Source organism: Streptomyces sp. NPDC091387 (assembly GCF_044756945.1).
GTDB lineage: Bacteria > Actinomycetota > Actinomycetes > Streptomycetales > Streptomycetaceae > Streptomyces.
Genome location: NZ_JBIVTZ010000002.1, coordinates 1 through 56,248, shown reverse-complemented (window position 1 = coordinate 56,248; position 56,248 = coordinate 1). Strand labels below are relative to the sequence as shown.

The following is a 56,248-nucleotide window of genomic DNA, read 5'->3' as shown; positions in this document are numbered from 1 at the left end:
GTCGCCCAGGACACCGAGGACCTGCTCGCCGTCTGGGTGGCGCCCGGCACCGAGTGCGTGAAGCCGGTGCTGGCGGACGGCACCGAGGTGCACGCGGAGCCGCTCGCCACCCGGTACACCTCGCCGCGCACCACCGCCCGCTCGCCCTGGCTGGGCAACGGGGTGCTGAAGCTGGCCCGGCCGGGCGAGCCGTGGTCGGTCTGGCTGTTCTGGGAGAGCGGCTGGCAGTTCCGCAGCTGGTACGTGAACCTGGAGGAGCCGCGTACCCGTTGGGCCGGCGGCATCGACTCAGAGGACCACTTCCTCGACATCTCCGTCTACCCGGACCGCAGCTGGCTCTGGCGCGACGAGGACGAGTTCGCCCAGGCCCAGCGGGTCGGCCTGATGACCCCCGAGACCGCGCGCCGGGTGCGGGAGGCGGGCCGCGCCGCGGTCGGGGTGATCCGCGACTGGGGGGCGCCGTTCCGGGACGGCTGGGAGAACTGGCGGCCCGATCCGCACTGGCGGGTACCGGCACTTCCGGACGACTGGGACCGGCTTCCGGATGACTGGGACCGCACCCCCTCCGCCATGCCGTCGTGAGACCCTTGATGCACCCCGTGGGGACAAACGTAGGATCGTCCCGAGGACGGCCGATCCGCCCCAACCGGCGGGCGCCGCACACGAGCTGACCGTAAATCATCAAGTCATCGCACTGGTCGCACGCTTCATGACCCGCATCAGTCGTATGAGTCGCACGAGTTGCCCGAATCGCATGAGCCACTACGAGGGGGTGGAGACGTGCTCACCGCTCGACGCCCCGACGTAGAAAACGTTGTCACCGCTCCCGTTCACGGACGTCCGGTTTCGGCCCGCTGTTCCGGGGCATGCGATGTCAGCCGTTGTTATTGCCGCTCATGCCGGGGCACAGTAGCGCCCCACAAGGTGATTGCCTCATACAACCGGCCCGGACGGACGGAACCCCAAGCGTGACGGAGCACCCCACCTCCCACGAAGGCCGGCAGCCTCTCGCCGCCCGCTCGCAGGAACGCACCCGGCCGCGGCAGCGGGACGCCGCGTCGGCGCCCGCCGCTGCCGCCAAAGCGATCCCGACCCCGGCCAAGGGCCCCGGTCCGGCCGCTGCCGGGCCCGGCCCCGCGGCAGGCCCCGACCCACAGGCGGCGGCCCGCCGCGAGGGCGACCGGCTCCGCTTCGTGGGTGCCGCGACCCGCCGGATCGCCCGCGGCATAGATCTCGACGAGATCGTCCTGGGCCTGTGCCGGGCCAGCGTGCCGACGTTCTCCGACGCCATACTGGTCTACCTCCGCGACCCGCTGCCGGTCGGCGACGAGCGTCCCGTCAGCCCGTTCGTGCTGCGGCTGCGCCGCTCCGACCGGCTGCGGCTGAGCGACGAGATCACCGAGGGCATGTCGGAGAGCGAGCGGCTCAGGCCGGCCGCCATCGACCCGCAGACCGATCTGACGCCCGCCGCCGAACTGTGCGAGGTCAGCCCCGGCGGTGCGCTGGCCGAGGTGCTGCGCGGGGTGCGGCCCGTCTTCGGTGACTCCGCCGCGGCCCGTGCCGCCCTGCCCGAGCTGCTCGGCGCCGGCCGTACGGTGCCGTCCGGGCACCGGGCGATCCTGGCCCCGCTGCGCGGCCGGCGCCGGGTGATCGGCGCGGCCGTCTTCCTGCGCGGGACCGAGCGCCCGCCGTTCGAGGCCAACGACCTGCTGGTCGCGGCCCAGCTGGCGACGCACACCGCGCTCGGCATCGACAAGGCGGTGCTCTACGGGCGCGAGGCCTACATCGCCGACGAGCTCCAGCGCACCATGCTGCCCGACTCGCTGCCCCAGCCCACCGGGGTCCGGCTCGCCTCCCGCTACCTCCCCGCCGCGGAGACGGCCCGGGTCGGCGGCGACTGGTACGACGCGATCCCGCTGCCCGGCAGCCGGGTCGCCCTGGTCGTGGGCGACGTCATGGGCCACTCCATGACCTCCGCCGCGATCATGGGCCAGCTCCGCACCACCGCCCAGACCCTGGCCGGGCTCGACCTGCCGCCGCAGGAGGTGCTGCACCACCTGGACGAGCAGGCGCAGCGGCTCGGCAGCGACCGCATGGCGACCTGCCTGTACGCGGTGTACGACCCCGTCGCGCACCGCATCACCATCGCCAACGCGGGCCACCCGCCGCCCGTGCTGCTCCACCTCGGCGGCCGCGCCGAGGTGCTGCGGGTACCGCCCGGCGCCCCGATCGGCGTCGGCGGAGTGGACTTCGAGGCCGTCGAGCTGGACGCGCCCGCGGGCGCCACCCTGCTCCTGTACACCGACGGCCTGGTGGAGTCGCGGCTGCGGGACGTCTGGACCGGCATCGAGCAGTTGCGCGAGCGGCTCGCCACCACCGCCCGGCTGACCGGCCCCGACCACTCGCCGCCGCTGGAGGCCCTCTGCGACGACGTGCTGGACATGCTGGGCCCCGGCGACCGGGACGACGACATCGCGCTCCTCGCCGCCCGCTTCGACGGGATCGCGCCGAGCGACGTCGCGTACTGGTTCCTGGAACCGGAGGACTCCGCCCCGGGCCGGGCCCGCAGGCTGGCCCGCCGCGCCCTCAGCCGATGGGGGCTGGACGACATGTCGGACTCGGTGGAGCTGCTGGTCAGCGAGGTGGTGACCAACGCCGTGCGGTACGCGGAGCGGCCGGTGACGCTGCGGCTGCTGCGGACCGACATCCTGCGCTGCGAGGTCGGCGACGACTCCCCGCAGCTGCCCCGCCAGCGCCGCGCCCGGGACATGGACGAGGGCGGCCGCGGGCTGTTCCTGGTGAACCGGCTGGCCCGGCGGTGGGGTGCGACGCGCCTGTCGACGGGCAAGGTCGTCTGGTTCGAGATGCCGACCCGGGGGCAGTAGCCGGGCCCCACAGGGGGACCGTCACGGACGGTATCCAAATGTTGCCGACCTCCTGTCGGCGGGATTGACTTCAGTCGTGTACGACGCGACCTGACCGATACCCTCACCGACGGGAGGACGCTCGTGGCCGAGGAACCCAGGACCAAGAACGCCCCTTACACCACGAACAACGCCGGAATCCCGGTGGAGAGCGACGAACACTCGCTCACCGTCGGGACGGACGGCCCGATCCTGCTCCAGGATCACTACCTCATCGAGAAGATGGCCCAGTTCAACCGTGAACGGGTCCCCGAGCGCGTGGTCCACGCCAAGGGGTCCGGCGCGTACGGCGTCTTCCAGGTGACCAACGACGTCAGCCAGTTCACCAAGGCCGACCTCTTCCAGCCGGGCAAGCAGACCGCCATGCTCGCCCGCTTCTCCACGGTCGCCGGCGAACAGGGCTCCCCCGACACCTGGCGCGACCCCCGCGGTTTCGCGCTGAAGTTCTACACCGAGCACGGCAACTACGACATGGTCGGCAACAACACGCCGGTCTTCTTCGTACGGGACCCGATGAAGTTCCAGGACTTCATCCGCTCGCAGAAGCGCCGCCCCGACAGCGCGGTGCGCGACCACGACATGCAGTGGGACTTCTGGACCCTCTCCCCCGAGACCGCGCACCAGGTGACGTGGCTGATGGGCGACCGGGGCATCCCGAAGACGTACCGCAACATGGACGGCTTCAGCTCGCACACCTACATGTGGGTGAACGCGGGCGGCGAGCGGTTCTGGGTCAAGTACCACTTCAAGACCGACCAGGGCATCGAGTTCTACACCCAGGACGACGCCGACGCGATGGCCGGAACCGACGGTGACGTGCACCGCAGGGACCTGTTCGACTCGATCAAGCGCGGCGACCACCCGAGCTGGACGCTCTCGGTCCAGATCATGCCGTTCGACGACGCCCCGGACTACCGGTTCAACCCGTTCGACCTGACCAAGGTGTGGCCGCACGGCGACTACCCGCTGACCGAGGTCGGCCGGATGACGCTGAACGAGAACCCCGAGGACTTCTTCGTCCACATCGAGCAGGCGTCCTTCGAGCCGTCGAACCTGGTGCCCGGCATCGGTCCGTCGCCCGACAAGATGCTGCTGGGCCGGCTCTTCTCGTACCCGGACACCCACCGGTACCGGATCGGCGCGAACTACGCGCAGCTCCCGCCGAACCGGCCGCGCTTCTCGCGCAACTCGTACGCGAAGGACGGCGCGATGCGGTACGAGCCGTCGCGCACGGGCGCGGTCTACGCCCCGAACTCGTACGGCGGTCCGGCGGCGGACACCGACCGCTTCGGCGAGCCGGCCGGCTGGGCGACGGCGGGCGAGATGGTGCACGAGGCGTACACGCTGCGCCGGGACGACGACGACTGGGGCCAGGCGGGCACCATGGTGCGCACCGTCCTCGACGACGCGGCGCGCGAGCGGCTGGTGTCGAACATTTCCGGCCATCTCCTGGACGGTGTGAGCCGCCCGGTCCTGGACCGGGCGCTGCAGTACTGGCGCAACGTGGACAAGGCCCTCGGCGACCGGGTCGCGAAGAAGGTCAACGGCGGCTGATCCCGGCCGCCGGAACGCCGGAACGGGCGGTGTACGAGGAGTTCTCCCCGTACACCGCCCGTTCCGGCGTTCCGCTGGTCAGCGCGGCACGCTGTTCTCACTGTTCGGCCGGTTGTCCCCCGGGGTCAGCGGGGGTTCGGCCGTGTCGGTGGGACCCGGATCGGTCGACGGATCCGGGGGCGGGTCGCTCGACGGGTCACCCGACGGGGTGGCCGGCGGCGGAGTCGACGGGGGATCGGACTCCTTCGGCGGATCGGACGACGCGGACGGGCTGGGCGGCTTGTCCGAGGGCGAGGCCTCGTCGGTGGGCGAGGTCGACGGGCTCGGCGGGTTGGTGTCCGGTGGCGGGGTGACCGCCGCGCCCATGTCGGTGTCGAGGTGGAACTTGCCCGGATTGCCCATCGCCTGAGCGGTGAAGTCCGCCCAGACCTCGGCCGGGAAGCCACCGCCGTTGACCCTGCCCCCGCCTCCGGCGCCCTTCAGGGGCACCTGGTCGGACTTGTGCACCTTCTTGCCGTCGTCATTGGTGCGATCGAAGGCGGCCTCACCGAAGAGGCCCACCGAGGTGACGAGGTTCGGGGTGTAGCCGGTGAACCAGGCCGACTTGTTGTCGTCCGAGGTGCCGGTCTTGCCCGCGATCTGCTGGTCGGCCAGTCCCTCGGCGCTGCGCACCGCCTGGTGGGCCGTCCCGTCGTCGACCACACCGGTCAGCACGGAGGTCACGGAGTCCGCGGCCTGGCGCGTGATCACCTGGTCGCCGATCGCGTCGGGCACCTCGATCGGCGAGGATCCCTGCTTCTGGGCGGACTTCAGGATCTGCGGGGTGACCTTCTTGCCGTGGTTGTCGAGGGTCGCGTAGATCCCGGCCATCTCCATCGGGCTCGCGCCCATGGAGCCGAGTGTCTGCGCCGGCACCGCCTCGAGCCCCTTCACGTCCATGCCCAGCTTGCCCGCGGTCTGCATCACGCGGTCCATGCCGACGTCCACGCCCATCTGCGCGAAGACGGAGTTGATGGACTTGTTCATCGCGGTCTGGACGGTGACCTGGCCGTAGTCGCGGTCGTCCTCGTTCTCCGGCGCGAAGGCGGTTTCGCTGCCCTTGACCGGGCGCTTGCTGGTGCCGTCGTAGCGGGTGTTGGCGGTGATCCGCTGGTCGTCCTGGGTCTGCGACTCCTGGTCGAGCGCGGCCGCGAGGATGATCGGCTTGAAGGTGGAGGCGGGCTGGTAGTCGCGCCGGGTGGCGTTCGACGTCCAGTGCTCGGTCAGGCCGCGTCCGCCGTACAGGGCGACGACGGCGCCGGTCTTCGGGTTGACCGAGGCCGCACCGGCCTGGACGTCCTGGTCGAGCTTGCGCCCCTTGGTGTCCAGCTTGTCGGTCAGCTTGGTCTTGACCGACTTCTCCAGCTCCTGCTGCTTCTTCCGGTCGATGTTGACGGTGATCGTCCAGCCGCCGGCGTCGAACTGCGCGTCGGTGATGTTCTCCTGCTTCTGCACCGCCGCGCGGGCCGCGTTGACGATGTAGCCCTTCTGGCCGGAGAGCCCCTCCGCCGGCTTCGGGGTCTTCGGGATCTCGAACTTCATCTCCTGGCGCGCCCCGGCGTCCAGCCAGTGCTCGTCGACCATGTTGTTCAGTACGTAGTTCCAGCGCTCCTTGACGAGCGTCTTGCCCGTCGGGGTGGCGACGGCCCAGTCGTACTGGCTCGGGGCCTGGAGCAGGGCTGCGAGGTAAGCGCCCTCGGGGACGTTCAGCTGCTTGGCGTCCTTGCCGTAGTACGCCTGTGCCGCGGCCTGGATCCCGTAGGCGCCGCGGCCGTAGTAGCTGGTGTTGATGTACCCGGCGAGGATCTCGGACTTGCTCCTGTTGCGGTCGACCTTCAGCGAGATGACCAGCTCTTTGAGCTTGCGGGTGACCGTCTGGTCCGCGTCGAGGTAGTAGTTCTTGACGTACTGCTGGGTGATGGTCGAGCCACCCTGCTTGCCCTTGCCGGAAACGGTGTTGATCAGGCCGCGGGCGGTGCCCTTGAAGTCGACGCCGTGGTCGTCGTAGAAGGACTTGTTCTCGGCGGCGACAAAGGTCCGCTGAACGTCCTTGGGGACCTCGGCGAGGCTCACGATCTCGCGGTTGACCTCGCCGGTCCGGGCCAGCAGCGTGCCGTCGGAGTACTTGTAGACGTTGGCCTGGAGCTTGGCCTGTGCGTTGCCCGCCGGCACCTGCACGACCATGTAGAGCACGGCGAACGCGCCCATGCCCAGCAGGCAGATCCCGAGGGCCGTGCCCAGTAGTTTTCGCCAGGTGAAGAGTCTGCGTATGCCGCCGCTCTTCACGGCCCGCCGCGACCCGTGCCGCTGGGCTCGTCGCGCATCCGCTCGACCCATTGCTGTGTTGCTCCCGTTTCTCTGCTCGACCGGATCAGCTCGGACCTGCCAGCTAACACCGTTGGCAAGGACAGAAAGCCAACGATCCACCCTTTTCCGGACGTGACAATCAGCACCCGCCTTCAAGGGAACCGACTCACGAGGGGTGCGCAAGGTTGCCGCATCAGTTAATGTGTAATCACATTGCTAGCGCTGAGCTAGCCCGCGCAAACGGGGGATTCCATGACTGATCCACAGGTTCCGGCCACGCCCACCGCACCGTCGCCCGACCTCACGCCGGACGCGCCGCAGATGCCGGAACCGCAGGTCCGCGAGACGACGGCGCACAGCATCGCGGGTGGCCTCGGGCTGCTGCTGACGGTGATCGGGATGATCGCCGGCGTCGGTCTCGCCATCGTCGGCGGCGTCGTCGGGTCGAACGGGAACAACGGCGTCGGCATCCCGGTCTGCATCCTCGGGGTGCTGCTCGCCATCGCCTCGTTCTTCTGCATGGGCGGTGTGAAGATGGTCGCACCGGGTGAGGCCCGGGTCATCCAGCTCTTCGGCCGCTACGTGGGCACGATCCGCTCCGACGGTCTGCGCTGGATCAACCCACTGACCTCCAGCCGCAAGATCTCCACCCGGGTCCGCAACCACGAGACCGCGGTCCTCAAGGTCAACGACGCCTACGGCAACCCGATCGAGCTGGCCGCGATCGTCGTCTGGAAGGTCGAGGACACCGCACAGGCCCTGTTCGAGGTCGACGACTTCCTGGAGTTCGTCGCCACCCAGACCGAGGCGGCCGTCCGGCACATCGCGATCGAGTACCCGTACGACGCCCACGACGAGGGCGGCCTCTCGCTGCGGGGCAACGCGGAGGAGATCACCGAGAAGCTGGCCGTGGAACTGACGGCACGGGTGCAGGCCGCGGGCGTGCGGATCATCGAGTCGCGCTTCAGCCATCTCGCGTACGCCCCCGAGATCGCCTCCGCGATGCTCCAGCGCCAGCAGGCCGGCGCCGTGGTCGCGGCGCGGCAGCAGATCGTGGAAGGTGCCGTCGGCATGGTCGAGATGGCGCTCACCCGGATCGCCGAGCAGGACATCGTCGAGCTCGACGCGGAACGGAAGGCGACCATGGTGAGCAACCTGATGGTGGTCCTGTGCGGTGACCGCGCGGTGCAGCCGGTCCTCAACACGGGCACGCTCTACCAGTGACCGAGGAATCACCGCGGCGCCGGCCGCAGCAGCGCAAGCAGATGCTGCTGCGGCTGGACCCCGCGGTACACGATGCGCTGGCGCGCTGGGCGTCGGACGAGCTGCGCAGCGCGAACGCGCAGATCGAGTTCCTGCTGCGGCGGGCGCTCGCGGAGGCGGGCCGGCTGCCGGGCGGGGCGGCGCCGATCCCGCGCCGGGGAAGGCCGCCGAAGGCTCCCGGGCCGGAATGACTCCGGCCCCCGGTCGCGGGGCCGGGCCCGCCGATCACGGCACAGCCGGTATACACACCAGGTATACACGCCGTGTACAGTGCTCCGCATGTCTATCGGCCACACCCTGCTCGGACTCCTTGAGTCCGGTCCCTGCCACGGTTACGACCTGAAGCGGACCTTCGACGAGAAGTTCGGTCACGACCGCCCGCTGCACTACGGACAGGTCTACTCGACCATGTCCCGGCTCCTCAAGAACGGCCTCGTCGAGGTCGACGGTGTGGAGACCGGCGGCGGTCCCGAGCGCAAGCGCTACGCCATCACCGACGCCGGCATCACCGATGTCACCGCCTGGCTGGCGCAGCCCGAGAAGCCGGAGCCGTACCTCCAGTCGACCCTGTACACCAAGGTCGTCCTGGCCATGCTCACCGGCCGCAGCGCCTCCGCCGTGCTGGACGCCCAGCGCTCCGAGCACCTGCGCCTGATGCGTATCCTGACCGACCGCAAGCGCCGGGGCGACCTCGCCGACCAGCTGATCTGCGACCACGCGCTGTTCCACCTCGAAGCGGATCTGCGCTGGCTGGAACTGACCGCCGCACGGCTCGACAAGCTCGCCGAGGTGGTGACCCCGTGACCCCCGCCGGCTCCCTGCTCACCGCCCACGACCTGTACAAGACCTACGGGTCGACCACCGCGCTCGACGGCGCCTCGTTCTCCGTCCACCCCGGCGAGGTCGTCGCCGTGATGGGCCCCTCCGGCTCCGGCAAGTCCACCCTGCTGCACTGCCTCGCCGGGATCATCACCCCCGACTCAGGCACCATCACCTACGCCGGCCGCGAGCTGTCCGCGATGTCCGACGCCGAGCGCAGCGCCCTGCGCCGCAGCGAGTTCGGCTTCGTCTTCCAGTTCGGCCAGCTCGTCCCCGAGCTGACCTGCGTGGAGAACGTGGCCCTGCCGCTCCGGCTGAACGGCACCCGGCGCAAGGCCGCCGAGCGCACCGCCCTGGAGTGGATGGAGCGCCTGGAGGTCGAGGACCTCGGTGCCAAGCGCCCCGGCGAGGTGTCCGGCGGCCAGGGCCAGCGCGTCGCCGTGGCCCGCGCACTGGCCGCCTCCCCGAAGGTGATCTTCGCGGACGAGCCGACCGGCGCCCTGGACTCCCTCAACGGCGAGCGCGTCATGCAGCTGCTCACCGAGACGGCCAGGTCCGCCAACGTCGCCGTGGTCCTGGTGACCCACGAGGCCCGGGTCGCCGCCTACTCCGACCGCGATGTCACCGTCCGCGACGGCCGGGCCCGCGACCTGGAGCACGCCGCATGACACTGCTCGACGAGAGGAGGCCCCCGGCCGCGCCGGCGCCTCCTCCGGGACCCCCCTCCCGCACCGTTCCGTGGCTGCGCGATCTCGCGCTCGGCATCCGGTTCGCCGCCGGCGGCGGCCGCGAGGGCTGGACCCGCACGCTGCTCACCGCCGTCGGCGTGGGACTCGGCGTGGCGCTGCTGCTCACCGCGGCTTCCGTGCCGCACATGCTCGACGAACGGTCCGCCCGGGACCAGGCCCGCTCCGTGACCAAGGTCTCCGGCTCCCCCGACGCCTCGGCGAAGAAGTCGGACAGCACGGTCCTGCGGATACAAGCGAGCACCGAGTTCCGCGACCGCTCCATCATGGGTTTCCTCATGCGCGCGGACGGCGGCCATCCGGTCGTCCCCCCGGGCATCTCCGACTTCCCCGCCCCCGGCGAGATGGCGGTCTCCCCCGCGCTCGGGAAACTCCTCGACGCCCCGGAGAACGCGCTGCTCAAGGAGCGGCTGCCGTACAAGGTGACCGCCACGATCACGGAGGCGGGGCTGCGCTCGCCCGGCGAGCTCTGGTTCTACGCCGGCAGCGACACCCTGACCAGCGCGTCGGGCGGCCGCCGGATCGCCGGATACGGCGCCCCCGGACCGTCCGATCCGCTGCCGCCGATGCTCATCGTGCTGGTCATCATGATCTGTGTGGTGCTGCTGGCCCCCGTGGCCATCTTCATCGCCACCGCAGTGCGCTTCGGAGGCGACCGCCGTGACCGCCGGCTCGCCGCCCTGCGCCTGGTCGGTACGGACATCCGGATGACCCGCAGGATCGCGGCCGGTGAGGCGCTCTTCGGCTCGGTGCTCGGGCTCCTCATCGGAGTGGCCGTGTTCCTGACCGCGCGCCGGTTCGTCGGTCACGTCGAGGTCTGGGACGCCAGCGCCTTCCCGTCCGACCTGGCCCCCGACGCCCGGCTGTGCGTGCTGATCGCCCTCGCCGTTCCGCTCACCGCGGTGCTCGTCACCCTGGCGGCCATGCGGTCCGTCGTGATCGAGCCGCTCGGCGTCGTGCGCAACAGCCGCGGCGGCAGGCGCCGCCTCTGGTGGCGGCTGCTGCTGCCGGTCGCCGGGCTCGCGGTCTTCGGACTCACCGGCAAGGTCGAGGAGTACGGGCCCGTCAACCCGTACCCGGTCGCCGGAGGCGCGGTGCTGGTCCTGGTCGGGCTGGCCCTGCTCCTGCCCTGGCTGGTCGAGGCCTGCGTCAACCGGCTGCGCGGCGGCCCGGTCCCCTGGCAGCTGGCCACCCGCCGGCTCCAGCTGAGCAGCGGGGCGGCCTCCCGCGCGGTCAGCGGCGTCACCGTCGCCGTGGCCGGTGCCGTGGCCCTGCAGATGCTGTTCGCCGCGATGAACGACGACTTCAACAGGATCACCGGACAGGACCCGTCCCGCGCCCAGTTCTACGCCCAGTCCGAGATCGTCAGGGGCGACGCCGCCCTGCACTCGATCAAGGAGTTCCGCGCCACCAAGGGCGTCACCCAGGTGATCGGCACGGTCGAGGCGTACGCGACCAAGCCGGGAGCGTACAAGGAAGACGAGATCCAGCCCACCACCTCGTTCACCATCGGGGACTGCGCGACCCTGCGCGAGCTCGCCCGGATCACGTCCTGCCGGGACGGCGACACCTTCGTCTCCCACCCCGTCGACAAGGGGCAGGCCGGGTGGGTCGACCGGACCGCCCGCAAGGGCAAGGTGATCGAGTTCGACGGCTACGGCCGGGGCAAGTCGCTGCACTGGACGCTGCCTGCCGGCTCCCGGACCGTCAGGGCCCGGACCGACCCGATGGGCGAGGAGCGCTCGGGCATCCTGGTCACTCCGGGGGCGATCGACGCACAGACCCTGCCGGGAGCCTCGACCGTCTCGCAGATCCGCATCGACGAAGACGTCCCGGACGCCGCCGAGTACGTACGCAACACAGCGGCCCGGCTCGACCCCGGCATGCGTCTGGACACCATCAACTCGGTCGAGCGCGACCGGCAGTACGCGAGCATCCAGACCGGTCTGCAGGTAGGCGCGACCGCCACGCTGCTGCTGATCGCCGCGTCCATGCTGGTCTCCCAGCTGGAGCAGTTGCGGGAGCGCAAGCGGCTGTTGTCGGTCCTGGTCGCCTTCGGCACCCGGCGGATCACCCTCGGCTGGTCGGTGCTGTGGCAGACCGCCGTCCCGGTGGTCATCGGGCTCGCGGTGGCCGTGGCGGGCGGCCTCGCCCTCGGTGCCACCCTGTGCTGGATGGTCGGCAAGGAGGTGACCGGCTGGTGGCTGTTCCTGCCGATGGTGGGCGCGGGGGCCGCCCTCATCCTCCTGGTCACCCTGTTCTCCCTGCCACCGCTGTGGCGCCTGATGCGCGCCGACGGGCTGCGCAGCGAGTGAGACCGGCCGGCCGGACCTGTGCTCAGGTCCGGCCGGCCGTCGCCACGCGCACCGGCAGCTTCGCCATCGCCCCGCGCAGCGCCCCCGCGAACTCCTCGAACTCCTCGTGCCGGGCCGCGCCCGTCCGTATCCCCAGCGCCACCCGCCTGGCAGGCGCCGGATCCGCGAAGTACCCGGTGGTCAGCGCCTCGTTGCGGGCGGTCTCGACCGTCACCGCGGTGCGCGGCAACAGCGTCACACCGAGCCCGCCGGCGACGAGCTGGACCAGCGTGGAGAGCCCGGCCGCGGTCGTGGTGACCGGCGCGCCCTCGGTACGGCCCGCCTCCCGGCAGATGTCGAGGGCCTGGTCGCGCAGGCAGTGCCCCTCGTCCAGGAGCAGCAGCGGCAGCTCCCTCAGCGCCTCGCGCGGGATGTCGGCCCGGCCGCCGAGCCAGTGGCTGCGCTCCATCACCAGGACGAAGTCCTCCTCGAAGAGCGGGAGTTCGGTCACCCCGGGCATCCCTAGCGGAACCGCGAGCAGCAGCAGGTCGAGCCGCCCCGCGGCGAGCCCCTCCAGCAGCGACGAGGTCTGTTCCTCGTGGACCTGGAGGTCGAGGTCCGGGTAGCGGTCATGGACGAGCCGCAGCACGGTCGGCAGCAGGTACGGGGCGACGGTCGGGATCACGCCGAGTCTGAGCACTCCGGTGAAGGGCGCCCGCACCGCCTCGGCCTCCTCCATCAGCTCACCGACGGCCTCCAGCACGGCGCGGGCCCGCACGGCGAGCCGCTCACCGGCCGGCGAGAGCAGTACCTTGCGCGTCGTACGCTCGATGAGCTGGACACCGAGTGCCTCCTCCAGGGCCGACACGGCCCCGGAGAGCGCGGGCTGACTCATCCCGATTGCCGCCGCCGCGTCCCGGAAGTGCAGTTGTTCCGCCACCGCCGCGAAGGCGCGCAGCTGCGAGAGGCTGGGCTGTTTGGGCCGGTTGCCCTGGTTCATCTGCGCCACTGATAGGCACCTCCGATCATCACGACCGAGTGTAGCTATTTCCGTGATCAATGCACTCTGTGCCACAGTGGGACTCGTCCAACCCTCAGGAACTCCCCCAAAAAGGGAATTCCTACGCTGCAAGGAGAGCGCGTGCTCACTGTCGGTGACAAGTTCCCCGAGTTCGACCTGACTGCTTGTGTTTCGCTGGAGAGCGGCAAGGAGTTCGAGCAGATCAACCACAAGACCTACGAGGGTCAGTGGAAGATCGTCTTCGCGTGGCCGAAGGACTTCACCTTCGTGTGCCCCACCGAGATCGCCGCGTTCGGGAAGCTGAACGAGGAGTTCGCCGACCGTGACGCCCAGGTTCTCGGCTTCTCCGGTGACTCCGAGTTCGTGCACCACGCCTGGCGCAAGGACCACCCGGACCTGACCGACCTGCCGTTCCCGATGCTGGCCGACTCGAAGCACGAGCTCATGCGGGACCTCGGCATCGAGGGCGAGGACGGCTTCGCGCAGCGCGCCGTCTTCATCGTCGACCAGAACAACGAGATCCAGTTCACGATGGTGACCGCCGGTTCCGTGGGCCGTAACCCCAAGGAGGTCCTGCGGGTCCTCGACGCCCTGCAGACCGACGAGCTGTGCCCCTGCAACTGGACCAAGGGCGAGACCACCCTGGACCCGGTCGCGCTCCTCTCGGGCGAGTGAGCTGACACCGCTATGGCACTCGACGAACTGAAGGCCGCCGTTCCGGACTTCGCCAAGGACCTGAAGCTGAACCTCGGTTCGGTCATCGGGAACAGCGAACTGCCGCAGCAGCAGCTCTGGGGCACCGTCCTCGCCTGCGCGATCGCCTCGCGCTCGCCGAGGGTGCTGCGCGAGCTGGAGCCGGAGGCGAAGGCCAACCTCTCCGCGGAGGCGTACACCGCCGCGAAGTCGGCCGCCGCCATCATGGCGATGAACAACGTCTTCTACCGGACCCGGCACCTGCTGTCGGACCCGGAGTACGGGACGCTCCGTGCGGGCCTGCGGATGAACGTGATCGGCAAGCCGGGCGTGGAGAAGGTCGACTTCGAGCTGTGGTCGCTCGCCGTCTCCGCGATCAACGGCTGCGGCCAGTGCCTGGACTCCCACGAGCAGGTGCTGCGCAAGGCCGGCGTGGACCGTGAGACCATTCAGGAAGCCGTAAAGATCGCCTCGGTGATCCAGGCGGTCGGCGTGACCCTCGAGGCCGAGGCCGTTCTCGCCGAGTAACACCCGCAGTACCCCTGTACGAGAAGGGCCCCGAGGACGACCGACCGTCCACGGGGCCCTTCTTTCTGCGTCTGTTCTCTCCGCGTCCGTTCAGAGTTCCTTCGGCGCGTCCGCCACCGGCTTCCTGTCGCCACCGTCGTCGCTGTCCTCCGGCGGCGAGCCGGGCGCCGTGGTCGGCGCCGCGTCCAGTGCGGTCGAGCCGTGCGGGGGCGGCGAGTGGCGCCGGGACTCCTCCTGCCCGTACGACCGCAGATAGCCGACCACGGTATTGGTGACCGCGACCAGCGGCACCGCGACGACCGCACCCCCGATGCCCGCGATCATGCCGCCCGCGGCGACCGAGAGCACCACGGCCAGCGGGTGCACGCGCACCGCGCGGCCCAGGATGAACGGCTGCAGGATGTGGCCCTCGATCTGCTGCACGGCCAGGACCACCACCAGCACCATCAGCGCGGTGAACACGCCCTCGGTGACCAGCGCGACCACCACGGCCAGCGCTCCGGAGACCACCGCTCCGACGAGCGGGATGAAGGCGAAGAGGAAGATGAAGACGGCCAGCGGTACGGCCATCGGCACATTGAGGAAGTAGATCCCGAGGCCGATGAAGATCGCGTCGATCAGCGCGACTATGACCGTGCCCCGCACGTAGGCGGTCAGTGTCCGCCAGGCGCGCGGACCGGCGCCGGCGACGCCCGGCCGCGCCTGGGCGGGCACGAGCTTCAGCACCCACTGCCAGATGCGCTTGCCGTCGTACAGCAGGAAGAGCGTGGAGAACATCGCCAGCAGCATCCCGGTGAGGAGCTCCACCATCACCGTGACGCCCTGGAGTCCGGCGGAGGTTATGGCCTCGGTGTTGGTGCCGACGGTGTCGCTGAGGTTCTTCGCGATGTCGTTGATCTGCTGGTCGGTGACATGGAACGGGCTGTCCAGCAGCCAGTTCTTCAGGTCCTCGATACCCGTGCGCACCTTGTCGGAGAGGGTGTCGATGTTGTCCATCACCTGCCAGACCACGAACCAGCCGACCAGGCCCATGATCACGAAGCCCAGGACCGCGGTGACCGCGGTGGCCAGTCCGCGCGGGAGTCCGTACCGCCTCAGCCGGGCGACCGTCGGCTGGAGCATCGCGGTGACGAGCAGGGCGGCGACGAAGGCCAGCACCACCAGCTGCACGGCGCTGATGACCCGCATGAGCACCCAGAGGGTGCCCGCGAGCACGAGCAGCCGCCAGCCGGCCTCCGCGGCGACCCGCATCCCCCAGGGGATCGCGGCGACCGGATCGGGGCGAGCGGCGACCGAGGGGGCGTAGTCGGGCGGCGGCGGCACATGGTCGGCGGCGCCCCTCGCGGGCCCGTCCCCCCGCTCCGTGCCGGCCGACGCCGGTGAGACCCGGTGCGCCGCCTCGTCGTCCTCGTCATCGGCCTCGAAGCGGCGTTCCTCCAGGCGCTCACCGATCCTGGTCAGTTCAGCACCCAGTTGTCCGAGCCATCCCGGCAGTTTTGACATAACGGTTCCTCTACCCCCGTCCGCTCTCCCCACCGCTCCCCCCGGGAACGGTCCCGCATGACCGTACACGCGCGAAGCCCCGCACCGTAGGACGGTGCGGGGCTTCGGGAGGTTGAGACGTGAACCGCCCGGGGTTCTAGTACGAGTGGTGCTCCAGCCAGAAGGACCAGGCACCGCACGGGCTGCCGTAGCGGCCGTTCATGTAGCTGAGGCCCCACTTGATCTGCGTGGCCGGGTTGGTCTGCCAGTCGGCACCGGCGGACGCCATCTTCGAGCCGGGCAGCGCCTGGACCAGGCCGTAGGCACCCGAAGACGGGTTGCTCACCTGGTAGTTCCACGTCGACTCGTGGTCCACGATGTTGCTGAAGCACTGGAACTGGTCGGCCGGCACGATCTGACGCGCCATCGCCTGGATCTCGGCCACGGTGTACGAGCTCTTGGCGACGAAGGAGGAGGCACTGCGGACCTCGGAGCGGCTGGCGCGCTCCTCTTTGTCCTTCTTCTCCTGCCGCTCCTTCGCGAGCTGGTCCTCGGCCGCCTGCTTCTTCGTCTTGGCGTCCCTGGCCGCCTGGATACGGGCCGATTCCTCCGCGGACTTCTTCGCCGTCGCGTCGGCCGCGGACGCCTGGGCGTCGGCCTGCTGCGTCAGCGAAGCGGTCTGAACCTGGGCCTGCTGGCCGGCGGGGATGTCGGCGAGCAGCGTGGTGTCGGCTGCGGTGGCCTCGAAGTTGTTGTCGTCGACAGCAGGGGCACTGCCCGCTGCAACTCCTACGACGGCGCCTACGGTGGTTACCGCTGTGGCAGATGCCACGGCGAACCCCCGGACCGAGATCCGGCTCACACGGTGTCCTTCCAGCATCGCCCGCTTAGGTGACCTCGCGGGCGCAATCGTGCCCCTGAACGCTGGCCTCCCTACTGCTTGGGTCACGGGAGGCACGGGCCCGGTGGGCGACTCCCCGGAGGGAGCGCCGCGTGGTGCTCGCGGGCGGCATACGGACGGCGGTTGTTGAGTTGTGAAGTGGGTTGCACCTCTGGAGGTGCGGGTGTGCCGTATGCGGGGCCTGACGGAAGCAAGACTCTGCCGGAACGGGACGCCGTGAAGCAATTCTCTGTTGGGTGTGAAAGCTCACACCCCGTTTGGAGCATGTGAATTGCGGAAATGGCACCGCAACACGGTGCCGCCCGGCTAAGCTCCTTGGCTCGCCGGGCGGCACCAACTGTCCTATCCCGTGTCAGATCTGGCCTTCCTCCAGCATTTCGGTCACCAGCGCGGCGATGGGGGAACGCTCGGACCGGGTGAGCGTGATGTGCGCGAAGAGCGGATGGCCCTTCAGCTTCTCGACCACGGCGACCACTCCGTCGAACCGGCCGACCCGGAGGTTGTCCCGCTGGGCCACGTCATGCGTGAGCACCACCCGGGAATTCGCCCCGATCCGGGACAACACGGTCAGCAGGACGTTCCGTTCCAGCGACTGGGCCTCGTCGACGATCACGAAGGCGTCGTGGAGCGACCGTCCCCGGATGTGGGTGAGCGGCAGCACCTCCAGCATCCCGCGCCCCAGGACCTCCTCGATGACCTCGCGCCCGGCGACGGCCGAGAGCGTGTCGAAGACGGCCTGCGCCCAGGGACCCATCTTCTCGGCCTCGGAACCGGGCAGATAGCCGAGATCCTGCCCGCCGACCGCGTACAGCGGACGGAAGACCATCACCTTCTTGTGCTGTCCCCGCTCCAGCACCGCCTCCAGACCGGCGCAGAGCGCCAGGGCGGATTTGCCGGTGCCGGCCCGGCCGCCGAGCGAGACGATGCCGACGTCCTGGTCCAGCAGCAGATCCAGGGCGATGCGCTGCTCGGCGCTGCGGCCGTGGATGCCGAAGGCCTCCCGGTCACCGCGGACGAGCCGGACATTGCCCTCCGCCGTCACCCGGCCGAGCGCCTTGCCGCGCTCGGACTGGAGGACCAGACCGGTGTGCACGGGCAGATCGGCGGCCTCGGGGACGTACAGCGTCTCCTCTCCGAAGAGCAGGTCCACCTGTTCGGCGGAGAGGGGCAGTTCGCCCATCCCCGTCCAGCCCGAGTCGGTGATGGCGAGTTCGGCGCGGTACTCCTCGGCCAGGAGGCCGACCGATGACGCCTTGATGCGCAGCGGCAGGTCCTTGGAGACGACCGTGACGTCGTACCCCTCGGCCTGGAGATTGCGCGCGACCGCGAGAATCCGTGAGTCGTTGTCCCCCAACCGGTAGCCGGCGGGCAGTACGCCGGGATCGGAATGGTTGAGTTCGACGCGCAGCGTCCCGCCCAGATCCCCGAGCGGGATCGGGGCGTCCAGCCGGCCGTACCGGACCCGGAAGTCGTCCAGCAGGCGCAGGGCCTGCCGGGCGAAGTACCCCAGCTCCGGATGGTGCCGTTTGGCCTCCAGTTCCGTGACCACGACGATCGGGAGCACGACTTCGTGCTCGTCGAACCGGGACATGGCGTTCGGATCGGCCAGCAGGACGCTGGTGTCGAGAACATAGGTGCGCCTGTCGGGCATGCGGCGCTTTGTGCTGGTCACCACGGAAGGACGTACCCCCTCGGACGAGGTTGGGGTGCGACGACGTCGCGGAGCATCCCAAAGGGAGAGGACGGACCGGGCTTCGGCCACCTTGCGCGGGCCGAGCGCCGGCCCTCGACGTCAGCCGCACTGTATGTACGGTCCTTCGTGTGCAAAGGGCCTCCCGGGCGAGCGGACTCGACGCCGCTCACTTGGTGACGACGTCCGCCTGGTTCCTGACCGGACGTCGACCTGTCAGGGGTATTCCCTCGAACACGCGAAGCCATGCCGCCCGGGGTGGGCGGGGTGGGACAGCGGACCGCCCACGGGGTCACCGGCCGGGAAACACCACCCGAACGGTGGCTTCCGCTGCCGCTCCCGGTACGTCAGGGGCGGACCGGGCGGGCGGGCCGCCGGGCGTGTGGTGTCAGCCGCCGTAGCGGCGGTGACGGGCCGCGTAGTCACGCAGGGCCCGCAGGAAGTCGACCCGGCGGAAGGCCGGCCAGAAGACCTCGCAGAAGTAGTACTCCGAGTGCGCGCTCTGCCAGAGCATGAAGCCGGACAGGCGCTGCTCCCCGCTGGTCCGGATCACCAGGTCCGGGTCGGGCTGGCCCCGGGTGTAGAGGTGCTCGGAGATCAGGTCGGTCGAGACGATCTCCGCCAGGTCCTCGAAGGAGGTGCCCTTGGAGGAGTGGTCGAGCAGCAGTGACCGCACCGCGTCCGCGATCTCCTGCCGGCCCCCGTAGCCGACGGCTACGTTGACCAGTATTCCGTCGACCCCGACCGTGTCCTGCTCGGCCTCCTTGAGGACCGTCTGCGTGTGCGCGGGCAGCAGGTCGAGTGTGCCGACGTGGTGGACCCGCCAGCGGCCGTCCGCCACGAGGTCGCGCACGGTGTTCTCGATGATGCCGAGGAGCGGGATGAGCTCCGACTCGGGCCGGTCGAAGTTGTCGGTGGACAGCATCCAGAGGGTGACGACTTCGACGTCGGTCTCGCTGCACCAGCCGAGGAGCTCCTTGATCTTGTCCGCACCGGCCTGGTGTCCCTCGGCGGCCGTGCCGCCGGAGGCCTTCGCCCAACGCCGGTTCCCGTCGAGGATGACACCGATGTGCTTGGGCACCTGGGCGTGATCGAGGCGGGCCTCCACCCGGCGGGCGTAGAGCCCGTACACCAGGTCGCGCAAGTTCACTGAGTCCACCTCTCGGTTCCGTGCGGGCCCGCCCGCCGCCTCGCCCGGGGCTGTCCCCCTGGGGATCGTCGCACCGGTAGGGGGCCGATCGCCCCGCCGTGCCATGGCAGTCCCGAAGCCGCCACATTACTGCGCAGGCGCCGCACCGGCCCAACCCGGCCTGTCACAAGTCCGTGATAAAGAGGGAAACGTGACTGATTCCTCTTCCTATTACCGCGCCGCGGGCACGCGCTACGACTCCATGGAGTACCGGCGCACCGGCCGCAGCGGCCTCAAGCTCCCGGCCGTCTCGCTCGGCCTCTGGCACAACTTCGGCGACGACCGCGCGCTCGACTCGCAGCGCGCCATCCTGCGCCGCGCCTTCGACCTCGGCGTGACCCACTTCGACCTGGCCAACAACTACGGCCCGCCGCCCGGCTCCGCCGAGCTCAATTTCGGGAAGCTCTTCCGGCAGGACTTCGCCCCGTACCGCGACGAGCTGGTGATCTCCACCAAGGCCGGGTACGACATGCACCCCGGCCCCTACGGCGAGTGGGGCTCGCGCAAGTACCTGCTGTCGTCGCTCGACGCCTCCCTCGGGCGCATGGGCCTCGACCACGTCGACATCTTCTACTCGCACCGCTTCGACCCGGACACCCCGCTGGAGGAGACGATGGGGGCCCTGGCCTCCGCCGTGCGGCAGGGCAAGGCGCTGTACGTCGGGGTGTCCTCGTACAACTCCGAGCAGACCGCGGAGGCGGCCCGGCTGCTCAGGGAGATGGGCGTGCCGGCCCTGATCCACCAGCCGTCCTACTCGATGATCAACCGCTGGACCGAGGACGACGGCCTGCTGGACACGCTGGAGGCGGCCGGCATGGGCTGCATCTCCTTCGTGCCGCTCGCCCAGGGGCTGCTGACCAACAAGTACCTGAAGGGCATCCCGGAGGGTTCGCGCGCCACCCAGGGCAAGTCCCTCAACCCGGACCTGCTCTCCGACGAGGTGGTGCGCCGGCTCAACGGGCTGAACGACATCGCGCGCGGGCGCGGCCAGTCGCTGGCCCAGCTGGCCCTCAACTGGGTGCTGCGCGACAGCCGTATGACGTCGGCCCTGATCGGCGCGTCGAGCGTGCGGCAGCTGGAGGAGAACGTCGCGGCGCTGGCCGGTCCGGCTCTGTCCGCAGAGGAGCTGAAGGAGATCGACACCTTCGCCGTGGACACCGCGGGCACCAACATCTGGGCCGGACGGTCCTGACGGACCACACATCGGCGGATGCCGCGCGCCCCGTCTGCGCCGGGGCACAAAAAAACGGGCCGGTCCGTGGGGGGGGGTTACGGACCGGCCCGAGGGGGGGTTTCCACCATAACCCTTCGTAAGTGATGCTGCGTGCATCGCCGCCAAATAATTACTCTCCGAATGTGCGGGACTCCGTTGTGAGCACGGAATACGGGGCTCCGGAGCCCTGGGACCTGCACAGACACCCGGGGGTGTCGCCTTGACGCCGGAAGCGTCCACGAGACATGCACAGGACGTACACATTCCGGCCGCGCGCGGCCGCCGGCGGGGTTCGCGGCGCCCGCCCTCCGCCCGCCGTCAGGTCGCGGACGCCGCGCCCCGGTGGCCCCGGGTGAACCTGATGGCCACGGTGTCGCCGCCGATGACCACGAAGCGGCCGCCCTCGCAGCGGATGACGGCCTCGTGGACCTCGCCCCGCTCGTCCCGGCGCTCCTCGGTGCTCAGCACCGTCCAGCCGCCGTCGGGCGGTTGCGGCAGCTGAGCCATCGTGGCGAACTCCCACTGCGCGGCCGGCACGCACCAGTCGGGGAGGTGCGGCCAGGTACCGGCGCCGACGTGCAGGGTGCCGTCGGAGGCACACGTCAGAAGCACCGACTGGCTGTCGGACAGCAGGAATTCAACGGCTTCCGGCTCGCCCATCCGTCCCTCGGGGCGGTAGAAGACACCGAGGACGCCGACGATCCGTGCGCCTCTGAGCCATTCGGAGTTCCCCTGCCGCGGGCTGCGCGTGGCTTCCTCGTCGCTGCCGACCCTCATGGCCTGCTCCTTCCCCGTGGGCTCAGCGACCAGAGTGCCATCCTTCGGGCGCGGGAAGGGCATACGGTCTCAGAGAAGCCGCGGTTTGCGCGCCTCGATCAGAAAGCGGGTCGTGTGTGCGACGAACGGGCCCTCGTCCTCGATCTGCTGGTGCAGCGCGGCGAGTTGTGTCCGGTACCGCTCGACGGTGAAGCCCGGCACCATCCAGATCACCTTGCGCAGGAAGTACACGACGGCGCCGATGTCGAAGAACTCGGTACGCAGCCGCTCGGGCCGCAGGGCGACGACTTCGAGACCGGCCGCCTCTGCGGCGGCGCGCGCCTGTTCCGGATCGCGTGCGCCACGTACCTCCGGTGGCTGCGGGCCGAGGAAGTACTCGACGAGCTCGAAGACGCTGGCGGGGCCGACCTGCTGCGAGAAGTACGTGCCGCCGGGCGCCAGGACCCGGGCGATCTCGTCCCACCAGGTGGTCACGGGATGCCGGCTGACGACGAGGTCGAAGGCCGCGTCACCGAACGGCAGCGGCGGCTCGTCCGCGTCCGCGACGACGGCCGCGCCGCGCGGGTGCAGCAGGGCGGTGGCGCGGGCGATGTTCGGCGGCCAGGACTCGGTGGCGACGGTCAGCGGCGGCAGCTTCGGCGCGGACGCGAGGACCTCGCCCCCGCCGGTCTGGATGTCGAGCGCGGCGCTCGCCCGGCCCAGCCGCTCCCCCATCGCACGGGCGTAGCCCCAGGAGGGCCGTTCCTCGGTGGCCCGGCCGTCGAGCCAGGAGAAGTCCCACCCGGCCACGGAGACGGCGTCCGCCTCGGTGACCAGGGCGTCGAACCGGGCGCGCCGGGCCGCCTCCGCCGCTTTGATGTCTTCGGGTGTTCCGGGCATACGGCATGGTCTCAGCCCGGCACCGCCACGCGCGACCGAAATAGGGCGAGGTCAGCGGGGCGGGCTCAGGCGGCCAGACCGCCGACGAGGATTCCCAGCAGCGCCCCGGCGATCATGAACGGGCCGAACGGGATGCCCGTCTTGCGCCCGGCGCGGCGCGTGATCATCAGCGCGAGGCCGTACACCGCGCCGAACAGGAACCCGGCGAAGCCGCCGGCGAACACGACGGCCCAGCCGTACCAGCCGAGGGCCACGCCCAGCGACAGCGCCAACTTGACGTCGCCGAAGCCCATTCCGCTCGGGTTGATGAGGAAGAGCAGGAAGTAGAACCCGCCGAGGGCGACACCGCCGAGCAGGGCGGTCAGCCAGGAGCCGCCGTGTTCCGGCAGCAGTACGGCGATGCCCAGGAGGACGGCGGCGGCCCCGGCGGCCGGCAGCGTCAGCTGGTCCGGCAGCCGGTGGACGCGGCGGTCGATCGCTGCGAGAAGCACGGCGACGGGGGCGAGCAGCAGCCATACGGCGAGCTCGGGGCGGGCCCCGGTGGTCGCGGCGACGGCGGCGCAGCCGAGGGCGGTGACGACGGGGACGAGGAGGGTGGGCGCGTAGCGCGGGCCGCTCCGGGACGGCGTGGCGCCGACGGCGCCCGTGTCTGCGTCCGCATCCGTATCCGTATCCGCGCCGGTGTCCGCGTCCGTGCCGGTGTCCGGGCCCGGATGAGTGGCCCCGGCGCCGTTGGCCGTGTGCACGGTGACGGCTGCCCCCGCCTCGGCGCAGGTCGCACAGCGCGTGGGGCCGAGCCAGCCGCGGCCCGGCCCGGTGAGGGCGTGGCCGGCTGGGCAGGCGTCCCGCCACGCGTCCTCGGGTTCGACGGAGAACCGGTAGGCAGCGCGCGGAACCAGCAGTCCGGTCGCGGCACCCCAGAGGGCGGCGACCCCGATCAGGATGGCGTACACATCACCGACCCTAGGCTCCGGGCACACAGCGGTCATGGGCCCTGGGGCCCACCGCACGCCGTTACGGGCCCAGAGGCCATCACGTGGCGCTACCGTCATGGCCATGGCTCGATGGCGCAATGGCACAGGGACACTCACGATCACGGACCAAGAGGGGGAACGGGAGACAGGGATACCGCTGCGGATCGCGGCCTCGTACCGTCACCGGAGCCGTGGACTGCTCGGACAGGACGGCATCGACGGCGCGCTGCTGATCACGCCGTGCGGGAGTGTGCACTCCTTCCGCATGCGGTTCACGATCGATGTGGCCTATCTGGACCGGAAGTTGAACGTGGTGGCGGTCCACACGATGAAGCCGGGACGGCTGGGCCTCCCCCGCCTCCGGGCCCGGCACGTGATCGAGTCGGAGGCCGGCGCGATGGCGAAGTGGGGGCTGCGGCCGGGCGTGCGGGTGGGGATCACGCAGAACGACGCGCCGGCCGGCTGAGGCGGCTCCGTGCAGAGCTCGGTGGAGCTTCCGGTCGTTTGACGGCAACACTGGGCGTGCGCGACGGAAGTACGCGAGAGACACGTGCCCGCCGAGGCCCGCCCTCCGGTCAGGGCAGCTTCGCGGCCTGGGCGGTGACCAGTTCGGCCGGGAGCTCGGGGGTCTTCGCGTCGAGGAAGTTGGCCACGTAGAAGGTGACGACGGTCGACCCGGTTCGTACCAGCTGGAAGACCAGCGGCACCTTGTCCCCCTCGATGCTCCCGGTCACCTGGTAGGCGATGCTCTCCTGGCCCGCCCGGGGCAGGTTCAGCTGCTTGACCTGGGTGTACGAGGAGGGGCCGTCCTCGCTCGACGTCCGGAATCCGCCCGCGCAGGCCTGGACCGCGTCGCGGACCCCGCGCATGAGCTGCTGCGCCGAACCGTCGGGGTGCGAGGTGAGGATCTCGGTGACGACGGTCTGGTCGTCCTTGCCCTCTTGCGACTTGTCCATGACGGTACGGAAGACGGTGGCGGTCGCGGCGGGTTCGGGGGCGCCGTTGATCACGGCGGCCAGGGGCCGGCAGTCCTCGGTCTCGGACTTCTCGGTGCCGGTGTCGTCGCCGCCCTGCATCGGCGTGACCTCGTAGTCCGCCACCTCACCGGTGGTCAGGGCGGCCTTGGCCAGCTCTGCCTTGCTGAGGACCTTGCCGCTGCTGGAGGGGGTGGAGGCGGCGTCCGGGGCGGCGGAGTCACTGGCGGCCGGGTCCGGGGTGTCCGCACCGCTCGGCTTCGCGGACGTGCCGGCCGCCGCGCCGTCCTTCTCGGACGGTTCGTCGGAGGGCCCGCAGGCGACGGCCGCGAGGCAGAGCACTGCTGTGGTGGCCGCCATGGCTGCCGTACGTGCCTTCATTTTCTCCCCGTTCCTGCCCGGCGGACCGCTGCGCCGACGCTCGTCCCCTGTGTACTGCGCACGCTAACAACTGGTGCGCCGCGGATGCGTGGGTCCGTGGGCCCAACTCACGGCGGGCCGGAACCGAGCAGCGTCCATGCCCCGTACGCCGCCGAGGCCGCGGCGAGCACCGCGAGGACCGTCGCCGTGCGGGCCGTGGAGCGCAGCCGCAGCAGCGCGACGGCGGGCGGCAGCAGGAGCGGGAACGCGGGCATCATCAGCCGGGGCCGGGAGCCGAAGTAACCGGACCCGATCAGCGAGATGACGACGACGGCGATGCCGTAGACGAGTACGGGGAGCGGCTGGCGCTGCCGTACGCACAGGTACACCAGCCACCCCGGACCGGCCAGCGCCGCGCACAGCCCGAGCGTCCCGGGCAGCGGAAGGCCGAGGATGAACGAGGCGAGGGCCGCGCCGCCGTCGATGCTGTTGCCCCACTGCGCCTGGACGTCGAAGTAGGCGAACGGGCCGCCCTCGCGCACGGCGACGAAGACCACGTAGGCGAGCCAGCCCAGCGGCGCCAGGACCACCCCGGCCAGCATCCGGCCGTTGCGGCGGACGATGCCGTCGGTGGCGCCGGCCCGGTACTCGCGCACGAGGGCGGCGGCGGCGGTGATCGCGAGGGCGGCGATCAGCGCGGCGGCGGACGGCCGGGTCAGCCCGGCGAGTACGCACAGCGCACCGGCCACGATCCAGCGCCGGGTCAGCACGGCGTACAGCGACCAGGCGGCGAGCGCGGTGAACAGGGTCTCGGTGTACGCCATCGACTGGACGAACGCCGTCGGGTACACCCCCCACAGCGCGGCCAGCACCACCCCGGCCCTCCGCCCGTACAGCCGCGCGCCGACCGCGAAGATCCCCCAGGCGGCCAGGAGACCCGCCACCCACGCGACCAGCAGTCCGGCGCCCGCGAGACCGAGCGGGGTCACCTCCGCGATGCCGCGCTCCAGCGCGGGCAGGAGCGGGAAGAAGGCCAGGTCGGAGTGGATGCCGCCGTCGGCGAGCGTCACGGTGTACCCGTAGCCGTTCTCGGCGACCCGCTGGTACCAGACGGAGTCCCAGCGCTCGGCGAGCAGGTGGAAGGCGTCCTTCCCGGCGCCGGCCGCGGCCACCCAGAAGACGACGAGCCCGACGGCGCGCACGGCAGCGTAGGCGCCGAGCGCCGGGGCGGCAGAGGCGAGGGCGGCGGCGGCACGTCCGCGGACCGGCCGGTGCTCCGGGGGCTGCGGGTCCGCCCCGGAGCGGGTGGCCTGCGAGGAAGGTTCTGCGGACATACGGCCGATTATCTCCGTGCCGGGGTCCTCGGCGGCGGCCGCCCCGGGCCGGGCGCCCATCCCCGGTGGGTCCGGTCCGCCGGGTCGATCACCAGCCGCACGTCCGCGGTCCGGTCACCGGCCCTGACCCGCGGGCGGTGCGGCGAATCCGCGCCGGAGACCGAGAGCCATCATCGCCACGTGGTCGCGGTAGTGGCCGGTCCGCTCCATGAAGGCCTGTTCCGACGGGATGAGCGCGAGGAGGGTGACCAGCAGGGTGTGCGCGGCCCGCAGCCCGTCCGCCGTCACCGGAAGGCCCGCATCGGCGGCCGCCACCGGATCGGCCGCGAAGAGCGCCGGCAGAGTCTCGCCGCCCGCCCCCAGCACGAAGGCCCGCTGCTCAGCGTCGGGCATCTCCGTGCGGAACGCCTCGGTGCAGCGGCGCAGCAGTGCCAGCTGGTCGGATCCCGGCCTCAGCACCCAGCCCGCCCCGTCGTCCGCCCGCAGGACCCGCAGACGCGCCCTCACCCGTGCTCCCCCTGCGTCATCCGCTGTTCTCCGAACGCCCACCGCAGTCGGCCGGCCATCCGGAGCACGGTCTCCCGGAAGTCGCCGACCCGCTCCACGAACTCCGGCTCCGGCCAGATCGTCGCGGCCGGAAGCGTGGTGAGGATCGCGTGGAGCGCGTGCAACTGCTCGAAGGTGAGGGTGAGGGGACCGGGCACCGCGTCGTCGTACGAGAGCGCCAGCTGGAGCGGTTCGTCGAGGGACACGTCGCCGGAACCCAGCACGAGCGCGCGCACGGCGGGGGACGTCTCGTCGTCCGCGAGGGTGAGCGCCGCCCGCCGGAGCAGGTGGAACTGCCCCTCGGTCACGTCCAGCACGTACCGCCCGCCCGGACGGTCCGGACGGTCCGCGCCGTCCGGACCGTCCGCGCCGATCCGCCTGATGCGGACCTCGGCCCGGGAATCCGACCGGGAATCCGATGGGGAATGTGACTCAGCATGCGTCAATTGCGCTTCGCTCCTGCCGTGAACCGGGCCTTGAACGCCGCCTCCGACATCTTGTACCCGTGGATCATCGTGCCGTCCTTGATGATCACCACGCCATTCTCCCAGAGCGCGTCCACCTGGGCGCTCGGATTGTTCGGGTCGGGCGGCCTGGCGTCGTGGTGGGTGAACTTCCGGTTCTTGAACTTCGCCAGGTACTCGGCCATCTTGGTCGGGTCCCCGTTGGTGCCGGGGAGGACGTGGTCCTCCGCCCGCTTGATCCGCTTGGCCGCTTCCTCCGCCGTCTCGCCCGGCTTCGCCTGCCGCATGGTCTTGATGACCTGTGCCTGGTAGTCCACGCCGCGGGCCAGATCGGGCCCGTACTTCTTGTCGATCTTGTCGTAGACCTCGTCCTTGATCCCGTAGTTCGGATCGGGGTCGTAGTCCGGGTTGTCGCAGGGGTCGTTGTTGTGGACCAGGGCGCTGCTTGCGACGCCCACTCCGACGTAGTAGCTGTGGATGCCGTCCACGGACAGGTCGTGCGTGGTGTGCCGGCCGGTGTACGCGCGGGCGGTGAGGACGCGCAGCGTCCCGCCGTCCGCCGTGCGCAGCGTGTCGCCCGGCCCGATGTCGGCCGCGTCCGTCCAGCGGTGCCGGTCGGTGAGCCAGAACGGGTGGGTGTCCGTGGCGTCCAGCAGCGCCGTGCCGGAGGCGGTACGCACGGTCAGCCGGACGAAGGCCTTGTCGTCGTGCGTGGTGAAGGTCCGCGTGATCCGTCGGGCCTGGGTCAGGCCGCTGTACGGGTCCGTGGCCTCGACCCGGTCGCCGACCCGCACCTCCTCGATGGCGATGCGGCGTCCGTCGGCCAGGAGTACCGGGGTGCCCGGCAGGAAGCTGTGCTTGACGGCGCAGTTCGGTGGCTTCTTCTCTTCCGGCTTGTCCTTCTTCGGCGGGGCCTTCTTCTCGCCGTCGACTTTCTTTCCGGCCTTCTCCAGGGCCTTTTCGGCGTCCTTGACCTTCTTGCGGCTCTTGATGAGGCCCTTGAGGCCGTCGTAGAGGTCGCCGCCGTGCTTCTTCAGGCTCTTGATGAGCTTGTAGGCCTTTTTCCACTTCCAGGGCGCCCCGTACTTCGCCCCGAGTTTCCCGACCGCGCCACCGATCAGGCTGAGCAGGACGTTGATGAGGGTCTCCGTGCAGGCGCCCATGTCGCCCTTGGTGATGCAGTCCAGCGCGTCGGTGATGCCCAGCTCGTCGGCGAGGATCTTCGCGAGTTCCTTCGCGGCCTCAAGTGCCTTGTCCCCGTTGGACTTCTCGTCCTTCTTCGCGTCGTCGAGGTCCTTGACGGCCTGGTCGTACTCGATCTGCGCCGGAGACTTCGGCGAACCGTCCGCGTTCCTGTCCGACGCCGGATCACCGTTGCCCGGACGGTTCGAACCGTCCTGTGCCTCGGCGTTGCCGTCACCGCCGCAGTTCCCGCCGCCACCGATCCGGCAGACCTGAACGCCGATCTTCTCCGTCAGGTCCGCGCCGATCCCCGTCGCGACCAACGCGCCGACGACGGCCACGACCACCAGGACCAGCCCCAGGTACTCCAGCGCTCCCTGACCCCGGTCATGCCGCCCCCGGCGCCCGCGCCTGCCGCGCAACCCCAACAACCGCACACCCGTACGCGGTACAGACCTCCGCGACCACCGAAGCGCACGACGACGTAGTTCCCCCACCCGTGTCATCACACGACAGTAACGAGCGGACAGGGCCGGCGTCTTGGGCCCCTGGACCCATCAACCCGGTTCAATCCGGCCCAATCCGTTCCCCGTCCCGGACGCCCGGACTGTTCCCGTTCGCGTCATTCCGGCCGTGCACACCACTGGGAACGCACCGGCTCCACGGCCTCGGCGGCTCCCTCGTCTCCCCTTTCTTGGGCCCGACTTTGGGGCCAACGGCCCAGGTCAACGGGGCTCGCCCGCCGTACGCTCGTGCCGCGCCCCGTGGTCGGGGCATGCCAGGCACAGGACGTGCGAGTGAACGTCGGAGAGCGAGAGGGAGAACCGTGAGCGGTGGCAGCGGCTGGGGAAACGGAAGCACGGGGCACGTTCCTCCCGGGCCCGGTCGCGGCAGACCCGGTGGCAGCGGCTCACTCCTCCCGCTGGCCCGTAGCTGGACCGTCGGCGCCCTCGTCCACCTCATCGCCGGATATCTGATCTCGCGCGGGATCGTCGAACAGCTGGACTCCGACGGGCGGCTCGACGTGTTCACCTGGCGGCTGGCCCTGGTGTACGTGCCCGCCGTCATCACCACCACGCTGGCGGTGCTCGCCGCCGCGCGGGTCCTGCCCGCCGAGCAGCGCTCGTCCCGTCTGCTGTACCCGCTCGCCTCGCTCGCCGTTCCGCTGGTGGTGCTCGGCTACGGATACACCGGTCCATGGGAGGCCGCGGGGGTCGAGGGCGTGCTGCTGCCGGTCGTCACTCTGGTGACCGGCTCGGCCGTCGGTCTGGCCGTCGACCGGCTGATGGAGGACGAAGGGACGCAGTCGCCCGTCCCCGGCTCGTACTCCTGGCGCGACGGCGGCGCCGCCGCCATGGACTACCTGGGGGTCGTCCTGCTCGTCGTGGCCACGGTCGGCGTCGGCAGCAGCATCTGAACCCGACCGGCCGCGCGGTGGGCGAACAGCCGTGCGGGCGGGCGCTCGCTTCCCGCGTCAGAACCTGTCGCGGTCGAAGGGGACGGGGAGCGGATCGAGCGCACCGGCGGCGCGCAGCTCGCGGTTGGCCTCGACGATCGACGCGACGGAGGGTTCCGCCGTACCGCCACGGGTGAGGTCGATGACCAGGCCGCCGGCCGCGTCGCGCGTGTACGTCCCCGGCAGCCCCTCGGGGGCGAGCGCCGCGCGGCCGGGCGAGAGGTACACGGACCGGCCACCGCGCGGAACGGTGACCGAGAGGCCGAACTCGTTGGCCACGGCGTCGTACTCGTCGTCGTTGTAGACCTCGCCCCAGTCGGCGTCCCAGCTCGCGCCGACCGCGGCCATCACCTCTCCGGAGCGGCGCACCAGGTCCACCGACTCGTCGAGTTCCCGCGAACGGAACTTGACGACGAAGCTGTCAGGAACACGGTTCGCCGAACCTCCCGCGTTGATCCACGTCGACACCCGGGGCCGGCCGGGGACGACGGCGGTGCTCAGCGACGCCACCCGCCCGATGTAGTCCGCGTCGGACGCGGGGTTCTGCCGGTCGATGTACGCGGCGACGGCCGACTCGGTGAGCCGGACGGCGGGCGGCGTCTCGTCGTACTCGACCGCCTCGTACCACTGACCGCAGGTGTCACCGTCGATCGCCGCGAGCCCGCGGAGCAGCACGAGCCATCGCTGCGCCAGCTGATCGGGGCTCTGCTCGCGAACACCCCACATAGCGTGCACCACCACATCCAACACGGCGAACCCCTTCGGCCTCACGGCACTACTGGCGTATGGATCACCTTAATGTCCAGGCCTCGGTCCCTGAACATCTTGCCGGCCGCCTTGGCCACATCGGGATCTGCGAAATGCCAGACCAACGGCTTGCCCCGCGCCGCGTCGAGCTGCCGGGTCGCCTGGTCCACCCAGCGCTTCGTGGCCAGCGAAGTGAGCTCGCCGGCCGCCTCGCCGTAGAACCGCGGACCGCGATAACCCCACTTCGTCTCGATGAACGTCTGCTTCGCGGAGTCCCAGCCGTCGAACTCGACGGGCTTGCCCTTCAGTTCGTTGAGCGGGACCTCGTACTCCTTGCCACGCCTGACCCCGGAGATCTGTTCCTGGTAGCGGGCGCCCATCTCCTGCGGATAGGCGTACGTGGCGGGGTTCTTCGCCTTCCACTTCCCGTCGCCGCGGTCCTTGGTGGCGGCGCGCGGGTTCTTGAGCTTGTCGTACCAGGACGGCTTCTCCATCTTCGCCAGGCGCTTCCTCTCCGCCTCCCGCTTGGCCTGTTTGGCGGCCTTCTCGGCGTCGTCCGCGTCCTTGTCCGCCTTCTTGGCGGCTTCGACCTCCTCAGGCGTCGCCTGGCAGTCGCCCTCGGCACGGAACGCGGTCGGCACCACGCGTGACGACGACCGCACGGCCGTGGCCGTGGCTGTGACCGTGGCCGTCGTGACGTGGCCGGTACGGAGGCTTCCCGGACCGGTGGGCGTGTCCAGGGAGGCCGCGCTCATCGTGCCGGCGGCCGGCCGCTCGCGTCCGAGGGGGCCGGCGCCGACGGGGCAGCCCTTGTCCTTGACCTTCTTCCCGGCCTCGTCGGCGTGCTCCCGCGCCTCCTTCGCGGCCTTCTCCGCGCCCTTCACGTCGCCGGCCTCGGCCAGCTTCCTGGCCTTCGCCGCGGCTTCCGAGGCCTTCTGGGCGACCTCTCCCAGCCTGCCGAGTTTCCCCAGCTTGCCGAGCTTTCCGAACTTGCCGATCAGCTTGGCTTCGCCGTACCCGGGGATGAAGAGGGAGCCGACGTTCCAGAGGCCGGTTCCGATCGCCTGGCCCTCGTTGCCGTTCTTCCACATGTCGCGGACTTCGTCGCCGATGAACATGTCGTCCACGACCTTGAGACCGGTGGACCCGGACGCCTTGGTCCAGTCCCAGGCAGCGCCGAAGTAGTCGCCCTTGGACCACTTGTCGCCCGCGCCCTCGGAGTCCTTGCTCCACTTCTCCCCGAGGCTCTTGCCGTAGTCCTTGATGCCGTTCCAGGCCTTGACGGGATGGAAGACCGTGTCGACCGTGCCGGTGACATCGCCCCAGAAGCCGTCCGCGCCCAGGCCCTTGAAGAAGCCTCCGGTCTGGTGGCCGACGCAGGAGAAGAACGCGCCGACGCCGGACGTACAGCCCTCGTCGCCGTCCTTCTTCTCGCCCTGGGTGCCGTCGTAGTCGCCGTAGTCGGCATCGGGACCCGCCGTGGGGTCGAAGTCGTCACCGCCCTCGTCGGCCTCGCCGTACCCAGCGGCCGAATCGGTGCTGCCGCCGGTGCCGGAGCCGCCGCCGCTGCCGCCATTGCTGCCGGAACTACCGGACCCGGAGCCGCCGTTGCTGCTGGAGCCGGTGGAGCCGGAGCCGGTGGAGCCGTCCGGACCGCCGGTACTGCTGGTGTCTCCGCCTGTACCGCTGGTGCCGCCCGACCCGCCGCTGCCGCTGCCACTGCCACTGCCGGTGCTGCTGCCGGTGCTGCTGCCGCCGCCGGTGGGGTCACCGTCCGCGCCGGAGGCCGTGGAACCGCCGGTCTCCGTACCGTCCGAACCCCCCGCGGTACCGGTGCCGCCCGAGGTCACGGACCCGCCCGCATCCGTGCCGCCCGCGGACCCCGTACCGCCGTCGGAGGCCCCGTCGTCACCGGCCACCACCTCGGTGCCGGGTGCGGGGCAGGCGCTGCCGGTGAGCGAGCAGATCGCGCGGTGAACGCCGCCCGTGATCCCGGCACCGATGCCGGTCGCCACCAGCCCGCCGATGAGGGCGACGACGACCAGGACGAGGCCCAGGTACTCCAGGGCCGTCTGGCCGCCGTCCCGGCGCCACTTGATCATCCGAGCGATGCTGAAGGGACGCTGGGGCAGCCGCTGTTCCTGAGGGAGCTCGAACCAGTCGCGTGAGCTCGCCCGGAACAGCGCCACGATCACGGCGACCGGCATCACCAGCTGGGTCAGCCCACGCCCGCCGCCCCCGCCGAGCGTCGCGAGCCCGCCGAGTGCGAGCCACACGTGTACGGCCAGGAGACCGCGCCAGACCCAGACGCCGCCGGCCCGCACGTACAGCGACAGCACGAACCCGGTCACGCTGGGCACGGCCGCGTACAACAGCAGCCCGAACAGCCGGCCGTCGACCTCGTTGACCGACGACGCCACGGTCAGTACACCGATGCCGCCGATGACGGCGAACACGAAGAGTGCCCGGGTCAGCAGCAGCACCGCCCGCAACGGTCTCGGGAGCGGCTGTCGCCCCCGGCCCGCCGGTGTCGCACCGATGAATCCGCCGCCGCCACCCGAGTACGCGAATCCGCCCATGCCAGACAAGACCAGTCCCCCAACTCGCCCTTGCACCAATGCCGTTCGCGTCCCAAGTTCCGAAGGGACCGGGCATCCGTTCCGGCAGGCTACCGCTCTCCCCCGTTACCGCTGTCCCCTATTTACGTCACCTGCTGGGGACTTCACTGCCGTAGACGACCCAAGGGGACTGCTCGAACGAGCTCACCCCGGACAACTGCGGTTGCAGGGAAGCGACTTCCGACCGCACCGCCAGCGTGTCGGGCCAGCAGTCGAAGTACACCGAGCCCTTCACTATGAAGCCCCTCCAGTCGGTCGCCACCGACGCGCCCTCCCGGTCGACCACGAAGCCGATACAGAGCACAGAGGCCCTGCCTATCGCCTCCCGGATCGCGCGGACAACCGTTTCCCGCTCGTCGCGGGTCAGCGCACCGAGGGCGAACTGCAGCGCGACCGTCCCGTCGTCCGTCCGCCGGACCCGCGTGGCGATCGCGGCTCCGCTGCTCACCCAGAGCAGGAAATCGACCTGGTCCAGCCGTTGCAGGCCGGCCAGCAGCACCAGTTGGTCCCTGGTCACCCACGACTGGGTGCCGGGCGGTTCGGCTCCGGGGCTGATGAGCGTGATGCGCCGCGTGGCCGGGTGCGCGGGACGGACGCCGGCCGCCTCCAGGTCCCCGAGCAGCGACTCGGCATCGGGGCGGCTCCAGCCCACGTGGTACGAGTAGAAGAATCCGTCACTCATGACACCGCACCCCATAAAAGTGTGGCCACCCGCTTCACCCGGACACACCGGCCGAGAGGTGACCGCCCTGCAGATCAGGTAGAGCGTGAAGATCCCTGCGCACCGGAGCGCGCCCGATCGGCCGCTCGGTGGCGGTGTCGGACGGCTCGCAGTCGGTCACTCGTGAGCGTAATCAGCCCTGCCGCCCGGGGCGTGGGCCCACGGGCCCACGCTTGGACCCCAAGGCAACGGTTAAGACGTCATCTCATTTGGCTGACTGGGTAGGTTGCCGGTCATGGTGGGGATCGTTGAGCGGCTTGTGCCGGATGAGTTGTGGGAGTTGTTCCAGCGGGTGGTGCCAGAGGCGCCCTCGCGGCCTCAGGGCGGCGGTCGGCGTCGGCACGGTGACCGTGAGGTGTTGGCTGCGATGGTGTTCGTGGCCACGTCAGGGTGTACGTGGAAGCAAGTGCCGGCTGCTTCGTTCGGTCCGTCCGGAGCTACTGCTCACCGGCGGTTCGCCGAGTGGACGAAGACCCGCGTCTGGGCCAAGCTCCATCGCTTGGTCCTCGACGAGCTCGGATCCCGGGGTGAACTGGACTGGTCCCGCTGCGGATCGACTCGGTGAACATGCGGGCTCTGAAAAGGGGGACCTGACAGGTCCGAATCCTGTAGATCGGGGCAAGTATGGCTCAAAGATCCATCTGATCGCTGAGCGAACCGGTCTGCCCCTGTCTATCGGAATCTCGGGGGCGAACCTGCACGACAGCCAAGCCCTGATCCCTCTGGTGCAGGGGATACCGCCGATCCGCTCCCGCGGCGGACCACGGCGCCGCAAACCCGCAAAGCTTCACGCCGACAAGGGGTACGACTACTCCCATCTGCGACGATGGTTACGCCAGCGTGGCATCCGGCAGCGCATTGCACGCAAGGGGATCGAGTCCTCACAGCGACTGGGCCGCCACCGCTGGACCGTCGAACGCACCATGTCCTGGCTCGCAGGCTGCCGCCGTCTCCACCGACGCTACGAGCGCAAGGCCGAGCACTTCCTTGCCATCACGAGTATCGCCTGCACCCTCATCTGCCACCGCAGGCTCCTCCGCTGATGTGAGCTCGCAGCAACTTCACTGCCAGGTCGTGGCCGTAGCGATTGGCCACGTCCATAGGCGCCACACCATCAGGACCTGCCAGCTCCGGATTGGCTCCGAAGGCCAGCAACACTGCGGTGGTATGCACAGTGAGCGGCTCTCCGCTCTGCATTGCGCCATCGCCCTCGACGTCGATTGCGTGTGTCAGCAGCGTCATGTTGCTGAACACCTCGTCGGGATCTGACCCGTCGGCGAGCAACCGCGCAAGAGTCTCCGCGTCCTCGAACTCGACGGCGTGATGGGCAGGCGTCCAGTAGCTACTCACATAGGCATTGAACCCGCACCGCAGAACGCCGGCAACGACAATCTCCGCAGCGGGGAACCAATTGAGATGACTTCTAAGCGGTGGACAGCCCGTCGGCGAGCCGCGAGGGTGTACCGCGATGACACGCACCGATTCGCCTCCCGCCTGGGACGAGCGCACACAGCTGACCACTTTCCTCGACTACACCCGCGCCACCGCTCTGGCCAAGTGCGAGGGCCTCTCTCAGGAGGACGCCCGCAAGGCCCTGCTGCCTGGCTCGCCCCTGATGACGCTCGCGGGTGTGCTCAACCATCTCCGCTGGGTCGAGTACGCCTGGTTCGAGATCGATTTTCTCGGCGGGGAGGACGAGGGCCCGTGGACCGAAGAGGACCCCGACCGCGAGATGCGCATCGCCGTCGACATGCCGCTCGCCGACGTCATGGCGGAGTACGAGGAGCAGAGCGCCCGCTACCGGGAGCTCGTCGCCGCCCATGACCTGGACACCCTGGCGAAGCGTCCGCGGTCCGACGGCCACCACCCCGATCTGCGCTGGATCCTGCTGCACCTCATCGAGGAGACGGCCCGGCACAACGGCCACCTCGACATCATCCGGGAGCTCGTCGACGGCAGCACGGGGTCCTAGGCCGCTTCCCCGGTCCCGGTCCCGTCTTCGCCGTCGGTTCCGGTGCCGGTGTCCTCGCACCGCACCCGGCCCAGCTCCACGTTGAACTGGGCGCCGGTCAGCAGCGCCAGGTTGGTGAACCACACCCAGATCAGGAACACCACCAGCCCCGCCAGTGACCCGTACAGCCGGCTGTAGGAGCCGATGTACGTCGCGTACAGCGCGAATCCCGCCGAGGCCACCAGCCACAGGAGCGCCGCCAGCACCCCGCCGGGCAGTGCCCGGCGCGACCCGCGCGCCGTCGCCGGACCGGTCCGGAAGAGGACCGTGATCAGGCAGGCGACCAGACAGAGCAGCACGGGCCACTTCAGCACCGCCCACACCGCGTCGCCCAGATGCGCCAGACCGATCCGGTGCCCGAGCCAGCGGGCCAGCGGACCGGAGAGCACCAGGGCGAACGCACTGGTCATCAGGAGCAGCAGCAGCCCGATGGCCGTCGCCACGATGATGTGCGCCTTGCGCAGGGCGGGCCTGGTGTCCGGTACCCCGTGCATCGCGTGCAGCGCCCGCCGGAAGACGGCCAGATAGCTGGACGCCGACCAGACCGCGCTGACGGTCCCGGTCGCGACCAGCAGCCAGACCGCGGTCCGCTGCTGTGTGGCCGCCTCCAGGGGCTGGCGCAGCGTGGCGCCGGACTCCGCCGGTGCGAAGGCGGTGATGTCGGCGATCAGGGAGTCCGTGGCCCGGGGATTGGCCAGCCCGATCACGGAGACCGTCACCAGGAGCGCCGGGAGCAGCGCGAGGATGGCGTAGTACGTCAGGGCCGCCGCCCAGTCCGAGAGGTCGTCGTTCCACAGGGAGACGGGCGTCCGCCGCAGTGCGACGGACCAGCGCCGCGCGGGCCCGGGACACCCGGCTGCCCGGGACGGCGCCCCGGCGGCGGTGTCACTGATCTTGCTGAACACGGATGGGTCTCCCGGGACGTAGGAGGTGGGCGAGCGAGGTCGGACGCCTCCCGCTGCGCGGACGCAGGGGGACGCGGGAGACGTCCTGTGCTGCCTATCCTCTTCTGCTCCGGTTTGCCACCGGTACTCCGGTGCATCCCTGATCCGGTTTGTGGGTCTCCTCGCTGTCCGCCGTGTGCGCGAGCAGTGGCGTCAGTGATTCCTGTGGATACGGGCGGTGAGCAGGTTGGGGTCCTTATTGGTGACATAGGCGGCCGAGGTCACGTACACGGTGTCGCCGCGCACGGCGACGGCCGTGGGGTTCTGCAGTCCGTCCCGGGCGCTGAGCACGATGGTGTGGGTGCCGTCGGGCTCGATCAGGGCCACCTCGTCGGTCTGGTCGAGGGCGGCGAGGATCCGGTCGCCGCGGCCGACGAAGGCGAAGTCGTCGATTCCGGCCAGCTGTTCGGCCCTGATCCGGGCGGGACCCGCCGTGCCGTTCCTCCTCACCGGGTAGCGGACCACGGTGCCCTGGTCCAGGTTGGACACCCAGACGGCGCCGTTGTGCACCTTCAGGCCGTTGGCGCCGAGGAAGCCGGTCGGGGCGAGCTCGGCGCCGTCCGCCCAGACCGTCGCGGTGCCGCCGCCGGCCGGTACGCGCCGGATGACACCGTGGACCGAGTCGGTGATGTAGAGCAGGCCGGAGTCCAGCGCCAGCCCGTTGGGCAGGCCGTCGGCCGGCAGTGCGGCGATCCGCTCCGGGGTGCCGCCGGGCCGGAGCCGCCAGACGCCGGTGAGGTCTGCGGTACCCGTGGCGTACAGGAAGTACAGCGTGCCGTGCGCGTCCCTGACCAGGCCGGTGACCAGGGGGAAGCCGAGCGCCGGAGTGTGCACGCCGCCGTCGGCCGGGGCGGGCAGGGTCGCCAGCACCCGTACCTTGCCGTCGCGGGTGACCTGGGCGATCCGGCGTGCGGCGGAGAAGGACAGATCGATGCTGCCGTCGGGTTCCAGGACGATGTTCTCCGGCATCTGCCGGCCGGCCAGGTCGAAGTGCTCGGTGATGCGGGCGTGTGACAACGGCGTTGTGGCAGCCGACGCCGAACCCGGCAGGCCGGCAGCGAGCGAGGCCGTGAGGGAGGCCGTCGCGAGGGCGGCGACCAGTACGTTCCGTGCGAACTTCGCTGACACGTTGCTTCCTTGCGTAGTGGAGGGTGGTGCGGTGCGGGGCGGCCCTGCCGCTCTGTTGCTCTGTTGCTCTGTTGCTCTGTTGCTCTGTTGCTCGGCGACGGGGTTCGCTCGTGGTTCCCACCCTGTGTCCGGCCGGCGTGGGCAGCCAGCCCCGGTTCTGCCTATCCCCGACAGGGGCAGGCTGCGGGCGCCCCCGGCACCGGATACTCGGGGCCATGGACACACACGGACGGCTCGGGGCCTTCCTCCAGGCGCGGCGGGCCCAGTTGCAGCCCCAGGACGTCGGGCTGCCGACCTACGGGGACCGCCGCCGGGTTCCGGGGCTCCGGCGTGAGGAGCTGGCCCTGCTGGCGGGCGTCAGCGCCTCGTACTACACGCGTCTGGAGCAGGGCGCCTCCTGCCACGCCTCCGCCGAGGTGCTGGACGCGATCTCCCGGGCGCTGTGCCTGGAGGAGACGGAGCGGCGGCACCTGCACGACCTGGCCACCGCCTGCCGACACCGGGTCACGGCCCGCCGGCCCCCGGCCGAGCGGCTCTCCCCGGCCGTGCGCGAACTGGTGCGGTCCCTGGAGGAGGTACCCGTCGTGGTGACCGGGCGGCGCAGCGACGTACTGGCCTGGAACACGGCGGGGCACGCGCTGCTGGCCGGGCATGTGGACCGGGCGGCCCCGGAGCGTCCGGCGGACCGCCCGAACATGGCGCGGCTGGTCTTCCTGGACGCCCACATCCGTGAGCTCTACGCCGACTGGACGGCGAAGGCCCGAGCCGTGGTCGGCAATCTGCGTCTGGTCGCGGGGCGGCATCCGCAGGACGCCCGACTGACGCAGCTCATCGGTGAACTGACCACCCGTAGCCCGGAGTTCGCACGCATGTGGGCGGACCACCGGGTGCGGGCCTGCGACACCGCCGAGTACGGGCTACGGCACCCGCTCGTCGGTTCCCTGACGGTCAGACAGCAGACGCTGACCGTGCCGTCCGAACCCGAGCAGTCCCTGATCATGGTGACCGCCACCCCCGGATCGGCTTCCCAGGCCGCGCTGAAGCTCCTCGTCCAGGCCACCGCGACCGGGGGCGGGGACGCGGGGCCGGGGCGCGCCGCCAGGACGGACTTCAGCGCTCCCGGTAGTGGTCGGCGACGGCCGTGAACGCCGCCTTCGGCTCCCACGGCAGCCCGGGAAAGGTGACCCCGAGGCGGTCCTCGTACACCTTGACGATGCCGTAGCCGGCCCGGTCCAGGTCGTCCCTGGGGTCGCCGTCGGAGCGGTGCACGTGGTCGTACAGGGCGAAGGTGAACACGAAGGCGCTGTCGACGCCTCCGGCCTCGAAGACCTCCAGCAGCTCACGCAGGTACGCGGCCTGACCTGCCGCGTCGCGGGCGTACGCACCGTTCAGCCGGACGGGGTGGCGTCCTCACCGCATCGCCGCCCAGGGTCGCCACCGCGGCCATGGCCCTGCTGCGCAACGAATGCGTCGTACGCGGGCTGCCCACCGCACCCGACGACGTCCTCGTCGAGATCGTCGACGAGGTGTACCTGCCGCTGGTACGACGACGGGACCCGGCGGCGGCGCCGGACTGAACCTCGCTGCGGGGCCGCGCCGGTCCGGTCCCGACCGCCGCGGCCCCGCTCACCGCGATCAGGCGCTGCCCGCCCCGGCACCTCCCCCGGCCCCGTCGCCTCCAGGGACGCCCGCGGGCGGAACAGGCGGCCAGGGAACATCGGCCAGGAGGGGGACGATCGCCTTCTCCTCGTAGTCGAGGTGCGCGTTCAGCTCGGCCGACATCCGTACCAACTCGGCCCGGAATCGCGCCGGTTCCGCGATCCCGATACCGGCGAGCAGCTCCACGAGCGCTGCCTGAATCCGGGCGACGGTGCGGTGCTCGTCCGCGAGCCGGGCGAAGGTGTCGCCCAGGTGCGGGTGGTAGCGGGCGATCCCGGGGAACAGGTGCCCGTCCTCACTGGTGTGGTGGAACTCCAGGGCCTGGCAGAACGCCAGGCAGCGCTGCCGGATCTGCAGCCCGAGGCTCGGCGCCGGCGGCTCACCGGGCGCCTGACGGTCCGCGCGCTCGGCGAAGTGGGCCTCCACCTCGGCCGCCACCTCACGCAGTTGACCGCGCAGCCAGGTGTGCACCTCCATGACCTTGTCGGCCAGGGTGCGGACCTCGCCTGGGCCCTCCCACCCGTCGGGATCGGCGCGCTCCAGCACGACGACGGGCAGGACCCGGCTGGTCCGGGCCTGGTAGTCCCCGTACCCGGGCGCGCTCCGCACCGCGTGCGCGAACAGGTCGTCGCGCCTGTCCCCCTCGGCGGGAACCGCGAGGGCCTGGAAGGTGCGGGTCCCGATCTCCACCCGCACCACGGGGTGGGCAAGCAGGTTGTGGTACCAGCCGGGGTGGCTCGGGGCGCCGAGGCTGGACCCGACGATCAGGATCAGCCCGCCGTGGCGGACGTACCCGAGGGGCGTGGTCCGCTCGGTGCCCGACCTCGCGCCGGTGGTCGTCAGCAGGAGGAGATCGCCGCCCGCGAAGGGGCCACCGACCTTCCCGGCGTTGGCGCGGAACTCCTTGATGATCGTTTCATTGAAAGACGTGGGCATACGGATGCGTATCTCCGGGAGCTTCAGTGATTCCGCAGTGACTGCGGTCATGGCGTGTGGTGACGTGCCCAGGACGAAGCGACCGCACAACCTCTCACCGGGCGCGGCGGTGCGCGGGGCGAGGGGTGCGGTTGCGTTACGTCAGGTGCAGGGCGCGGAGTACGAACTCATGACGGACCCTTGGGTGAAGGGTGCTCGCCCGATCACCGGCCGGCCCACAGCTCTTTGGCCGGCGTCACGCGACACCGCGTTCATTACACGCATCCGCCGACCGCGTGTCAACGCGGACGCCTCCTGGCACCGGGCCGGGGAGGGCGGACGGATCACCGCGGAAGCGCGCGTCCGCGTCCGGTACGGCGGCGAGGCCCGGTACGACAGCAGCAGGGCCCGGACCGCGCGTCGCGGTCCGGACCCTGCCCCGTGCGGTGCCGCCTCGCGGCGGCGGTGGGTCAGCTCTGTGCGGTGTCGTCGCCCGACTGCCCGGCGTCCTCGGCCGCCTTCTCGCGCATCTTGCGCACCAGCTCCGCCTTCTGGTCGGCCGCGCCCTGGCGGTCGAGGTTGCGGTGCGGACCGTTGTTCTGCCGTTCGGCGCGGGACTGCCTCTTGCGCTGGCCGCCACCCATGCCGATGGGGTTGTTGATGTTCTTGCTCACGGTCACGGGTTCTCCCGGTAATGATGTGAAGTGATCTACGGATTCATCGGTGGGGGACGGGCGGCGACGTCGGAGGACGTCAGCAGGGGCCCATCACGCTCTCACTCGTAAATCGGCGCCTGGAAGAACATGACAAAGACGTTACCCGGTTCCGTCGGTCCCGCACACCAACCTTTTCGCCGCCCCGGCACCGGCCGGGCCTCCGGCGAGCGCCCGGGGCAGGTCCGGACGGGCGCTGCCGGGCCGGCACGGGCGTCGTCAGTGGTCTTGAGCACACTGCCGGCGCGGGAGATCATCTCGCTTGCGCTGCGGGCCGAAGCCGGGCCGGATCCGTCCGGGAGGGCCGGCAAGGCCGGCCACCCGCTGTGACAGCACGCGGGCCTGGCACCGTGACCGGTGCCAGGCCCTTCATGCAGGTCGGGTCAGGAGGAGCTGCCGCGCGGGAAGGAGACCTCCACGCGACGGTTCTTCTTCCGGCCCTCTTCCGTGGTGTTACTGGCGATCGGGTACTGCTCGCCGTAACCGCGGATCTCGAACGTGATGTCCGAGCCTGTGGACCTCACCAGCACCGACTGCACGGCATCGGCACGCTGCTTGGAGAGCACGTCTCCGTGTGCCGACGAGCCGAGGTTGTCGGTGAAGCCGAAGACGCGCACCTTCGAGGCGTTCTGCTTCTTGATCTCGGCGGCGATGGCTGCGATGCGGGAGTTGGCGGCGGAGCTCAGCTTCGCGCTGTCCTTGCCGAAGAGCACCTCGGACTGGAGCGCGAACTTGATGTCCGCGTTCGTGTCCTCGCGTCGCTCTTCGCCGCCCTCGTCCTCGACGACCTGAATGATGTCGAGGACCTTGCCGGGCGCGAGAGTGCCGCCGTCCGGCATCTTGAGGTCCGGGTCGTTGCTGTCCAGCTTGACGGGCGGCTCGGACGAGGCCTCCGTGCCCGGAGGAACGCTCGGACCGTCGTCTGCCAGGGCCGTCGTCGCCCCGAAGACCGTGGTGCCGGCGAGCAGGACTGCGACAGCGATGGCCCGGCCTGCGAGATGACCTGGCCTGTGCCGCGTGTGAATGCTGTTCATATCCGCCATCACCCGGAGATCTTGAGTGAGGCGGTGGCGAAGGTGGGCAGCGTGAAGTCGACCTCGGTCGTGGTCTGCGGAGGAGTCGGGAACTGCATGAAGACGGGCGTCGACTTGCCCGGCTGCAGCGGCAGAATCCCCGTGGTGCAGAGGCAGCGCGATTCCGTGTCGCGGAGGATGTAGTAGCGCTTCTTGCCAACCTTGTCCACCAGAGTGGCTCCGGCGACGGAGTTCGGGTTCTTCGCCACGACAGCGCTCTCGGCACCTGCCCAGCCGGCGGTGTTCTTGGCCTGGTCACCCTCGTTCTTGATCTCGCCCTGAACGGTGATGAAGCCGCCGGAATCACGCTTGACCTGATTGACGACGAGCGTCAGCCCGCCCTGCCCCTTGACCTCGGCGAGCTTCGCATTCGAGTCCACGTTGTCCCCTGCGGCGGTGTCCTCGTCGGCCCCCTTGTCTCCGTCGGAGGGCTTGGCGGACGAGGAAGAGCCGGTGTCCTCGGTCTTCCCGCCGTCGTCGCCGCCGCAGCCGGTGACGATCAGGGCCAGGGCAGCCGCCATGGAGGCCGCTGCCACCACCCTTCGGGATTTCGTGGTGCGCCGAATGCTCATGGGTTCAGATTCCTTTACTCGTCGTTCGCTGTCAGTCGTCGATCAGGTGCACGGCAAAGATGGTCTTGGCCAGGGACTCCCACAGCTCCGGATGGGCAGGGTCGATGTCAAGACCGCCCCCGTGACAATCAAGAGTGGGGATCGGCAGATCCGGCTTGTCGCCCTCGTCACCCTTGTCGCCCTCGTCGCCCGTGTCGTCGGACCCGGGGTCAGCACTCGGCGCGTCCTTGAGCTTCGGTGAACACCGGAACTCGATCACGGCAGTGGCCGTGGCCTTGGCGTGCTTGGTCTTCGTGCTGGGGATCACCGAGGAACCGACCGTGTAACGGGTCTTGACGCTGACCGTGACCTTGTCCTGGAGGAACCCCTCGTCCCAGCGGCAACGAGGCCGGCGGAAGGGATCATCGGTGTAGAGGTCCGAGCGATTGGCATCTGCCAGTCGCTGCGCGTCCGGGCATCCGGCCCTGAAGTACCGATGATTCGCCAGGAACTCGGTGAGACCGTCCGGTGTCCGCAGGGCGGCGAGGAAGGGCACTCCGAGGTCGTTCCGGGCTTCCTGGGCGGCAGCGAGCGCGGCGGCGTCCGCCGCGCCCTGGGCACCGTTACGCGTGGCAGAGGCCTGACCGACAGCAAAGAAAGCGAACGCGAGGAAGAGCAGGCCCGCCACCATCACAATGTAGATGGGGAAAGCCTGCCCTGCATCGCTGCGTTGGCGCGATTCCACTAGCCGGCGGTGATGGAGTCCACCAGGCCGGTGATACGAGTCGTGATCGCGCCACCGATGCCTGCGGCCACCATGCCACCGATGATCGCGACGACCACCAGGATGATGCCGAGGTACTCGAAGGCCGTCTGGCCGCGGTCCGCGGTCTCGTAGCGCTTCTGGATCTTCGAGATGGCGGTGTTGGCCCAGCCGTTGACGCGGACGGCGGACTTCAGGGTGATGTTCGACATGGTGTTCCCCTCCAGATTCGGCCGACCGACTGCCGGCCGACTCGCACGTTCCTTCGTTCTCGCTCCCGTTACCGGCTTCCTCCTGGCCGGTGCCGTTTGCGATAGGAGAAACATAGGGCGGAACACCATGCCCACCAGAGGGCCCCAGGGCCCATTCCCGGGCCCAATCGAGCAGTTGGGCCCTGGGCGCCCCGGGCTGGGCCCCCTGGACCGAACCCGCCACGTCCTGTGCGCTCCCCCGGTCAGCCATGACTACCTGTCCCCCTGTGCGCCGGGACCCGCAGCCGGCGCCGTGCCGAGCCAGCGGGCGATGGCCTCGCTGCGGCTGCCGCTGTGCAGCTTGGTGAAGATGCGGTTGATGTGGTTCTTGACCGTCTTCTCGCTGATGAAGCACGTGGCGGCGATCTGACGATTGCTCATGCCGGACGCGATCAGCTCCATGACCTCCACCTCCCGCGAACTCAGCCCGTACTGCTGCCTGTCAGGAGGCGTGCCGACTCCTCCGGATACCGAAGACTGTGCCATACCTGGTTGCAGATGCGAAAGACCCTGGGATTGTCCTACTGGTCGCGCCCCAGGCGGGGCCACTTCAGGAAAAGGCAAATGTGCATACGCATCGTATTGTTGCAACGGTCCAGGGGCATGACCGTCGTATCCGGGCTGCTGGTAGGGAACGCCGGAGGTCAGTGCCGCGCCCAGGCCCTCCGGGAGCGGCCCTCCCCGGGATCCGGGCCCCTGCCGCATGTGGGCCAGGAGCGCGTTCGCCGCCGTGGCGGTGAAGTGGGCCCGGCCGCTCTTCGTGTCACGTACGGCCTGCACGAGCTGGTCCGCCGTGAACTCTCCGTGGACCAGATAGCCGCCCGCGCCCAGCCGGAGCGCCTCATGGACGATCTCGTTCTCGCGGCTGTAGGTCAGCATCATCACCGGCGCGACCCGGACCAGGTGGGGCAGGGCGGAGATGCCGTCGACACCCGGCATCCGGACGTCGAGCAGCACGACGTCCGGGCGGTGCCGCACGGCCATGTCGTAGGCCTCTCGGCCGTCCGCGGCCTCCGCGACGACCTCGATGTCGTCGCGGCCGGAGAGCAGGACGCTCAGGCCCGCCCGGACCACGGGGTTGTCGTCGGCGACGACGACCCGCAGCGGACCGGGGGCGGGCAGGTCGGGAGCGGAGGGGAAGGCGGGCATGACTCCGGATGCCGCGGTCTGCTGGGGGACGGGGAACCCTGGCGAGCTGGATTCGGAATTGATGGGCGTGGCGTGCGGGGACGTGTGCTGGGAGGCGTGGTGCGTTGCGGCCCAGTTCTGGCCCGATGCGCGCGAGACGTCGTCCGGCATTCTGCGACCTCCTCTCAAGTTCTGTGGGGGGACGGTGTGGAGCGGGTCAGTTGAACGACTGTGCGGGTGGTGCTTGGGACAGGGCCGCCAACGGCAGCTCCAGGCGTACTTCGGTGCCCGTGGCCGCCTTGCCCTTGCCGATCCGGATCCGTGCGCCGATGGACGCGGCGCGTTCGACCATGCCGACGAGTCCGAAGTGCCCGGCCCGCTTGAGGTCGTCGAGCGTGGTGCCCGCGGGGAGGCCCTGCCCGTCGTCGTACACGCTGATCCGCAGGACGTCGCCCTTCACCCCCGCGAGGACGACGAGGTACGTGGGGTGGGCGTGGCGGCCGGCGTTCTCCATCGCCTCGGACGCGATGGTGAGCAGTTGCCGGGCCACCACCTGCGGGACGGGCGGGACCGGGGTCTCGTTGAGCAGCCGGAATCCGGCGGTGAGGCCGTGTCGGCGGGTGAAGTCGTCGGCGCGTGCGCGGAGTTCCTCCGCCACGTTCACACCGCCGTCGAGTCCCGACTCGCGTCGCAGGTCCGAGAGCAGCTCGCGTGATTCCGCCGCCGCGCGGCGGGCGGACCTGGCGACGAGTTCGGCCTGGTGCTTGACGGTCAGCGGGTCCATCCGATCGGAGGAGCCGGCCAGGCCGTCGGCGGCCAGTGCCAGACCGTGGAGGGTCTTGGCCACGGAGTCGTGCATCTCCCTGGCCAGCCGGGTGCGCTCGCCCTCCACGGCCTCGTTCACAGCCAGCCGTGCCCGGGTCTCGGTGAGCGCCTGGCTCGCTGTTCCGAAGCGGAGCAGCAGGTTGCGCAGGGTCACGCCGACCGCGCCCGCGATCACGCAGAAACCGGGCAGGAGGAGCGCCGTGGCGGTGCTCGCCTCCAGCTTCGTATCGGTGCCGTACACCCCGAAGATGATCAGCGTCTGTGTCACGGCGAAGACCGCCGCGCCCCGCCACCCGTAGACGAGCCCGGCGAGCAGCGGCGTACAGACCGTGACGTACGCCAGGGTCGACTCCGGCGTCGCGGTGATCAGCAGCAGCGCGCCGAACAGCGCGTCGACGCCGAGCAGCCAGCGGTGGCGCAGGAAGACCGGGCCGAAGCGCTCCCAGTCCCGGAACAGGACGTAGGAGCCCATGAAGGTGACGAGGATGGCCGCGCCGATCAGCCAGGTCGGGAGGCCCGGTGCCGTGCGGGCGATGGCGAACGGTGTCGCCATGGCCGTCATCGCGAGGCGGAACCCGAAGACCTGGCGGCACATGGCCTGGAGCGCGTTGAGCTGGATCGCGAAGGCCGGCTGGGCCCCCGGACCGGCGAGCGCCTGGCGCACCTCGCTCGTCAGTCCCGGTTGTGAGTCGCTGAGTTGGAATGCCATGCGCCTGTCACCTCCCCCTGCTCGTGATGCCCATCATCCCCGTCATGCGTGTCATCCGCCGAGGAACGAGAAGTCGACGTCGGCCCCGTACACGAATCCGACCGTGAGCAGCACCAGGGTGCCCGGGAGCAGGAAGGAGGTGACGGCGAAGGTCGCCTTCGGGACGGCCTTGGCCGCCTTCCTGCGGGCGTTCTGGGCATCGGTGCGGCGCATGTCGTTGGCGATCTGGATCAGCGTCTCGACGATCGGCGCGCCCAGTTCCTCGCCCTGCTGGAGCGTGGTCACGAACATCGCGACCTGTTCCGAGTCGTTGCGCTTGCGCAGCTGCTCGAAGGCATCACGCCGGCTGACGCCCATGTCCATCTGGCGCAGGGTGATGCTGAGTTCGTCGGCCCAGGGGCCCTCGTACTTCTCCGCGACGCGTTCCAGCGCCTGGCGGAAGCCGAGGCCCGCGGAGACGACGACCGCGAGGACGTCGAGGAAGTCGGGGAGCGTGCGCTCGATGTGCTCCTTGCGGACCCGGATGGCCGACCAGATGCCGACCTCGACCCAGAAGGCGCCGAAGGCGAGCAGCAGGATGGCGAAGAAGAGCTGACCGCGCATGAGCATCGACAGGGCCCCGAACCCGCCGAGCGCTCCGTAGACGGCACGGCGGGCGGCGTACCGGTCGATGGTCAGACCGCCGGGGTTGCCGGCCATGTCGATCTGGCGGCGCTTCTTGTTGACGGACTTGGGGCCCATCATCCTGAGCACCGCGGGCGCCCAGCGCATGCCCATCCGGTCGATGCCGGAGCCGACCGCGCCGGTGCGGGTGGAGCCGACCTCCAGGGCGATGGCGAGATCGCCGGGGAGCTTGGCGTCGGCCCGGTACATCCGGATGCCGGCGATCACTCCATAAACAGCGAGACCTACAACGAGTGCGAGCAACAGGTCCATGTCCGCTCCTCCCCTCAGACGTCGATACGGGACAGGCGGCGGATCACGATGAACCCGATCGCGTACAGGATGAGCGAGACGATGACCGCGGCCTGGCCGACCAGTGCGCCGGTCATGCGGTCCAGTGCGCCCGGCATGACGGCGTTCATCAGGAGCATCGCGCCGAAGCCGAAGCCGGGAACGGCGTAGGCCGTGACGGTCACCTGCGAGAGCTGGGTCTTGACCTCGCGCCGGGTCTCCTTGCGCTCCTCCAGCGTCTCGGTGAGGTTGCGCAGGGAGCTGACGACCGTACCGCCGGCCCGGTTGGACAGGACGAGGGTCGTGACGAGGACGACGAGTTCGCGGGACGGCAGCCGCTCGGTCAGCTCGCTCAGGGCGTCGTCGAGCGACTCGCCGACGCCGAGGCGGCGGGCGACCCGGGCGAGTTCCTCACCGGCCGGGGCCTCCAGCTCGTCCGCGGCCATCGCCAGCGCGGTGCGCAGGGCCAGTCCGGCCTGGGTGGCGTTGGCGAGGATGCGGGAGAGCTCGGGGAGCTGGTTGATGAAGCGGTCGGTGCGCTTGGTCCGCTGCCAGTTCAGGAAGGCGTTGGTGCCCCAGAGCCCGATCAGGGCGGCCACGGGGCCGAAGAAGGAGGCCAGGATCGACGAGGCCGTCAGCCAGAGTCCGGCCATGGCCACCAGCGCGTAGACGAAGAACTCGCCCGGGGTGATCTCCAGCCCGGTGGCCGCGAGCTTGAGCTCGATCCTGCGCCCCAGGCCGGTCTTGCGGAGCCTGCGGTCGATGCCCCGGAAGCGGCGGTGGCGTCCTGCGGCCTCTATCTGGCCGGTGTGCGAGAGGCGGTCGACGAGGGCGTCGCGGTCGGCTTTGCCACCGGAGTACGCGTGCAGGCCCATGACGCCGAGCACGCAGCAGATGAGTGTGACGCCGATCGTGAGAAGGGGGAGATTGGTCATGGCGCGGTACCTACTTGGCCTCTCGGGTGGCGAGCTGTTCGTCGGACGAGGCGACGCCGAACGCCTGGGGAATGGGCTGGCTGGCCATGTAGAGCCGTTCGGCGATCTTGCGCGGGAGCGGAAGGTACTGGAACTGGCCGTAGATCCGCCCGTCGGCGGCCATCGGCTGGGGGATGAAGCGGGCCACGCTGACGATGCGGTAGTTGTCCCGGCCGTGCGAGTCGAGGATCGCGATCTCGGTGATCTTTCGGCCACCGTCGGCGAACCGGGTGAGCTGGACGATCACGTCGACCGCGCTGTTGATCTGGTCGTGCAGCGCCTCGAAGGGGATCTTGATCTCGGACATCGAGGCGAGGGTCTGCAGACGCATGAGCGCGTCCTCGGCGTTGTTCGCGTGCACGGTCGCGAGGGAGCCGTCGTGACCGGTCGACATCGCCTGGAGCATGTCGAGCGACTCACCGCCACGGACCTCACCGACGACGATGCGGTCGGGGCGCATACGCAGGGAGTTGCGGACCAGGTCGCGGATGCTGATCTGGCCCTTGCCCTCGACGTTCGCCGGGCGGGACTCCAGCCGGATGACGTGGTTCTGCTGGAGCTGGAGCTCCGCGGAGTCCTCGATGGTGACGATGCGCTCGTTGTTCGGGATCAGTCCGGACAGTGCGTTGAGCAGGGTCGTCTTGCCGGTGCCGGTGGCGCCGGAGACGATGATGTTGAGCTTGGCCTGGACGAGGCCGGAGAGCAGGATCAGCATCTGCTCGTCGAGCGAGCCGAAGTCGATCATCTCCTGGAGGGTGAAGGCCCTCGGGAACCGTCGGATGGTGAGCGTCGCGCCGGTCAGTGAGAGCGGCGGGATGATCACGTTGACGCGCTCGCCGCTGGGGAGGCGGGCGTCCACCATCGGGTTCGCCTCGTCCACGCGCCGGTTGACGGTCGACACGATGCGCTCGATGGTCTGCATCAGCTGTTCGTGCGAGCCGAAGCGCATCGGGAGCTGTTCGACCTTGCCGCTGCGCTCGACGAAGATCTGGTCCGGTCCGTTCACCATGATTTCGGTGATGGACGCGTCTTCGAGCAGTGGTTCCAGGATGCCGAGGCCGAGGGCCTCGTCGACGACCCGGCGGATCAGCTGCGAGCGTTCGAGGGTGGAGAGGACCGGGCCTTCGCGGCTGATGATGTGGCCGAGTACGCGCTCCAGGCGGGCCCGCCGGTCGGCGGCGGCCAGCGAGGACATCTCCGCGAGGTCGATCTCCTCGAGCAGCTTGGCCCGGTAGGAGGCGACCATGTGGCCGTCCTCCCGCCCCCCACCGTGCTCCTCGGGGGCGGTGATGCGTGCCCGCAGGCTCATTTTGCTGACTCCTAGGTCCGGCGTGCCGGTGGTGCGGTGTGGGGGCGGGCGGAGAGGGGGACGTGGTCAGTCGCTGGGCATGGTGGAGCTGCGTTCGGCGTAACCGAAGGCGTCCGGCATCCACGGGATGATCGAGGGGACCTTGACCCTGGCGGTGTAGGTCACCGTGCCGTCGCCGGAGTGGTGCTGGAAGGTGGTGTGGTTCTGCTTGGTGAGCCAGTCGCTCATGGCGGACTTGCCCGCCTGTTCCGGCCACAGCTCCGGCCGGTCCTGACCGGCCGTGCGCGCCGCCGCACGGGCACCGGTGCCCGCCTGGTTGGTGGCGTACGCGGCGATGCCCAGCTGAATGGCGCAGAGGCCGACCAGCAGCATCAGGGGGATGAACCCCATGTACTCGATGGCGACCTGGCCGCGGTCGCGAGCGGACCTTCGCTTCGTGCCGGTCATGGCTCAGCCCTCCTTCGCCGAGGCGGCGTTGCCGGTGATTGTCGGGCCGAAGTCGAGAATGCCGGGCAGCAGGACGGGCACGTCGAGGTGGACCCTGGCCCGGTACAGGCCGCGTTCCGCCCCGCAGTCGACGTCGTCGGTCTGCCAGGCGTCGGGCAGGTCCTTCTTCGCCGCCTGCTCGCAGGCGGCCTGCGAGTTCCACTGCGCGCCGTTCCCCGCCCGCGCCGCCACGTCCGCCGCGTTGCCGGCCAGGCTGAACGTGTAGCCGATCAGGGCGCACTGCCAGAGCGCGACGAGCAGCAGGATGATCAGTGGCGTGACGCCGACGAATTCGATCGCGGTCTGTCCGCGGTCGCGGTCACGCCTCCGGCCTATGCCTGTTTCCGCCATCTCCATGGTTGCCATGGATCAGCCTGCCCCCTCAGTCGGTCTTGCCACGGCCCGTGAAGTCGCCGCGCCTGCGCGGGCGGCCGATCGAGCCTCGGTCGTTTCGTTCCTTGGCCCCGCTCTCGGCCCGGTCCGGTGTCTTCACCAGACCGAGCTCGCCCGCCAGAGCCCAGAGTGCCTGCTTCACGATGCTCTTCGAGTCGAGTTCGTGCATACGGCCCGCATCGACGGCGCTCTGAAGTTCCTTGAAGTTGGCGGGGATTGCCGTGCTCGCGATCTTGGTGCCGGTGATCTTCTGGATCAGCGGCGGCTGGATCTCGGTGTTGCGGTTGTACCGGTTGACGAGGGTCGTCGTCTCCTCCGCCTTGCGGATCTGGAGCCGGTCCCACATCCGTACGATGCGCTTCGCGCCGCGCACCGCGACCACGTCCGGGGTCGTGACCAGCAGCGCGGTGTCGGCCATCTCGATGGCCGCGGCGTTGGCGCCGTTCATCTGGCCGCCGCAGTCGATGACCACGATCTCGTACCGCGAGCGCAGTGCGCTGACGATCTGCCGGGCCGCCCGGTCGCTGACCTCTTCGCCGCGCTCGCCCTCGCCCGGTGCGAGGAGCAGCGCGATGCCGGTGCTGTGGCTGAACACCGCGTCGGACAGGACGCGGGGGGAGATGTCGCTGATCGCCGCGAGGTCGACGATGGACCGGCGGAACTGGACGTCCAGGTACGAGGCGATGTCCCCGGACTGGAGGTCCATGTCGACCAGCGCGACGGTCCGGCCGGAGGCCTGGGCGGCGAGGGCCAGCTGCACGGCGGCCACCGTCGTGCCGACCCCGCCCTTGGCCCCGCTGACCGTCACGACGGTGCCGCCGGGTCCGGTGAAGACGTCCCCGCCCGCGCCGAGGTGCCGTCGTACGCCGACGGACCACTGGGCGGCCGACTGGACCCGGTTGACCAGTTCCTCGTAGCTCAGCGGCAGCGTGACCAGGCCACGGGCGCCGGAGTCCATCGCCGCGGAGAACAGGCCGGGACTCGCGTCGGCGGTGATGAGCACGACCCCGACGGCGGGGAAGCGCAGGGATACCTCCCGGATCAGTTCCAGGGCCGGCACCGGACCGATCCGCTCGTGGACCAGCACGACCTCGGGCAGCTCGTCGAGCGACTCGCCCGCGAGGCGCGCGAGGGTGTCGATGAGCTGCGTCGAGTCGCCGACCGGAGCGGCCGGCTCCGCGTCGGGGAGCTGGCTCAGCAGAGTGGTGACGGATCTGGCCGCGTCGGCGTCACCGACGGCCGGGAGGATCCTCGTGGTCATCCAATCCTCACTTGTCCTTGTCGAGCGTGTAGGTGCGGTCGCCCGGACGGATGGAGCTGTCACTGCCACTGGCGATGAGCGCGAGACGTACGTGCATCGCGAACGACTCCGCGTACGCGATGCGCTGGGTGTCGAGCGTGTTCAGTGCGAAGGTGATCGGCACCGCTTCGGTGGCCTGGCTGCCCTTGCCGTCGCTGCTCGGGTCCAGGGCGGTCAGCTTGCCGACCTCCAGCACCTTCGCGTTGGACACGATGACCTTGGACTGCGCACGGCCGTTCTGGCCCTCGCCCGCGAAGGTCGCGTAGACGTTGACCGTGGCACCAGGGGTGATCTTGCCCGCGACGCCGGTGGCGGCGTCGATCATGATCGCGATCTCCTGCTCACCGGGCTGCAGGGCGGGGCGCGACTCCATCATGTCGGACTGGAGCAGCGAGCCCTCCTTGAGCGTGGTGAGGGCGATCTTGCCGTTGACCTCGGAGAGGTCGGTCACCGCGTTGGTCGAGAGCCACCGCTTCGGCATCGAGACCTTCTCGAACTTGTCCGGAGTCAAGTTGGTGAAGGGTGCGACGTTGCTCTTCAGCTTGTAGGCCGAAACCTCGGGGCCGACCTTCGAGTTGACGTCGCTGATCACCGAGAGCACTCCGGCGAAGGCGCCGAAGGCGCACAGGACCGAGAGGAGCAGGAGTATCACGCCGCGGCGCTGGCGGGAGTTCATGGGCCGGACAACCTCGTTCGGGTCGGATGCGTGGGGCAGCGGACAGAAGAATGCGCGGGAGGTGTGGGAGCTGTTCGGGCTGTTGTCTGGAGGGCGGGCTGAGCCGGGTGTGCGGTACGGACGGTGTCCGGACCGCGGGGGCGTCCGCGGAGGAGGAATCCGCGGTTGCTACGACCGTGGCGGTGCAGGAGCTCCATGGTTCAGGACACCGGACGACGGCATTCGGTTCTCGGTGGTGGGAAGCGGTGAGGAACAGAACCCGCAACGATCGCCGATCAGTTCCATTCCGCACCAGTGACAGGTCTCTCGTCTTACCGAGGAAACGAGTTGGTACAGGACGGAGATGTCCGGAAGATAAGCGGCGAATTCGATCAACTTTCCGGTTCCCCACCATCGGGAGGAATCGGCGGGAAGCGTCGCGTCCTGAATCGCCTGCACCTTCCACGCGGGCGCCAGGGTCTGGTGTACCCACTCGGACTGCAACTGGCCCTTCGCGACCACCAGATGCGTACCGAACTCCGGTCCCGCCAGGGGTTCCGCACTCGGGCCGATCTTGATGAGCTGGGGATTCGGTCCCGCGAGTACGGCGAACTGGGATCCGGGCACCCACGACTTGGCGTGCGTCTTGAGGCTGACGGGCACGCGGTCGAGCTTGGTGACCGAGCTCATCAGGGCGCCCGCATGGATGTAGTGGGACAGAAGCCGCGCGGAGGAGGCAACCACTCCGGGGCTGAAGTCGCAGATGGACAGCTGCCGCAACTGCCGCACCAGCACCGCGACGCCCAGTGGCGGCAGGTCCACCTTGAGCAGCGCGATGCGGTCGCTCTCCAGCACGGACCGAACGGCGTGAAGTCGACGTTCGTGCGCGAGCGAGATGCCCGTCGGATACACGGCGATCACATACCCGTGCTGCTCCAGCATCACGTGCATGTCGCCGATCGCCAGGTCCATCGCCTGAACGTCGGGCGCCTGCAGCAGGGCCGCTGTCGGCGTCTGCTGATCGGTCGGCGGTAGAACCAGATCAGTACTGGTCACTGCTATTGCGGTCGGCACGCTGTTCCCCGTTCGGCTCCGGCCGGCGTCGCCGTGACGTCGGCCGCAATCGCTCCTGCTCCGTGCTTCTGCCTCAGCTTCTGCTCCAGCACTTTAACCGCGTCCTACACGGCAGAGAACACCCAGCCGAACCCGGTACGGCAACACCCCTGCATCAGCCACTCGACGCCCTCATACGAAATCGGACCAAACCGATAGTTGTTAACTTCTGTACCACTGCGGAGGGTTACTGTCAGGCATTCCCATTTCCCGTGCGTTGAAATTCATTTGCCCATGTCAATGCAGATTTTGGCATGTTCGCGCCAAGATTGGATGGCCGAAAGTCGTCACCGTCCGGCCATGTTGCCCACGTCACCCGCGCGTGGGTGACCCCGCCGGGACGCCTGTTGCCGTCCGCGCACGGGCGGCGTGTGCGCGCACCGTGCGGACCCTGTGCGGATAGCGCGCAGACGGTGCACCGGCTGTTCCCGCGCCGCGCTCCGGGGCGATACCCCGCGCATCCGTCGCTGTCAGAGGTCTTGACAACTTGATTGGTCTGGACCAGTTTATCGGCCAGCGGTGGCCACCGTTCCTCGATTCCACACCCCCGACATCCCCGTGTCGCTCCCCCGCCCTCACCAACTCCCCCACGGAGGCAGCAAGTGGAACGTTCCCCCGTCACCAGCCGCAGACGGCGCCGCACCCGCCAGGGACTGGGCGCCGCCGTGGCGGTCGTCGCCGCGGGCGCCCTGAGCGTCACCGGACTCGTCAGCAGCGCGCAGGCCGCCGACGTCAACGTAGCCAAGAACGCGGGCTTCGAGTCCGGCCTCGCCAACTGGACCTGTTCCGGCGGCTCCGGCACCACCGTCTCCTCCCCCGTGCGCAGCGGCACCTCGGCGCTCAAGGCCACCCCGGCCGGCCAGGACAACGCCCAGTGCACGCAGACCGTGGCCGTGAAGCCCAACTCGACCTACGCGCTGAGCTCCTGGGTCCAGGGCGGCTACGCCTACCTGGGCGTCAAGGGCACCGGAACCACCGATGTGTCCACCTGGACCCCCGGCTCCACCAGCTGGTCCCAGCTCTCGACCAGCTTCAAGACCGGGGCGAGCACCACCTCGGTCACCGTGTACACGCACGGCTGGTACGGCCAGGCGGCCTACTTCGTCGACGACCTGTCGGTCAGCGGCCCCGACGGCGGCGGCGGCACCGACCCCGGCCCGTCGATCCCCGCCGCCCCGGCCGGTCTCGCGGTCGGCGCGACCACGTCCTCCTCCGTCTCCCTGTCCTGGGGCGCGGTGTCCGGCGCGACCGGCTACACCGTCTACAAGGACGGGGCGAAGGCGACCACCGCCACCGGCAACTCGGCGACCGTCACCGGGCTCGCGGCCAACACCGCGTACCAGTTCACGGTGACCGCCACCAACGCGGCCGGTGAGTCCGTCAAGTCCGCGACCGTCAGCGGCCGTACGGCCGTCGGGGGCGGCGGCACCGACCCGGGTGTCCCGTCCACCTCGGTGCCCAAGCACGCGGTCACCGGCTACTGGCAGAACTTCAACAACGGCGCGACCGTGCAGAAGCTCAGCGACGTACCCGCGAACTACGACATCATCGCGGTCTCCTTCGCCGACGCCACGACCACGCCCGGCGCGGTCACCTTCAACCTGGACTCCGCGGGCCTGAACGGCTACACCGTCGACCAGTTCAAGGCCGACATCAAGGCGAAGCAGGCGGCCGGGAAGAACGTCATCATCTCGGTCGGCGGCGAGAAGGGCTCGGTCTCGGTCAACAGCGACGCGTCCGCGACCAACTTCGCCAACTCCGTCTACTCGCTCATCCAGGAGTACGGCTTCAACGGTGTCGACATCGACCTGGAGAACGGCCTCAACTCCACCTACATGACGAAGGCGCTGCGCTCGCTGTCGCAGAAGGCGGGTTCCGGTCTCGTCATCACGATGGCGCCGCAGACCATCGACATGCAGTCGACCGCCGGTGAGTACTTCAAGACGGCACTCGGCGTCAAGGACATCCTGACCGTCGTCAACATGCAGTACTACAACAGCGGTTCGATGCTCGGCTGCGACGGCAAGGTCTACTCGCAGGGTTCGGTGGACTTCCTCACCGCACTGGCCTGCATCCAGCTGGAGGGCGGCCTCGACCCGTCACAGGTCGGCCTCGGCGTCCCCGCCTCCACCAGTGGCGCGGGCAGCGGCTACGTGTCCCCCTCGGTCGTGAACGCGGCCCTGGACTGCCTGGCCAAGGGCACCGGCTGCGGCACCTTCAAGCCGTCGAAGACCTACCCCGGTGTGCGCGGCGCGATGACCTGGTCGACCAACTGGGACGCCAAGTCGGGCAACGCCTGGTCGAACGCGGTCGGCCCGCACGTGCACGGCCTGCCGTAACCGTCCGCGGTCCGGCATCCGAGGACCTGCGTCCCTGACCAGCAGCGCCGCCGCTCCCCCGGCGGCGCTGCTGCATGTCCGGGGCCGTCAGGCCCGCTAGGGCCTGTATTGGATTGTCCCGCGGCGTCACGGGGCTGGGCACGCACGCTCGCGGCGTTGCCGAAACGCTCTGGTAGCTCCGCTACAAGAGCGTTTCGGCGCCTTGCGATCGCACGCACCCAGCCCCGCTCCTCCTTCCGCGTGACAACCCAATACAGGCCCTAGATGTACTGCCCCGTGAGGTTGGGGACACGGCTGGCGGGTGGTTGGCCCTTGAGTGCGGTGTGTCCGCGGTGGTGATTGTAGGTGTGCAGCCACTGG

General features: G+C 70.0%; 53 protein-coding genes and 2 pseudogenes (1 of these 55 cut by a window edge). 18 read left to right on the top strand and 37 right to left on the bottom strand.

What is annotated here, in order from left to right:
* From ACIQM0_RS04520 to ACIQM0_RS04510, 3 genes are all read left to right on the top strand, one after another.
* Positions 1 to 582 carry the 3' portion of a DUF402 domain-containing protein gene (locus ACIQM0_RS04520; protein WP_401283513.1) on the top strand. It extends 138 nt beyond the left edge of the window, so 582 of the gene's 720 nt are visible here — the last part of the coding sequence; the start codon falls outside the window, past its left edge; its stop codon occupies positions 580 to 582.
* 386 nt (positions 583 to 968) lie between these two features.
* A complete protein-coding gene (locus ACIQM0_RS04515) occupies positions 969 to 2,885 on the top strand; it encodes a SpoIIE family protein phosphatase (RefSeq protein WP_401283511.1) in 1,917 nt (638 codons plus the stop codon).
* A 123-nt stretch (positions 2,886 to 3,008) separates the two neighbouring features.
* A complete protein-coding gene (locus ACIQM0_RS04510; protein WP_401283510.1) occupies positions 3,009 to 4,478 on the top strand; it encodes a catalase in 1,470 nt (489 codons plus the stop codon).
* Between the two features lie 78 nt (positions 4,479 to 4,556).
* Here the strand turns inward: ACIQM0_RS04510 and ACIQM0_RS04505 are convergent, their stop codons facing one another.
* Positions 4,557 to 6,854, bottom strand: coding sequence for a transglycosylase domain-containing protein (locus ACIQM0_RS04505; protein ID WP_401283508.1), 2,298 nt, complete (start codon positions 6,852 to 6,854; stop codon positions 4,557 to 4,559).
* Positions 6,855 to 7,076: 222 nt separating this feature from the next.
* On the opposite strand from ACIQM0_RS04505, the gene ACIQM0_RS04500 reads away from it, so the two are divergent.
* The 5 genes from ACIQM0_RS04500 (at position 7,077) to ACIQM0_RS04480 (ending at position 11,967) form a co-directional block, all read left to right on the top strand.
* Positions 7,077 to 8,048: an SPFH domain-containing protein gene (locus tag ACIQM0_RS04500; protein WP_401283506.1), complete on the top strand. Its 972-nt coding sequence runs from the start codon at positions 7,077 to 7,079 to the stop codon at positions 8,046 to 8,048.
* 41 nt (positions 8,049 to 8,089) lie between these two features.
* Positions 8,090 to 8,278 carry a hypothetical protein gene (locus ACIQM0_RS04495; RefSeq protein WP_363030742.1) on the top strand — a complete coding sequence of 63 codons (189 nt, stop codon included), beginning with the start codon at positions 8,090 to 8,092 and terminating at the stop codon, positions 8,276 to 8,278.
* Between the two features lie 88 nt (positions 8,279 to 8,366).
* Entirely contained in the window at positions 8,367 to 8,891 is a 525-nt protein-coding gene (locus tag ACIQM0_RS04490; protein ID WP_401283504.1) for a PadR family transcriptional regulator, read from the top strand.
* Positions 8,888 to 9,574, top strand: coding sequence for an ABC transporter ATP-binding protein (locus tag ACIQM0_RS04485; RefSeq protein ID WP_401283502.1), 687 nt, complete (start codon positions 8,888 to 8,890; stop codon positions 9,572 to 9,574). The genes ACIQM0_RS04490 and ACIQM0_RS04485 overlap by 4 nt, the downstream gene beginning before the upstream one ends.
* Positions 9,571 to 11,967 (top strand): FtsX-like permease family protein, encoded by a 2,397-nt coding sequence (locus ACIQM0_RS04480; protein ID WP_401283500.1) that lies wholly within the window; start codon positions 9,571 to 9,573, stop codon positions 11,965 to 11,967. Before ACIQM0_RS04485 ends, ACIQM0_RS04480 begins: the two co-directional genes overlap by 4 nt.
* 22 nt (positions 11,968 to 11,989) lie before the next feature.
* Here ACIQM0_RS04480 and ACIQM0_RS04475 read toward each other — a convergent pair whose 3' ends face one another.
* Positions 11,990 to 12,955, bottom strand: a complete 966-nt coding sequence (locus tag ACIQM0_RS04475; protein WP_385353792.1) for a hydrogen peroxide-inducible genes activator — start codon at positions 12,953 to 12,955, stop codon at positions 11,990 to 11,992.
* 132 nt (positions 12,956 to 13,087) lie between these two features.
* On the opposite strand from ACIQM0_RS04475, the gene ACIQM0_RS04470 reads away from it, so the two are divergent.
* A complete protein-coding gene (locus tag ACIQM0_RS04470; RefSeq protein ID WP_356535201.1) occupies positions 13,088 to 13,642 on the top strand; it encodes a peroxiredoxin in 555 nt (184 codons plus the stop codon).
* Positions 13,643 to 13,654: 12 nt separating this feature from the next.
* Entirely contained in the window at positions 13,655 to 14,188 is a 534-nt protein-coding gene (locus ACIQM0_RS04465) for an alkyl hydroperoxide reductase (RefSeq protein ID WP_401283498.1), read from the top strand.
* A gap of 90 nt (positions 14,189 to 14,278) precedes the next feature.
* Here ACIQM0_RS04465 and ACIQM0_RS04460 read toward each other — a convergent pair whose 3' ends face one another.
* From ACIQM0_RS04460 to ACIQM0_RS04445, 4 genes are all read right to left on the bottom strand, one after another.
* A complete protein-coding gene (locus ACIQM0_RS04460; protein WP_401283496.1) occupies positions 14,279 to 15,691 on the bottom strand; it encodes an AI-2E family transporter in 1,413 nt (470 codons plus the stop codon).
* A gap of 136 nt (positions 15,692 to 15,827) precedes the next feature.
* Complete coding sequence (locus ACIQM0_RS04455) at positions 15,828 to 16,532, bottom strand: transglycosylase SLT domain-containing protein (protein WP_401283495.1); 705 nt, start codon at positions 16,530 to 16,532, stop codon at positions 15,828 to 15,830.
* A 391-nt stretch (positions 16,533 to 16,923) separates the two neighbouring features.
* Complete coding sequence (locus ACIQM0_RS04450; protein WP_401283493.1) at positions 16,924 to 18,246, bottom strand: PhoH family protein; 1,323 nt, start codon at positions 18,244 to 18,246, stop codon at positions 16,924 to 16,926.
* A gap of 403 nt (positions 18,247 to 18,649) precedes the next feature.
* Positions 18,650 to 19,411 carry an isoprenyl transferase gene (locus ACIQM0_RS04445; protein ID WP_123462424.1) on the bottom strand — a complete coding sequence of 254 codons (762 nt, stop codon included), beginning with the start codon at positions 19,409 to 19,411 and terminating at the stop codon, positions 18,650 to 18,652.
* Positions 19,412 to 19,601: 190 nt separating this feature from the next.
* On the opposite strand from ACIQM0_RS04445, the gene mgrA reads away from it, so the two are divergent.
* Positions 19,602 to 20,642, top strand: a complete 1,041-nt coding sequence (gene mgrA, locus ACIQM0_RS04440) for an L-glyceraldehyde 3-phosphate reductase (RefSeq protein ID WP_401283490.1) — start codon at positions 19,602 to 19,604, stop codon at positions 20,640 to 20,642.
* Between the two features lie 339 nt (positions 20,643 to 20,981).
* On the opposite strand, the gene ACIQM0_RS04435 is transcribed toward mgrA, so the two are convergent.
* The 3 genes from ACIQM0_RS04435 to ACIQM0_RS04425 all read right to left on the bottom strand — a co-directional run bounded on the left by ACIQM0_RS04435 (position 20,982) and on the right by ACIQM0_RS04425 (position 23,272).
* On the bottom strand, positions 20,982 to 21,440 hold the full coding sequence (locus ACIQM0_RS04435; RefSeq protein ID WP_363030729.1) for a hypothetical protein: 459 nt from the start codon (positions 21,438 to 21,440) through the stop codon (positions 20,982 to 20,984).
* Between the two features lie 69 nt (positions 21,441 to 21,509).
* On the bottom strand, positions 21,510 to 22,319 hold the full coding sequence (locus ACIQM0_RS04430; protein ID WP_401283488.1) for a class I SAM-dependent methyltransferase: 810 nt from the start codon (positions 22,317 to 22,319) through the stop codon (positions 21,510 to 21,512).
* 65 nt (positions 22,320 to 22,384) lie between these two features.
* Positions 22,385 to 23,272, bottom strand: coding sequence for a prepilin peptidase (locus tag ACIQM0_RS04425; protein WP_401283486.1), 888 nt, complete (start codon positions 23,270 to 23,272; stop codon positions 22,385 to 22,387).
* Positions 23,273 to 23,375: 103 nt separating this feature from the next.
* Between ACIQM0_RS04425 and ACIQM0_RS04420 the strand changes: the two genes are divergently transcribed.
* Positions 23,376 to 23,759, top strand: a complete 384-nt coding sequence (locus ACIQM0_RS04420) for a DUF192 domain-containing protein (protein WP_385034154.1) — start codon at positions 23,376 to 23,378, stop codon at positions 23,757 to 23,759.
* A gap of 109 nt (positions 23,760 to 23,868) precedes the next feature.
* Here ACIQM0_RS04420 and ACIQM0_RS04415 read toward each other — a convergent pair whose 3' ends face one another.
* The 5 genes from ACIQM0_RS04415 to ACIQM0_RS04395 form a co-directional block, all read right to left on the bottom strand.
* Positions 23,869 to 24,648 (bottom strand): hypothetical protein, encoded by a 780-nt coding sequence (locus ACIQM0_RS04415; RefSeq protein WP_401283484.1) that lies wholly within the window; start codon positions 24,646 to 24,648, stop codon positions 23,869 to 23,871.
* Positions 24,649 to 24,755: 107 nt separating this feature from the next.
* A complete protein-coding gene (locus ACIQM0_RS04410; RefSeq protein ID WP_401283483.1) occupies positions 24,756 to 25,961 on the bottom strand; it encodes a hypothetical protein in 1,206 nt (401 codons plus the stop codon).
* A gap of 114 nt (positions 25,962 to 26,075) precedes the next feature.
* The gene (locus tag ACIQM0_RS04405; protein WP_401283481.1) at positions 26,076 to 26,468 is read right to left on the bottom strand and encodes a hypothetical protein; all 393 of its coding nucleotides are present in this window, start codon (positions 26,466 to 26,468) and stop codon (positions 26,076 to 26,078) included.
* Positions 26,465 to 26,815, bottom strand: coding sequence for a hypothetical protein (locus ACIQM0_RS04400; RefSeq protein ID WP_401283480.1), 351 nt, complete (start codon positions 26,813 to 26,815; stop codon positions 26,465 to 26,467). Before ACIQM0_RS04400 ends, ACIQM0_RS04405 begins: the two co-directional genes overlap by 4 nt.
* 134 nt (positions 26,816 to 26,949) lie before the next feature.
* On the bottom strand, positions 26,950 to 28,575 hold the full coding sequence (locus ACIQM0_RS04395; protein ID WP_401283478.1) for a Hint domain-containing protein: 1,626 nt from the start codon (positions 28,573 to 28,575) through the stop codon (positions 26,950 to 26,952).
* Positions 28,576 to 28,979: 404 nt separating this feature from the next.
* Between ACIQM0_RS04395 and ACIQM0_RS04390 the strand changes: the two genes are divergently transcribed.
* Complete coding sequence (locus ACIQM0_RS04390; protein ID WP_401283476.1) at positions 28,980 to 29,570, top strand: hypothetical protein; 591 nt, start codon at positions 28,980 to 28,982, stop codon at positions 29,568 to 29,570.
* 57 nt (positions 29,571 to 29,627) lie between these two features.
* Here ACIQM0_RS04390 and ACIQM0_RS04385 read toward each other — a convergent pair whose 3' ends face one another.
* From ACIQM0_RS04385 to ACIQM0_RS04375, 3 genes are all read right to left on the bottom strand, one after another.
* The gene (locus tag ACIQM0_RS04385; protein ID WP_401283474.1) at positions 29,628 to 30,335 is read right to left on the bottom strand and encodes a hypothetical protein; all 708 of its coding nucleotides are present in this window, start codon (positions 30,333 to 30,335) and stop codon (positions 29,628 to 29,630) included.
* A gap of 41 nt (positions 30,336 to 30,376) precedes the next feature.
* Complete coding sequence (locus ACIQM0_RS04380) at positions 30,377 to 32,935, bottom strand: Tox-REase-5 domain-containing protein (protein WP_401283472.1); 2,559 nt, start codon at positions 32,933 to 32,935, stop codon at positions 30,377 to 30,379.
* A gap of 127 nt (positions 32,936 to 33,062) precedes the next feature.
* The gene (locus ACIQM0_RS04375; RefSeq protein ID WP_401283470.1) at positions 33,063 to 33,656 is read right to left on the bottom strand and encodes a hypothetical protein; all 594 of its coding nucleotides are present in this window, start codon (positions 33,654 to 33,656) and stop codon (positions 33,063 to 33,065) included.
* A 274-nt stretch (positions 33,657 to 33,930) separates the two neighbouring features.
* Here ACIQM0_RS04375 and ACIQM0_RS04370 point away from each other — a divergent pair.
* Positions 33,931 to 34,738, top strand: a pseudogene (locus tag ACIQM0_RS04370) (IS5 family transposase).
* On the opposite strand, the gene ACIQM0_RS04365 reads toward ACIQM0_RS04370, so the two are convergent.
* The gene (locus ACIQM0_RS04365) at positions 34,710 to 35,045 is read right to left on the bottom strand and encodes an ankyrin repeat domain-containing protein (RefSeq protein WP_401283468.1); all 336 of its coding nucleotides are present in this window, start codon (positions 35,043 to 35,045) and stop codon (positions 34,710 to 34,712) included. The pseudogene ACIQM0_RS04370 and the gene ACIQM0_RS04365 sit on opposite strands and share 29 nt — an antisense overlap.
* Positions 35,046 to 35,163: 118 nt before the next feature.
* Between ACIQM0_RS04365 and ACIQM0_RS04360 the strand changes: the two genes are divergently transcribed.
* Positions 35,164 to 35,667 (top strand): DinB family protein, encoded by a 504-nt coding sequence (locus tag ACIQM0_RS04360; protein ID WP_401283466.1) that lies wholly within the window; start codon positions 35,164 to 35,166, stop codon positions 35,665 to 35,667.
* Here ACIQM0_RS04360 and ACIQM0_RS04355 read toward each other — a convergent pair.
* Together ACIQM0_RS04355 and ACIQM0_RS04350 are read right to left on the bottom strand one after the other, a co-directional pair.
* Positions 35,664 to 36,611: a YihY/virulence factor BrkB family protein gene (locus ACIQM0_RS04355; RefSeq protein WP_401283464.1), complete on the bottom strand. Its 948-nt coding sequence runs from the start codon at positions 36,609 to 36,611 to the stop codon at positions 35,664 to 35,666. The two genes, ACIQM0_RS04360 and ACIQM0_RS04355, sit on opposite strands and share 4 nt — an antisense overlap.
* Before the next feature lie 192 nt (positions 36,612 to 36,803).
* Positions 36,804 to 37,778: an SMP-30/gluconolactonase/LRE family protein gene (locus ACIQM0_RS04350; RefSeq protein WP_401283462.1), complete on the bottom strand. Its 975-nt coding sequence runs from the start codon at positions 37,776 to 37,778 to the stop codon at positions 36,804 to 36,806.
* A 215-nt stretch (positions 37,779 to 37,993) separates the two neighbouring features.
* Here ACIQM0_RS04350 and ACIQM0_RS04345 point away from each other — a divergent pair, with 215 nt between their 5' ends.
* Entirely contained in the window at positions 37,994 to 38,923 is a 930-nt protein-coding gene (locus ACIQM0_RS04345) for a helix-turn-helix domain-containing protein (RefSeq protein ID WP_401283460.1), read from the top strand.
* Here the strand turns inward: ACIQM0_RS04345 and ACIQM0_RS04340 are convergent.
* Positions 38,889 to 39,185, bottom strand: a pseudogene (locus ACIQM0_RS04340) (hypothetical protein); the annotation flags it as partial. The gene ACIQM0_RS04345 and the pseudogene ACIQM0_RS04340 overlap by 35 nt on opposite strands.
* A gap of 38 nt (positions 39,186 to 39,223) precedes the next feature.
* Between ACIQM0_RS04340 and ACIQM0_RS04335 the strand changes: the two are divergent.
* Positions 39,224 to 39,355 (top strand): hypothetical protein, encoded by a 132-nt coding sequence (locus tag ACIQM0_RS04335; RefSeq protein WP_401283458.1) that lies wholly within the window; start codon positions 39,224 to 39,226, stop codon positions 39,353 to 39,355.
* A 58-nt stretch (positions 39,356 to 39,413) separates the two neighbouring features.
* On the opposite strand, the gene ACIQM0_RS04330 is transcribed toward ACIQM0_RS04335, so the two are convergent.
* The 16 genes from ACIQM0_RS04330 to ACIQM0_RS04255 all read right to left on the bottom strand — a co-directional run bounded on the left by ACIQM0_RS04330 (position 39,414) and on the right by ACIQM0_RS04255 (position 53,492).
* Positions 39,414 to 40,373: a nitroreductase/quinone reductase family protein gene (locus tag ACIQM0_RS04330; RefSeq protein ID WP_401283456.1), complete on the bottom strand. Its 960-nt coding sequence runs from the start codon at positions 40,371 to 40,373 to the stop codon at positions 39,414 to 39,416.
* Between the two features lie 449 nt (positions 40,374 to 40,822).
* Positions 40,823 to 41,032 (bottom strand): DUF6243 family protein, encoded by a 210-nt coding sequence (locus tag ACIQM0_RS04325; RefSeq protein ID WP_401283454.1) that lies wholly within the window; start codon positions 41,030 to 41,032, stop codon positions 40,823 to 40,825.
* A 416-nt stretch (positions 41,033 to 41,448) separates the two neighbouring features.
* Positions 41,449 to 42,099: an OmpA family protein gene (locus ACIQM0_RS04320; RefSeq protein WP_401283452.1), complete on the bottom strand. Its 651-nt coding sequence runs from the start codon at positions 42,097 to 42,099 to the stop codon at positions 41,449 to 41,451.
* 8 nt (positions 42,100 to 42,107) lie between these two features.
* Complete coding sequence (locus ACIQM0_RS04315) at positions 42,108 to 42,710, bottom strand: hypothetical protein (protein WP_401283451.1); 603 nt, start codon at positions 42,708 to 42,710, stop codon at positions 42,108 to 42,110.
* Positions 42,711 to 42,741: 31 nt separating this feature from the next.
* Positions 42,742 to 43,434: a pilus assembly protein TadG-related protein gene (locus ACIQM0_RS04310; RefSeq protein WP_401283449.1), complete on the bottom strand. Its 693-nt coding sequence runs from the start codon at positions 43,432 to 43,434 to the stop codon at positions 42,742 to 42,744.
* Positions 43,434 to 43,664, bottom strand: coding sequence for a hypothetical protein (locus tag ACIQM0_RS04305; protein ID WP_401283447.1), 231 nt, complete (start codon positions 43,662 to 43,664; stop codon positions 43,434 to 43,436). Before ACIQM0_RS04305 ends, ACIQM0_RS04310 begins: the two co-directional genes overlap by 1 nt.
* 252 nt (positions 43,665 to 43,916) lie before the next feature.
* A complete protein-coding gene (locus tag ACIQM0_RS04300) occupies positions 43,917 to 45,002 on the bottom strand; it encodes a response regulator (RefSeq protein WP_401283445.1) in 1,086 nt (361 codons plus the stop codon).
* Between the two features lie 46 nt (positions 45,003 to 45,048).
* Positions 45,049 to 46,365, bottom strand: coding sequence for a sensor histidine kinase (locus ACIQM0_RS04295; RefSeq protein WP_401283443.1), 1,317 nt, complete (start codon positions 46,363 to 46,365; stop codon positions 45,049 to 45,051).
* Between the two features lie 51 nt (positions 46,366 to 46,416).
* A complete protein-coding gene (locus ACIQM0_RS04290; RefSeq protein WP_401283441.1) occupies positions 46,417 to 47,301 on the bottom strand; it encodes a DUF5936 domain-containing protein in 885 nt (294 codons plus the stop codon).
* Between the two features lie 14 nt (positions 47,302 to 47,315).
* Complete coding sequence (locus ACIQM0_RS04285; protein WP_401283440.1) at positions 47,316 to 48,254, bottom strand: type II secretion system F family protein; 939 nt, start codon at positions 48,252 to 48,254, stop codon at positions 47,316 to 47,318.
* 10 nt (positions 48,255 to 48,264) lie between these two features.
* Positions 48,265 to 49,602 carry a CpaF family protein gene (locus tag ACIQM0_RS04280; RefSeq protein WP_363030702.1) on the bottom strand — a complete coding sequence of 446 codons (1,338 nt, stop codon included), beginning with the start codon at positions 49,600 to 49,602 and terminating at the stop codon, positions 48,265 to 48,267.
* Positions 49,603 to 49,668: 66 nt separating this feature from the next.
* On the bottom strand, positions 49,669 to 50,049 hold the full coding sequence (locus tag ACIQM0_RS04275; RefSeq protein WP_401283437.1) for a TadE/TadG family type IV pilus assembly protein: 381 nt from the start codon (positions 50,047 to 50,049) through the stop codon (positions 49,669 to 49,671).
* A gap of 3 nt (positions 50,050 to 50,052) precedes the next feature.
* Complete coding sequence (locus tag ACIQM0_RS04270) at positions 50,053 to 50,454, bottom strand: TadE family protein (protein ID WP_401283436.1); 402 nt, start codon at positions 50,452 to 50,454, stop codon at positions 50,053 to 50,055.
* Between the two features lie 16 nt (positions 50,455 to 50,470).
* A complete protein-coding gene (locus tag ACIQM0_RS04265; RefSeq protein ID WP_401283434.1) occupies positions 50,471 to 51,742 on the bottom strand; it encodes a CpaE family protein in 1,272 nt (423 codons plus the stop codon).
* Between the two features lie 7 nt (positions 51,743 to 51,749).
* On the bottom strand, positions 51,750 to 52,457 hold the full coding sequence (gene cpaB / locus ACIQM0_RS04260) for a Flp pilus assembly protein CpaB (protein WP_363030698.1): 708 nt from the start codon (positions 52,455 to 52,457) through the stop codon (positions 51,750 to 51,752).
* Between the two features lie 168 nt (positions 52,458 to 52,625).
* Positions 52,626 to 53,492 (bottom strand): hypothetical protein, encoded by an 867-nt coding sequence (locus ACIQM0_RS04255; RefSeq protein ID WP_401283432.1) that lies wholly within the window; start codon positions 53,490 to 53,492, stop codon positions 52,626 to 52,628.
* Positions 53,493 to 54,151: 659 nt separating this feature from the next.
* Here ACIQM0_RS04255 and ACIQM0_RS04250 point away from each other — a divergent pair.
* Entirely contained in the window at positions 54,152 to 55,888 is a 1,737-nt protein-coding gene (locus ACIQM0_RS04250) for a chitinase (RefSeq protein WP_401283431.1), read from the top strand.
* Positions 55,889 to 56,248: the final 360 nt, after the last annotated feature.

Bases quoted from the DNA above. Each gene is read 5' to 3' on its own strand.
- ACIQM0_RS04505 (WP_401283508.1), bottom strand. From the start codon at position 6,854: ATGGGTCGAGCGGATGCGCGACGAGCCCAGCGGCACGGGTCGCGGCGG.
- ACIQM0_RS04500 (WP_401283506.1), top strand. From the start codon at position 7,077: ATGACTGATCCACAGGTTCCGGCCACGCCCACCGCACCGTCGCCCGAC.
- ACIQM0_RS04495 (WP_363030742.1), top strand. From the start codon at position 8,090: ATGCTGCTGCGGCTGGACCCCGCGGTACACGATGCGCTGGCGCGCTGG.
- ACIQM0_RS04490 (WP_401283504.1), top strand. From the start codon at position 8,367: ATGTCTATCGGCCACACCCTGCTCGGACTCCTTGAGTCCGGTCCCTGC.
- ACIQM0_RS04480 (WP_401283500.1), top strand. From the start codon at position 9,571: ATGACACTGCTCGACGAGAGGAGGCCCCCGGCCGCGCCGGCGCCTCCT.
- ACIQM0_RS04465 (WP_401283498.1), top strand. From the start codon at position 13,655: ATGGCACTCGACGAACTGAAGGCCGCCGTTCCGGACTTCGCCAAGGAC.
- ACIQM0_RS04460 (WP_401283496.1), bottom strand. From the start codon at position 15,691: ATGTCAAAACTGCCGGGATGGCTCGGACAACTGGGTGCTGAACTGACC.
- ACIQM0_RS04435 (WP_363030729.1), bottom strand. From the start codon at position 21,440: ATGAGGGTCGGCAGCGACGAGGAAGCCACGCGCAGCCCGCGGCAGGGG.
- ACIQM0_RS04430 (WP_401283488.1), bottom strand. From the start codon at position 22,319: ATGCCCGGAACACCCGAAGACATCAAAGCGGCGGAGGCGGCCCGGCGC.
- ACIQM0_RS04420 (WP_385034154.1), top strand. From the start codon at position 23,376: ATGGCTCGATGGCGCAATGGCACAGGGACACTCACGATCACGGACCAA.
- ACIQM0_RS04415 (WP_401283484.1), bottom strand. From the start codon at position 24,648: ATGAAGGCACGTACGGCAGCCATGGCGGCCACCACAGCAGTGCTCTGC.
- ACIQM0_RS04410 (WP_401283483.1), bottom strand. From the start codon at position 25,961: ATGTCCGCAGAACCTTCCTCGCAGGCCACCCGCTCCGGGGCGGACCCG.
- ACIQM0_RS04385 (WP_401283474.1), bottom strand. From the start codon at position 30,335: ATGTGGGGTGTTCGCGAGCAGAGCCCCGATCAGCTGGCGCAGCGATGG.
- ACIQM0_RS04380 (WP_401283472.1), bottom strand. From the start codon at position 32,935: ATGGGCGGATTCGCGTACTCGGGTGGCGGCGGCGGATTCATCGGTGCG.
- ACIQM0_RS04375 (WP_401283470.1), bottom strand. From the start codon at position 33,656: ATGAGTGACGGATTCTTCTACTCGTACCACGTGGGCTGGAGCCGCCCC.
- ACIQM0_RS04360 (WP_401283466.1), top strand. From the start codon at position 35,164: ATGACACGCACCGATTCGCCTCCCGCCTGGGACGAGCGCACACAGCTG.
- ACIQM0_RS04345 (WP_401283460.1), top strand. From the start codon at position 37,994: ATGGACACACACGGACGGCTCGGGGCCTTCCTCCAGGCGCGGCGGGCC.
- ACIQM0_RS04335 (WP_401283458.1), top strand. From the start codon at position 39,224: ATGGCCCTGCTGCGCAACGAATGCGTCGTACGCGGGCTGCCCACCGCA.
- ACIQM0_RS04330 (WP_401283456.1), bottom strand. From the start codon at position 40,373: ATGCCCACGTCTTTCAATGAAACGATCATCAAGGAGTTCCGCGCCAAC.
- ACIQM0_RS04320 (WP_401283452.1), bottom strand. From the start codon at position 42,099: ATGAACAGCATTCACACGCGGCACAGGCCAGGTCATCTCGCAGGCCGG.
- ACIQM0_RS04315 (WP_401283451.1), bottom strand. From the start codon at position 42,710: ATGAGCATTCGGCGCACCACGAAATCCCGAAGGGTGGTGGCAGCGGCC.
- ACIQM0_RS04305 (WP_401283447.1), bottom strand. From the start codon at position 43,664: ATGTCGAACATCACCCTGAAGTCCGCCGTCCGCGTCAACGGCTGGGCC.
- ACIQM0_RS04300 (WP_401283445.1), bottom strand. From the start codon at position 45,002: ATGCCGGACGACGTCTCGCGCGCATCGGGCCAGAACTGGGCCGCAACG.
- ACIQM0_RS04295 (WP_401283443.1), bottom strand. From the start codon at position 46,365: ATGGCATTCCAACTCAGCGACTCACAACCGGGACTGACGAGCGAGGTG.
- ACIQM0_RS04290 (WP_401283441.1), bottom strand. From the start codon at position 47,301: ATGGACCTGTTGCTCGCACTCGTTGTAGGTCTCGCTGTTTATGGAGTG.
- ACIQM0_RS04285 (WP_401283440.1), bottom strand. From the start codon at position 48,254: ATGACCAATCTCCCCCTTCTCACGATCGGCGTCACACTCATCTGCTGC.
- ACIQM0_RS04280 (WP_363030702.1), bottom strand. From the start codon at position 49,602: ATGAGCCTGCGGGCACGCATCACCGCCCCCGAGGAGCACGGTGGGGGG.
- ACIQM0_RS04275 (WP_401283437.1), bottom strand. From the start codon at position 50,049: ATGACCGGCACGAAGCGAAGGTCCGCTCGCGACCGCGGCCAGGTCGCC.
- ACIQM0_RS04270 (WP_401283436.1), bottom strand. From the start codon at position 50,454: ATGGCAACCATGGAGATGGCGGAAACAGGCATAGGCCGGAGGCGTGAC.
- ACIQM0_RS04265 (WP_401283434.1), bottom strand. From the start codon at position 51,742: ATGACCACGAGGATCCTCCCGGCCGTCGGTGACGCCGACGCGGCCAGA.
- cpaB (WP_363030698.1), bottom strand. From the start codon at position 52,457: ATGAACTCCCGCCAGCGCCGCGGCGTGATACTCCTGCTCCTCTCGGTC.